General features: G+C 34.1%; 36 protein-coding genes and 2 pseudogenes (1 of these 38 only partly in view). 4 read left to right on the top strand and 34 right to left on the bottom strand.

What is annotated here, in order from left to right:
- From EAH81_RS16370 to EAH81_RS16290, 17 genes and pseudogenes are all read right to left on the bottom strand, one after another.
- A pseudogene (locus tag EAH81_RS16370) lies at positions 1–597 on the bottom strand (hypothetical protein); the annotation flags it as partial.
- A 29-nt stretch (positions 598–626) separates the two neighbouring features.
- Positions 627–1,475, bottom strand: a complete 849-nt coding sequence (traN, locus tag EAH81_RS16365) for a conjugative transposon protein TraN (protein WP_140509038.1) — start codon at positions 1,473–1,475, stop codon at positions 627–629.
- A 3-nt stretch (positions 1,476–1,478) separates the two neighbouring features.
- On the bottom strand, positions 1,479–2,783 hold the full coding sequence (gene traM / locus EAH81_RS16360) for a conjugative transposon protein TraM (protein WP_140509036.1): 1,305 nt from the start codon (positions 2,781–2,783) through the stop codon (positions 1,479–1,481).
- 4 nt (positions 2,784–2,787) lie between these two features.
- Positions 2,788–3,054, bottom strand: a complete 267-nt coding sequence (locus EAH81_RS16355; protein WP_140509033.1) for a hypothetical protein — start codon at positions 3,052–3,054, stop codon at positions 2,788–2,790.
- Between the two features lie 6 nt (positions 3,055–3,060).
- Positions 3,061–3,681: a conjugative transposon protein TraK gene (traK, locus tag EAH81_RS16350; protein ID WP_140509031.1), complete on the bottom strand. Its 621-nt coding sequence runs from the start codon at positions 3,679–3,681 to the stop codon at positions 3,061–3,063.
- Positions 3,682–3,698: 17 nt separating this feature from the next.
- Positions 3,699–4,901, bottom strand: a complete 1,203-nt coding sequence (gene traJ / locus EAH81_RS16345; RefSeq protein ID WP_262711758.1) for a conjugative transposon protein TraJ — start codon at positions 4,899–4,901, stop codon at positions 3,699–3,701.
- 4 nt (positions 4,902–4,905) lie between these two features.
- Entirely contained in the window at positions 4,906–5,541 is a 636-nt protein-coding gene (locus EAH81_RS16340) for a TerB family tellurite resistance protein (protein WP_140509029.1), read from the bottom strand.
- 11 nt (positions 5,542–5,552) lie between these two features.
- Positions 5,553–6,167, bottom strand: coding sequence for a DUF3450 domain-containing protein (locus tag EAH81_RS16335; RefSeq protein ID WP_140509027.1), 615 nt, complete (start codon positions 6,165–6,167; stop codon positions 5,553–5,555).
- Positions 6,168–6,182: 15 nt separating this feature from the next.
- The gene (locus EAH81_RS16330; protein WP_140509024.1) at positions 6,183–6,866 is read right to left on the bottom strand and encodes a conjugal transfer protein TraI; all 684 of its coding nucleotides are present in this window, start codon (positions 6,864–6,866) and stop codon (positions 6,183–6,185) included.
- Between the two features lie 13 nt (positions 6,867–6,879).
- Positions 6,880–8,563: pseudogene (locus EAH81_RS16325) on the bottom strand (TraG family conjugative transposon ATPase).
- A gap of 33 nt (positions 8,564–8,596) precedes the next feature.
- Positions 8,597–8,911: a DUF4133 domain-containing protein gene (locus tag EAH81_RS16320; RefSeq protein WP_140509022.1), complete on the bottom strand. Its 315-nt coding sequence runs from the start codon at positions 8,909–8,911 to the stop codon at positions 8,597–8,599.
- Positions 8,912–8,923: 12 nt separating this feature from the next.
- On the bottom strand, positions 8,924–9,214 hold the full coding sequence (locus EAH81_RS16315; RefSeq protein ID WP_241676577.1) for a DUF4134 domain-containing protein: 291 nt from the start codon (positions 9,212–9,214) through the stop codon (positions 8,924–8,926).
- A 174-nt stretch (positions 9,215–9,388) separates the two neighbouring features.
- Positions 9,389–9,859: a hypothetical protein gene (locus EAH81_RS16310; RefSeq protein WP_140509020.1), complete on the bottom strand. Its 471-nt coding sequence runs from the start codon at positions 9,857–9,859 to the stop codon at positions 9,389–9,391.
- Positions 9,860–10,084: 225 nt separating this feature from the next.
- Positions 10,085–10,282: a YqaE/Pmp3 family membrane protein gene (locus EAH81_RS28135; protein WP_140509017.1), complete on the bottom strand. Its 198-nt coding sequence runs from the start codon at positions 10,280–10,282 to the stop codon at positions 10,085–10,087.
- Between the two features lie 94 nt (positions 10,283–10,376).
- Positions 10,377–11,579, bottom strand: a complete 1,203-nt coding sequence (locus EAH81_RS16300; protein ID WP_140509014.1) for a hypothetical protein — start codon at positions 11,577–11,579, stop codon at positions 10,377–10,379.
- Positions 11,580–11,617: 38 nt separating this feature from the next.
- Positions 11,618–12,505 (bottom strand): helix-turn-helix domain-containing protein, encoded by an 888-nt coding sequence (locus EAH81_RS16295; RefSeq protein WP_140509012.1) that lies wholly within the window; start codon positions 12,503–12,505, stop codon positions 11,618–11,620.
- A gap of 307 nt (positions 12,506–12,812) precedes the next feature.
- Positions 12,813–13,508 (bottom strand): hypothetical protein, encoded by a 696-nt coding sequence (locus tag EAH81_RS16290; protein ID WP_140509010.1) that lies wholly within the window; start codon positions 13,506–13,508, stop codon positions 12,813–12,815.
- Positions 13,509–13,853: 345 nt separating this feature from the next.
- Between EAH81_RS16290 and EAH81_RS16285 the strand changes: the two genes are divergently transcribed.
- Complete coding sequence (locus EAH81_RS16285; protein WP_140509008.1) at positions 13,854–15,533, top strand: AraC family transcriptional regulator; 1,680 nt, start codon at positions 13,854–13,856, stop codon at positions 15,531–15,533.
- A 141-nt stretch (positions 15,534–15,674) separates the two neighbouring features.
- Here EAH81_RS16285 and EAH81_RS16280 read toward each other — a convergent pair whose 3' ends face one another.
- The 6 genes from EAH81_RS16280 to EAH81_RS16255 form a co-directional block, all read right to left on the bottom strand.
- Positions 15,675–16,703 carry a site-specific integrase gene (locus EAH81_RS16280; RefSeq protein WP_140509005.1) on the bottom strand — a complete coding sequence of 343 codons (1,029 nt, stop codon included), beginning with the start codon at positions 16,701–16,703 and terminating at the stop codon, positions 15,675–15,677.
- Positions 16,684–17,703 (bottom strand): tyrosine-type recombinase/integrase, encoded by a 1,020-nt coding sequence (locus EAH81_RS16275; RefSeq protein ID WP_140509003.1) that lies wholly within the window; start codon positions 17,701–17,703, stop codon positions 16,684–16,686. Before EAH81_RS16275 ends, EAH81_RS16280 begins: the two co-directional genes overlap by 20 nt.
- The gene (locus tag EAH81_RS16270) at positions 17,696–18,763 is read right to left on the bottom strand and encodes a site-specific integrase (protein ID WP_140509000.1); all 1,068 of its coding nucleotides are present in this window, start codon (positions 18,761–18,763) and stop codon (positions 17,696–17,698) included. The genes EAH81_RS16275 and EAH81_RS16270 overlap by 8 nt, the downstream gene beginning before the upstream one ends.
- A 132-nt stretch (positions 18,764–18,895) precedes the next feature.
- Positions 18,896–19,072, bottom strand: a complete 177-nt coding sequence (locus tag EAH81_RS16265) for a histone H1 (protein ID WP_140508998.1) — start codon at positions 19,070–19,072, stop codon at positions 18,896–18,898.
- 322 nt (positions 19,073–19,394) lie between these two features.
- Positions 19,395–19,847 (bottom strand): hypothetical protein, encoded by a 453-nt coding sequence (locus EAH81_RS16260; RefSeq protein ID WP_140508996.1) that lies wholly within the window; start codon positions 19,845–19,847, stop codon positions 19,395–19,397.
- Between the two features lie 394 nt (positions 19,848–20,241).
- Positions 20,242–20,781 (bottom strand): YcxB family protein, encoded by a 540-nt coding sequence (locus EAH81_RS16255; protein WP_140508994.1) that lies wholly within the window; start codon positions 20,779–20,781, stop codon positions 20,242–20,244.
- 545 nt (positions 20,782–21,326) lie between these two features.
- On the opposite strand from EAH81_RS16255, the gene EAH81_RS16250 reads away from it, so the two are divergent.
- The gene (locus tag EAH81_RS16250; RefSeq protein ID WP_140508992.1) at positions 21,327–22,418 is read left to right on the top strand and encodes a sensor histidine kinase; all 1,092 of its coding nucleotides are present in this window, start codon (positions 21,327–21,329) and stop codon (positions 22,416–22,418) included.
- Between the two features lie 5 nt (positions 22,419–22,423).
- Positions 22,424–23,749, top strand: a complete 1,326-nt coding sequence (locus EAH81_RS16245) for a sigma-54-dependent transcriptional regulator (protein WP_140508990.1) — start codon at positions 22,424–22,426, stop codon at positions 23,747–23,749.
- Positions 23,750–23,912: 163 nt separating this feature from the next.
- Here the strand turns inward: EAH81_RS16245 and EAH81_RS16240 are convergent, their stop codons facing one another.
- The 11 genes from EAH81_RS16240 to EAH81_RS16190 all read right to left on the bottom strand — a co-directional run bounded on the left by EAH81_RS16240 (position 23,913) and on the right by EAH81_RS16190 (position 42,315).
- Positions 23,913–24,659: a rhamnogalacturonan acetylesterase gene (locus EAH81_RS16240; RefSeq protein WP_140508988.1), complete on the bottom strand. Its 747-nt coding sequence runs from the start codon at positions 24,657–24,659 to the stop codon at positions 23,913–23,915.
- Positions 24,660–25,011: 352 nt separating this feature from the next.
- Positions 25,012–26,361, bottom strand: a complete 1,350-nt coding sequence (locus EAH81_RS16235; protein WP_140508986.1) for a glycoside hydrolase family 28 protein — start codon at positions 26,359–26,361, stop codon at positions 25,012–25,014.
- Between the two features lie 130 nt (positions 26,362–26,491).
- Positions 26,492–28,501, bottom strand: a complete 2,010-nt coding sequence (pelA, locus tag EAH81_RS16230; RefSeq protein ID WP_140508984.1) for a pectate lyase — start codon at positions 28,499–28,501, stop codon at positions 26,492–26,494.
- 59 nt (positions 28,502–28,560) lie between these two features.
- On the bottom strand, positions 28,561–30,162 hold the full coding sequence (locus EAH81_RS16225) for a glycoside hydrolase 43 family protein (RefSeq protein WP_140508982.1): 1,602 nt from the start codon (positions 30,160–30,162) through the stop codon (positions 28,561–28,563).
- Between the two features lie 321 nt (positions 30,163–30,483).
- A complete protein-coding gene (locus EAH81_RS16220) occupies positions 30,484–31,704 on the bottom strand; it encodes a glycoside hydrolase family 105 protein (RefSeq protein WP_140508978.1) in 1,221 nt (406 codons plus the stop codon).
- A gap of 219 nt (positions 31,705–31,923) precedes the next feature.
- Entirely contained in the window at positions 31,924–33,147 is a 1,224-nt protein-coding gene (locus EAH81_RS16215; protein ID WP_241676576.1) for a glycoside hydrolase family 105 protein, read from the bottom strand.
- Between the two features lie 572 nt (positions 33,148–33,719).
- On the bottom strand, positions 33,720–34,688 hold the full coding sequence (locus tag EAH81_RS16210) for a DUF4861 family protein (RefSeq protein ID WP_140508976.1): 969 nt from the start codon (positions 34,686–34,688) through the stop codon (positions 33,720–33,722).
- A 10-nt stretch (positions 34,689–34,698) separates the two neighbouring features.
- Positions 34,699–35,634, bottom strand: a complete 936-nt coding sequence (locus EAH81_RS16205; RefSeq protein WP_140508973.1) for an alpha/beta hydrolase — start codon at positions 35,632–35,634, stop codon at positions 34,699–34,701.
- A gap of 325 nt (positions 35,635–35,959) precedes the next feature.
- The gene (locus EAH81_RS16200; RefSeq protein ID WP_140508971.1) at positions 35,960–37,651 is read right to left on the bottom strand and encodes a RagB/SusD family nutrient uptake outer membrane protein; all 1,692 of its coding nucleotides are present in this window, start codon (positions 37,649–37,651) and stop codon (positions 35,960–35,962) included.
- 10 nt (positions 37,652–37,661) lie between these two features.
- Positions 37,662–40,835, bottom strand: a complete 3,174-nt coding sequence (locus EAH81_RS16195) for a SusC/RagA family TonB-linked outer membrane protein (RefSeq protein WP_140508969.1) — start codon at positions 40,833–40,835, stop codon at positions 37,662–37,664.
- 40 nt (positions 40,836–40,875) lie between these two features.
- Complete coding sequence (locus EAH81_RS16190; RefSeq protein WP_140508966.1) at positions 40,876–42,315, bottom strand: glycoside hydrolase family 28 protein; 1,440 nt, start codon at positions 42,313–42,315, stop codon at positions 40,876–40,878.
- A gap of 286 nt (positions 42,316–42,601) precedes the next feature.
- Between EAH81_RS16190 and EAH81_RS16185 the strand changes: the two genes are divergently transcribed.
- On the top strand, positions 42,602–42,841 hold the 5' portion of the coding sequence (locus EAH81_RS16185) for a LacI family DNA-binding transcriptional regulator (RefSeq protein WP_140508963.1). The gene runs 789 nt beyond the window's last position; only the first 240 of its 1,029 coding nucleotides appear in the window; it begins with the start codon at positions 42,602–42,604; the stop codon falls past the right edge of the window.

The following is a 42,841-nucleotide window of genomic DNA, read 5'->3' as shown; positions in this document are numbered from 1 at the left end:
CTCTACGTACATCTTGCTTTCCACGCCCGCTACAACAAAAGTTACAGACTGCAGGTTTCCTTTTTTTAGCGAGTTTAAAAGATCTTCTTTGTACTTTGGAGTATTAAGTTCTTTAATTGAATGTTTCTCAAGACTTGCTTCCAGATCGTAACCGTAATTTTGGTGGTAGTGATCCAATTTGAAGTTTGAATTGCCGTCGCTTTCTTTGAAATTTAATTTCAGCCACGCGTTATAAACTTCACCTTCCCTTGTTTTCAGGTCTTTATTCACCGAGCGGCCTTCCATTAAATTATAAGCTTCTTTAAGGGTAATATTACTGCTGTTGTTATTAATATAAAAAGTCTGTTCCAGTCCTTGTTTGGAATCTTCTTTTTTAAGGTTTACATGATAGGAATTAAAAAAATACAAATCGCTTTGATCTGATTTTTTAAAATTCAGCACTGCAGTCATGGAATCTGTTCCATAGACACCTTCCTTCATAAGCTTAAATTCTGTTTCTCCTTTAAGCATTTTCTCCTTCAAGTCCTGGTCGAACGTTTCTCCAAAGCCGGTATATTTCAGCTGATCTTTCAAGAATTCTAAATTTTTCTGATTCATGACAATTATTTTTTTTAGTTATTACTCATTTATAAGCTGTTTAGAACATCCAGATTTATTAGATCGTTATTCTTAACATCTATTTCTATATGCCTGCCTCCATTTTTTTCAATAAGCTGTATAGTGAGGTATTTCTTTTCGGGGATCGTAAATTTGGATACGGCATAAACTATATTCACTTCAGATTTGTCCGGAATTAATGAAGAGGCAGAAGTTGTATACAAAGGCATTACTTCTATTTCCTGGGATGCGGTGCGCTTTGATTTCTTGCGGTCCCTTATAAAAAACCTCAGCTGGTCGATCTCATAATTAATTTTTGAATTATTGCCCAGCAAAAGTCTGAAGTACAATATATCCTGATGAATGAATATTCCTGTAACATCCAGTTTCATTTCAAATCTTGAACGTTTTAGTCCTTCTAATTTTTTCTTTTTAGACAAAGCGAGGCTTGCATACTGCTCAATTTTCTTTTGATTATCATTCTCCATTGAAAACAAAATATTCCCACTTACAACAGCTGTATTATCGGCTTTAATATTTAAATCAGGACAGGATTCATCATAGTTCAGAACAAATACATACAGCCTATTGTCAGCTGTCACTACAGTGAGGTTGGTCTGATTGAAATTCTCCTTTGCCGCTTTGACCAGTAAAATATTCTCAACTCCTTTGGCTTTCTGCATTAAAACATCCGGACTTCCCTTGTCGACACTTTTAATAGCATATGGAAAAACGATACTGGTAGTTTTCGAATATCCTATGTGAAGATTTTTAAACTCTTCCTGATTCAAACCTATTTTTTTATTCACAAACTGTGCATAGCCTGATAGCATTGTCAGCAAACAGCATAACATAAAAATCCAATTTCTAATTTTCATCTTTTAATTTTTATAATTGTTCATATTATTTTGCTTCTCATCATACAGCAGTACCTGATAACCGGCTTTAACAACCACTTTAATCAGTTTCACTTTTTTACTCATCAGGGTCTTCGCTGCTTCAATTCCCATCCCGGCCGCCTGCGCTCCCCAAGAATCCGTAACTCCGGTCAGCCCTAATGTCTGAATAGAACGGTCAGCGGAAGCCTTAGCTACATCCCTGTTGATAGCACCTGGAATATAAATCCCGGCAATACCATCCATATCATACACCGTTAATTCCACCGGAAAAATTGAATTTCGAAACTGAATGTTGTTGATTTTAACTTCCAGCCTCTCCCCTTTCAAAGATGCTATTCCGTATAAAAATGTGTTTTTGGGAATCATAGTGCCTTGCAGAGATATATCACTGCTTAGTCTGAGCTTGACCACAGACCCGTTGACGATGGTCTGAGTTTCATGGATCACTGCCTCTATTGAATTTTGCTCTTTCTCCTCGTGCTCCAGACTCTCATCAGCTGTATAAAAAGAATTACTCTTTAAAGAACTTGAGATAGAATTATCCTTCTGAAGCGATGTTGTATTATCTTCTTCTTTTTTACGGTTAACCGTAAAGATTTTTCCTTTTTCATTATCTGAAGACTGTTTTAGTCTTTCCTGCACACGCGATGGGTGTTGAATATCAAGTATGTTCTCAAGCATTCCTCCAAGCTGTTTGAGTTCCGGGTCAGGTTCCTGTGATTCTCCCATCTTACTCATCATTTGCTCTAAGTTCTTTACCTCATCGGAAACGCCTTTTGATGAGCCGTAGTTTTCAAACTCTCTCATGTCCTGACCATAATTGTCGGTTATTGCAGGCTGGCTGATTGCTTTTTGAAGTGCCTGCAGTTTTTGGTAAACTTTCTGCTCGTTCCTGTTTTGAAATGATGACGAATTAAAACCTGTTTTGCCTTTTTGAAATCGTTGAACTTCAAAATCCGTATCTGAAAACTCTCCTATAGATTCTTGTACTGTTTTTTGATTGGAATAATTAGGATCTTTTTTAATCTGTTCCTGAAGTTTAATAGAATCTACTGCTGCCTGATCATAATAACTCATTTTATCAAGTGCTGAATCTTCTTTAAATTTTGGAAGAGGCAGATTAAAATTAAATCCCTTTTTGACTTCATTTTTACCTCCCATCGCTTCCATTCTACCTCCTCCCAAAGTGTAAAAGAGAATAGTGATGAAAGGAAGTGTTATAAGGGGCATAACCAAAAGCATTTTTCGCTTTTTGGATTCTTTGATTGATATTGTTTTATGTTCCATAATTTTACTTTTTAAAATTGGTAGTTCTAATTTTTGAAATGACAGCTGTCTTTTGAACGGTTGGAAAATCACTTTTTGAAAATGCTGTATAAATGTTATAGATAAAGTAACTTCCTGTTAGAATGGTAAATGAAATCAGAAGGCAGATAAGCTTTCTTCTGGAAAGACCATTTACTAGTACATCCATTTTCTGGGCCCATTTTGTCTGTGCAGAATGATAATACCTGTGATACACAAAAGGAGTTTCCTGTTTTTTGAATAATGATTTCATCAACGTCTATTTTCTATTCTCAACCGTTAGATCTTTGTTTTCGATGGTATTGAAGCGTTCGATTAAAAAGCCGTGGGGATTATTATCGCTCCTTGAAACATTGCGAAGACTTCCCTCTGTTACAAGGTTTCTTTTCAAAATACTGGTTGTTCTTATAATATTCTGTTTTGCAAAACATTTAAACCGGTACGGATATTCACCGGTATCAATCGCGATACTGTCAATCTGAATGGTCTGACTAATATTGCCCGAGATAATTCCGGAGTAAAATCCGTTTTCTTTCAGGTCATCATAAATCCGTTTAGCACTGTCATCAGCCAGATAAAGCGCTTTTGTAACGTTGGTTTTAATAACTTTATCATCAGGATCAAGGGTAAAGAAAAACTTGTGAAATGTCTTTACATGATCTCTTGCTTCCACCGGTACATTATCCTTTCTCTCCGACGCGTAAGCTTCGAGCGCTTTGCCATTTGCCAGTATATAAACCTTATCCTGCATCTGGGTTACCGACTCAAAACTTTTATAAAGTGTATAACAGCATATCATAATACATCCCACAATAACCAGCATCGTAAAGCCTCTGACATATTTAAAAGCGGTATCAATATTTTTCATTTTGGTAAACATGAGCAGATTTTTTTTGATTATTTTGAATTCCCTTTAAGCCTGTCGCTCATATAGTTTCCTTTCTCCTCAAAATAAGGAGCACTTCCTGTCGATGATGACATGCTTTGAGACATCCGCCCTGCTGCATTTCCCATTGAATCCATCACCATACCGGCTCCCATTGATGTTTTGGAAACTACTGAACTGGTTGAATTACTAAAGAGTCCGGTAACTTTCTGACCTAAGGCGCCTCCTCCGGCAGCGTGGACTATATAGTTGGCAACCGATGGAACTGTAAAATATCCTATGATTCCGATAATCATAAAAATCAAGTAAGACATATCGGTCCTGCTGAAAAAGGTGTCTCCTGTTGCCTGCACCTGTGACAGATCCAGTTTTAGCATCAGTTCCTGAATTTTCCCTATAATACTTCCGAAAATATTGGCAACAGGAAGCCACAGGTAAATGTTGATATATCTTGCCAGCCATACCGTTAGCGTATGCTGAAAGCCATCAAAAACTGCGATTCCAAACACAAGAGGTCCCAAAATAGATAACACCACCAATTGGAATGTCCTGAGCGTATCAATGCACAATGCCGCGGCTTCAAATAAAACTCTTAGCACTTCACTCATAAATTCCTTGACAGAGTTTCGAAAATTATAGGAAGCTTTTTCCATTGCAAATTTGACATCGTTGCCGATTCCGGCCAGCATGCTCTCATTGGAAGGATCTTCATCATGGGTATACTTATACCATTTATCCCGATCTCCAGTTCCCGCCTCCCCTACATACATCTTCCACGGATCAGTTTCTTTGATGGCCTTTTCTTTCTCTTTGAGAAGAACTGCAATAGCATTGTTCGATCCTGTAACCATAGCAGCAGTTGCTGTAACTGTGGGTTTCATCACTCCATTAATAAGCGCTAATACCGAAGGGAAAATCATAATACAGAACCCAATTACAAAAGGCCTGAAAAGTGGATAAAAATCAATGGGTTCGGCGTTGGCAATATGCCTCCATACCCTGGAAGCTATATACCAAATTGTCCCGAATCCGGCTATTCCCTGCCCGACTGCTAAAAGATTACTGCACAATGGCATCATCTCGTCATACAACTGGTCCAAAACGGAATGAAGGCTCTGCATATTATCTCCAAGACCTTGTGCATGGATAAAAAAAGGCATTAAAAATGCGACGGTTATGAAAAGAACCGTTTTGCAAGATTTAAAAATGTTCATCGCTTTAGTTTTTTAGTTCCTGAAGTTCTTTGGAAGCATAAACATCCTTCGCTTCTTTAGCTCTTTGCAACGCCAGCAAGTTTGATGACACATTAAAGTTTCTGAGAAACAAAAGCTTATCCTGCATCTGCACGTAAATATCATCAACCGCTTGGAGCCTTTCATCATCCGACATCCTGAGCTTGTCAGCTGTTATAACCATTGTGAGTTCATCGAGATTTCTTAAACTCTGGCTCAGAAGATTTCCATAAACCTTTTCAAAATAGCTGATTTCCTTTTCGCTAAAGTTGCCGCTCTTTACAAACCGATTGAGTCCATTTTTGCTTTCCTTCATCAGCAGCATCTGAAAATTTATGATATCCTCTACCCTTTTGTAATTTTTCACAACAGGGCTCACCTGCATAAGGGCATCCAGAAAAGTTTTATGCAGGCTGAAATTTCCTTCTGAGATATCCTTGACTGTTTTATAGCCGCCGGAAAGAAGTTCATAACCCTTTTTCATATCGCTCAAGATCTTTTTAAACTGGGAGAGTTTTTCAATGTTCAGGATGAGCTGCTGGATCTCTGCTGACTGTGCATTTGCTTTGTTGGAAACAATTGTCATGGAGATTGTCAATATTAAAATCAATATTTTTTTCATCGCTTTTTATTTTATAATCCATAGATAGCTCCTGCATTTCGGACATCTCCTTTTTCACGGTTCTTTGATAAAGACAGAAGTTTCGCTTCATTGCTGAAAGACAAACAGAAATTATAATCCTCCAGCATCATTTTGTGCAGCGCATCAATACGCTCGATCCTTTGGTCGTCTTTAAGTTCCAGTTTGGAATCGGTGGTAATAACCAAAAGCTGGTCAAGGGTATCAATACAGTTCTCAAGCAGTTTTTCAAAAGAACGCTCGATGTAATCCAGTTCATCACCATGAAATAAATCACTTGACTTAAGATCACTGTAAGTTCTTTTACAGATTTTCATAATTTTAAACTGCATCGAGAGAATTTCTGCTGTCTTATAATAGTTCTTAACCTTTGGATTAATCTTCAGTAGAGAAGTAAAATAATCACCATGAAGATTCACTTCTCCCCTCTTTGCATCGCCAATAAAATTCAGTCCTTTTGACACAACTGAATATCCTTTTTTGGCGTAATCAATATAAACCTGAAGAGCAGCGATCTGCAAAAGCAATTCCTTTCTCTGTTTGGCCTGCGCCTGAATTCCCTGATGCATAAACAGCACGATCAAGGATAATGAGATTATTTTTTTCATGATATTTTCATGTAATTACGGAATTCCGTAAAATTGTTTGACCTGATTTACATCTGCCTCTGTTTTGGCTCTCTGAAGACTAAGCATCACATTCTGCTGATTAAAAAGAGTGAGATCATCGTAATTGGCATCTATCTGATCTGCAGCTTCATTAATGATTTCGAGCCTTTTCAGATCGCTCATCTGTGTGCTGAAAGAATCCAGTATTAAAAAGATCTGGTCGATATTCTTCACGCTTTCTTCCAAAATGCCCGAATAAACACGCTCCATATACTGAATCTCGCTGTCTTTAAAATGAGTATCCTGTTTGAATAAATTCCAGGCTCTTTCATATTCTTCTACCAGTCTTGTCTGTTTCTTGGTAATATCTTTTATCCTATGGTAATAGGTTATAATCGATTTCACCTTTGCCAGTTCTTCATAATAGCCCTTATACAACTCTTTCTGCTTTTTAGTCCAATCCGAAATTTCATCCAGCTTTAATTTAGAAAGTACATTCTCTATCTTCTTCTGGGCATTCTGAAGCCAGATCGTTTTGTTCTGAAGTTTCTGAATCCTAAGATCAATTGCTTTTATCACTTTTTTGGTGACCGCTTTTACTATTTCCAGTATTGGCAGTGCAGCTGTCTTTTCAGCTGGTCTAACCGGCGTGCTGATTAGCAATAGACAGATTATGCACGTAATTATTTTTGTTTTCATTTTTCCTTTTCATTTAATTTCCGTTTCTTATATCGCGGGCCATAGCGGCGATTCCTTTTTTGATGTCGCCTCCAAACTTTTGGGCATAGGCATTCATTTTCACTTTCTCGCTTTCCTCGGTTGTATAGGCCAAATATTCCTCAAGTGAAACTTCTGTTCGGTACACTTTTGAAAGCATACTCCCCAGCGAAATAAAGACTTCCTTGTATTTCTTATCAGGATCATTCGCTTTATTAACCGATAGCACCAATGCCTTTTCTTTTTCGGTCAGTCCTAACAGTTCCTGTATCTGATCAAATTTATTCTGGTACTTGCTTTGGTCCAGCAGGATCTTGCAGTCACTGTTATTGATAATGGCCTGTTTGACAACTGGCGAGGAAATAATATCTTCAACCTCCTGAGTAACTACAATAGCCTCCCCAAAAAATTTCCGCACGGTCTTGAACAAATACTTGATGTATTCGGACGTCCCCAAGTCTGATACCGACAGGACTGAGTGAAGACCTGTAACCTGTTTCCATATTCAGGAAACATACTGCCTGCTCGGTGAAAGTGTCAAAAGTATCATTCATTGGAAAATCTGCCGCATTGCCCGGCATCCCTGCCCAGAAAATCTGCGCAGCGCCGACTGTTTCCTGCTTGGCTGCTGCGTCCATCTGTGCCAATGCTGATGATACTTTGTTTTTAATATCCTTCAGTTCTTCCTTTTCTGTACTCCAAGCCAAGACATTAAAATGTGCTTTGACCGGAAGTCTTTGCTGGGATACCGCTTCGTTCAGAAAATCATTCGTTGCATCTCTGGCAATCATATTCTCTCTACTGTATGCCGACAAAGACTGAAGCCTTAATCTTTTGCTTTCCAGTTTTTGAATAGTCTTTTGGGCGTCTTCTATAAACAGATATTGATTATAAATATGATTGCAGGATAAAAGCTGTCCTAGAGTTGATGCAAATCCAACACTGAATTTGGTTTTATCAGTGGAATAGCGGTCAAAATTGATTCTCGAACCACACAAGGCCGGCAGATCAGCCGCGTCCCCAAGTGTGAAAAGCTGGCAGTGTTTATCACCGACCGCTAACCCTTCATCAAATTTGATATCTTTAAACACAAATGAATCTTCGCTCTCGGATAAAAAACAGTACTTTTCTATGAGTCCCAATTTTCTGCTCTCGCTTCGAAGCACATCATTTTTCAATCGGGTAAGTTTGACAAAACCGCTGTCTTCCATAATTCTTTTAAACTGGCCTGTACAGTCAATAAAATCCTGTAACAGCTGTGCTTTCAAAGTTTCCTCCGGTACTATCGAACGCCTAAGTAGATTTGAGAAAAGCGAACTTGAATTCTTTCTTCCCAGCGGTTTCTTTGTCAGCATGATGTAACAGGAATGATCCAAAAACGGTCTTTCATTAAAAAACCGCTCACTGCTCCGGGTTAAAAAACTGCTGTCATCACTCGTAAAATCAGCTTTGTGACTCTTTTCTAAAAACCAGTCCTGCTTGTGAAAAACACAGAATTTTGGAAGCACTTTTATTGCCTTTATCCACGACTGATGAAAAGCTTCATATTCCTGATCAGACAAAGTAAAAATCTCAGGCAGCTCAGCCTTGAAAATAATAGTTATATCGCCCTGCTTTGATAAAATACAGTCATGCTCCACTGCCATAATAGGCAGTAAATCTTCCATCCTCTTTTCCATCTCCCCTTCATTTTCATTATTAACGTTCTATAACTATATCTGTAAAAAAATAGCCCTGCTGTAAACTCTTATACATTTTGGAACCTGCTTTTTGGCCAGCGCCTTCATCATGCCGTATTCTCCGTACTGGTTACTCATTTTGTATATTTTAAAAACAAGAAAAGTACCTGCAGTCCCGATAAAACCAACACACAATAATGAAGGCAGACCAATAATGTACATCACTGCAAAAAGAATCATAAGCGATACAACACCCCCTCCCAAATACCATATGTACTGAGCCTTCAAGCCTTTAAATTCTATACTCTGATTGATTCCTTTGTTGATCTGGTAAACACTGTTACTCATAAGATCTTGTCTTTAAACCCCGAAGAAGGATTTAATTACTGTGGCTACCACAACTAGAAACACACAGCTGCCGAACCAGGCGGCGGCTACTTTACCTGTATCAGGATCTCCCGCATTCCATTTCTGATAAACCTTAACCGCTCCTATAAGACCCAGTATAGCACCAACAGCATACATAAGTTCTGTCCCTGCATCAAAATAACTCCTTACTTTTTGGTTCGCCTCGTTAATTCCGGCTACACCATCCTGCGCATAAATTCTCGTCTCGTATACTAACATCAATGCAAGAATGCAATATGACATTACTTTTTCTTCGTCTAATTCCTTTAATTTCCACCAGCATTTTCTCATCACAAATCATTTTTAAAGTTTATATCAATTTTAAAAAGCAGAGGAATATCGCCGTTGCAACTCTTTTTCCTGTCACATAAAGCCATACCGCACCAGAGAGAACAGGGATTATTCCTCCGCTGAATTTTAGGAAATAGTCTCTTCCCACAGAGTATCCGCCTGGTCAAACGTTAAATAGAACTGCGGGTGTTTTTCGCTTTCAGAGACTATTAGATTGCTTATGTTTTCACGTAAAGAAGAGATCTTCACGTATGGGTATTCTTCCAATACCATTTTAAGGTAATTTTGAAATTGTTCTTTTGATAAGCTCATTTGAGAGCTTTCTTCTACTACCTGTACTATACGGGTGGAGAGTTCCTCAGCATCTTCTAAAGTATCAAACGATTCTGAAAAAGAGGAAGACAAAGACTTTTGGTGTCTTTGGCTTTCAAGTTTGTTAGAAGTTTTTTTAACTAGAGGAAAATTGAGTTTCTTCTCTCCCGAGAAAAGTTTCCGTAAATCTCTACTATAAAATTTCAGTATTAATACCAAATACCAGATCAATAGTAATATACCCACAGCAGTAAGGTAGCTGCCCCATGAAACATTTGTAAACATAGTCATCATCATTTATCATTCAACATTCAGCTCGTCTATGTAAATCATTATCTTAAAATTGGATATGATTTATTCTACAAGTCAAAGGAACGACTAAGATTAAACTACTACAAGTACAACTTTTTCTGTACCCTTTTTGTACCCTTAAAATTTTACAACAAAAAAAGGCTTACAAAACAATCAATTATTGTTTTGTAAGCCTAAAGTTGTAATTTTCTAAATATCTTATTTACTTCTTAAACTTTTTATCAGTTTATTGTTGCGTTTATCTGCACGGGAATTCTGCAATGAGATTACCGCCCAAATTGCTGCGGGAATCCATCCGATTAATGTAATTTGAAGAATCAAGCAAATAATTGCTGTAAAAATCTTTCCTCTTAAAAGAAAAGAAACACACGGGAAAAATATTGCAATTAGTGTCATAATTTATCTTATTTAGTAATATGTCGTGGATAATAAAATTTGTTACTCTAGTCATAGTAGTTTTTTCTTTTATATTACGTACTGATTAAGAATGTCAGTACGATTGAATTTTAGTTATAATTTTCTCAAGTATTTCGATTGCTATCTCCTTATCCCTTTCCTCGGCATTGTATGACTTACTTCTAACTGATTGATAAGAAAGATCTTTTTTAAAAGGTGTAGATAAGTGAGGTACAATTGTTTTAAAAACGTGGCTCATCGATTTGGCTCTTAGAATACGAGATTCATCGCTTGCACGAAGTATAAGAGCAATTTGATCGGAAGATAAAATACATTCGATTTTGCTTTGTGTTAATTCATCTTTCTGCTCTGTCTGCGGTAAAGTATCTGCAGTATTAAGATCTCCAGACAATTCCATCTTTTGCTTCAGGTAATCAATTTCATGTCCGAACCATACACTTAGAGATTCTTTAATATTCTTTTGACTGGGATCGAAACTGAATTTTTCACAGGAATATAATTGATTAAACTCTTTAAATAAATATAACAATTCATTCATATGGTCCTTTAAATTTCGCTGAATCTGTAACCTGGCATTTATTCGGTTACTCAGAGAATGAACATAATCCAAACCGTTAAAATTAGCTTCAATTAGAAGCTCATCAAACGCAGTGAAGAAAATATCACTTTCTTTCGAAAAATCAAATTCTTCAATTTTTCGCAGTAGCTCTTTCTGATAAAGAAGATGTCGATAAGTGGTTTTATAGCCAGTACGGGATTGTAATACTTGATTTAAACAGTTTATAATAACCCGCAGTATATTTTGATCCGTATCAAAAACTATTTTTTTTGACTTTAGTTTTTTGATTTTCAGCTGAAGTTCGTTTCTTGATACCATCGTATAAGTCAAGGGTACGCGATGGTCCAGACTTAAGAAGCTTGAAAATCTGGCTTCAATAAACGAAAGAAGTCCATCTAAGCTTGTGATTACAAGATCGGCAATAACTTCCAGTTCATCATTTTTAAATAAGTGGTTGTTTTTACTCTCAACGATGTTGTCAAGTAGAAAAATAAAACTGGAATGATATTTCCTGACTAAAAGTCTAATTTGCCTTTTCTTGTGCATGGCAAAAACTTCATTTTTAATTTGGATTTGGATTTTTCTGGACTCTTTTGACAGATCCGCACTTATAAGAGCTAAATCTTGCTTCGTTATCGAAGTACTATTTATATTTTCGGGTTTTAAGGTTTGTAGTATTAAATTATCTAACCACTCTAAAGGATATATTTTAATCATCGTACTATTGTTTAAATTGACATTTAATGCAATAAAAACTAGCGTGTTTTAAACTTTTCCATTGCATTCGAACGGTACCGAGATGGGGATATTGAAGTATGCTTTTTAAAGAAAACACTAAAACTGTTTGCTGTTGGAAACTCCAGTTCATATGCGATATCTACAATTGTTAACTGCAGATCCTCAAGTAAGTTTTCAGCTTCGCTTATAATAGTTTCAATTATCAATTTTTTTACGGTTTTACCGGTCACTTGTTTGACAATTTTGTTGAGATGACCTGTTGTCACGTAAAGAGCGCCAGCATAAAACGGCGCATTATGTTGTTTTTTATAGTGAATCGCTAAAATCGTAAGAAATCGAATTATTAGGCTCTCTTTTCTTGTAAAATGTTGTGAAGTATCAGAGGTATACTTTGTGTAGATTAGTCGCAGCTCATACAGAAAAAGATTAAAACTAATCCGCTGTAATTCGGCATCAACACCATTTTGCTTGGCATCTTTATTTACAAAATAAATAAGTTTGTAAATTAAGGAGAGAACTAAAAATTCTTTCTCTTCAAGTGCAATTTTTAATGATGTTTTGCCTATAAAAAAATAAAAAGAATCAACAAGCTTTTTTTGCAGACCATTTTCGGCAGCAAATTCTGAACTGAATGATATTAAATACAATTGCAATTTCCCCTCTACTTCCAGTAATGTGCAAAATGAATCTTTGGGAATAACAAGCAGATCTCTTTCAGACAAATCCTGAATAATTTCTTTAAGCTGAATCCTAAATTTACCGGACTTGATTAGTAGCAGGGAAAAATTGGAAACAAAGAAGGATTCGGCTGGTTCACTCTTGACAACATATTTTTTTATAATATGAATGTCCAAACCTGGAATTGGCAGATCCTTTAATTCTATGTTTATTAAATCTTTAATCATGTTTTTGATATTTCAAAACAGTACTTAGAACTTTACTATTTTATTAGTTAGTTATTACTTTCAAAAGCCCGTTCCATAATAATAAATGCTAAAAAATAGAGATTAGATAGCGACGTAACAAAAAGCAGATAGGCCAAATCTCTCGGATCAGAACTTCTTTTTCCTTCACTAAGCACGTAACCTATTATTTCATCATAGCTGAAAAGATCTATGATGAAATAAAGGCTGACAATGTTCAAAATGATAAGGATCGTATGTAAAAAATTTCGATATTTCATTTTCAAAGCATTAAGGACGATGATACTAATCAATTTTTAGTAATGATATTTAGTAGCGCAATTACAGAAACAATTGAAGCTTCGTTATGATTGAAGACAGATTGCACTTTTTTATGGCCGACCGAGGTTTCCCAGTCCCTGTCTTTACGTTCGGCTTCTGCATATAACGCATAACTTGAAATAGTCGAAACTGTCAGAATCGTTTCTTTTTCATCGCTGGCTAAAGTTGTGTTTTCGATAATTCCTGCGTCAAAAGAAATAATGTAGTCACGAATAGTTTCATATTCCTCATCTTGCTGGGCAATCAAAGTCTCAACAAAAAGAGTAAGTTGTGATTTGCTTGATGTACTTATGGAACAATTTTCGACTATTTCTAAGAGCTTGACAGATGGATTATTCAAAATCTCCAATATTTCCTCTGCTGTATATCCCAAATTTGCATTTTTATGATAATCGTTGTTCTTATAATTCCTTGATAAATAGAATATTTGATTTGTAATTTCTTCTATTGAATTAGGAGCACTATTATTTTTTAAATACAATTGAATTTCATCGTAATATTTCCTGCCTTTAACATCGAAAGGATTAGCAGGATTCAATGGAAATACATAATTCTTGATTTCTTTAGACCCTTTATTATAATTTTTTGATGTTTCTAAATCTGATTCATTTGAGCATGCTAATAATAGACATAATAATACGCTGTATAATATTAAATTTTTCATGACTTGTTTGTTTGAATGTGAATGAGAAATTATTCTCAGTTCATTTCACCCGGATAAGCAGAACTTTTATCTGGTACTTTACCAAGACTTTTTGCTTTTGAATTCAAGGCAAATCTATTGGTGGAAAAATCTCTGTGCAACACATTGCGTATGGATTTATTGAAATTCAACTATGGATTTTCTGAAAATCCACACGCCTTTTTGTAAATTATTCCCTTGTTTTTCAATAGCTTATGTTTCTTTTTTGTTATTTTTATATTAAGCTTTGATTAACAGCTCGATAGGTTTGCAAATTTGGGCAAAAATGGAGCTAAGCGGAATATTTAGTCTCAAACTCCTACTAATATGAATCAAAAAAAAATCTATTTATTACTTTGTGTAATATCACAAATCATCTACGCTCAGAAAAGCAATTTCAAAATTCCCGATTCTTTAAAGAATAAAAACTTCAATTATCTTGATGATAAGATCTACAACTTGAGGGGCGATAGTGCAACCGCATCAGTTTATTTATATACTTATCTACATAAAGCCAAAAAAGAGCAAAATTGGAAAGAGATAATAAACGGCTATCAAAATATTTTACATGAGTCGCCGGAATCTTTAAAGTTAATATATGCCGACAGCATGATTTATGTAGCAAAAAAATCCAAAGTGTACGCACTGGTTGGCTCTTCCTATCTCTCTAAAGGAATTATCTATTATGGAAAAAATCAACTCCAAAATGCTTTGGATAATTATATTATAGCTAACAATTTCATTTCAAGGACCAATGATGAATACTTGATTTACAAAACAAAATATAACATAGCGATAATTAAAACTTATTTGGGATACTATGATGAAGCAATATCTTTGCTTTTAGAATGTGTAGGTTATTTTAAAGATAAAAATCCACGGCCTTACCTAAATTCTCTCCATTCACTTGGACTGTGCTATAACAGAATTGGAAATTATGGGCTATGTTCACAGACCAACACATTGGGGTTTTCAGAAAGCATTAGAGTAGACAACAATGAAATGAATCCATATTTCACACATTCTGAAGGAGTTAATCAATACTTTAAAAACAATTACAGAACTGCAATAACAAATCTTAATCTAGCTTTACCGATTATCATAAAAAATAAGGATTTGGCCAGTGAGTCAATAGCTTATTTTTATATAGGAAAAAGTTTTTGGCATCTTAAAAAATATGATCTTGCCCTACCCTTTTTTCAAAAAGTCGATCATATATTTAAAGATAAAGGTTATATCAATCCGGATTTACGGGAAGTATACGAGTTGTTAATAAAATATTATAAAACCAAAGATAACCTAGAAGGCCAGTTATACTGTATAGATCAATTACTAAAAGCGGATAACTACCTTAATGAGAGTTATAAATATCTTGTTAGTAAAATCCACAAAGAGTACAACACAAAGGAATTACTATTTGAAAAAGAAAAAATCCATGCCAAATTCTTAAAAGAAAAACAACATGTATACTTCTTTATAGGTCTTGTCATAATACTTTTTATAATCTCATTTTTTTTAACCTACAGGCATCTTAAAACTAGACGTCTTTATAAACAAAAGTTTGATGAATTGATACTTAGAATAAATTCTGACAATAAGTCTAAACCTAAGATAAAATCTGAAAAGAATCAAATATTAGATATAAATCCCGAGACAGCAGCTAACATATTAAAGCAATTGAAAAAGTTCGAGCACGATCAAAAATTTCTGGAAAAGGATTTGACATTGTCAAAGCTGGCTGTGAGATTTAAATCCAATCCTAAATATTTATCAATCATTATAGCCCATTACAGAGATAAATCTTTTTCCAAATATATTAATGACTTAAAAATTGATTACTTAGTCAATCTTTTAAAAACAGAAAAAAGATTCAGGGGTTATTCAAATTCAGCTTTGGCAGAAGAAGCGGGCTTTACGAGTACTCAGAGATTTGCACATGCTTTTTTATCAAAAACAGAAATTTCGGCCACATACTTTATTGAGCAAATCAAAAAAGAAAAAATATAAATATTTGTACAACTTAATTTTTACGTCTGACGTAAATATTGAAAATCAGAAGAAGTAAATTATCACAAGCTGTTTTTTAGAATCTTTGATAATCAATTAATTACAGAGATACTCTAAAAAACAGCTTTTCATAATAATATACTAAGCTAGTCCCTTTAAGAACGATTTCAGTTCTTTGTCATCATTCCAGGAAGCTTCTTTTATATCCACATTAAAAAAGTTTTCCGAAGCTTTTTCTAAAGCCTCCCTTTTAAATCTTGAATCTGCCTTTGCATATATTTCCGTCGTTTGGATGGAAACATGTCCCAATAAATCACGGATATAGACTAAGTTCACACCCGCTTGAAGTAGATGCATGGCTCTTGAGTGTCGAAGACAGTGTGGACTAATTTTCTCATGTATCAGTTCTGGTTCTGTTGTACGCGCCATCACTACATAGGTTCTTAGTATATATGTGATACCCGATCCTGTGAGTTTATGCCCACTACTGTTGAAGAACAAGGGATGTTCTTTCTTTGAAGGAATAAGCAAGTGGTTTTCTTCAATGTAAGTTCTGAGAATTTCAACCATCTGATCTCTTAGTGGTACAATTCGAGATTTGTTCCCTTTACCATGTAACCGGACTATTGCCGGTTTTTCAAGTCTAATGCTGGCAGGTGTAAGATCAATTAGTTCCTGAACCCTAGCTCCTGTTTCGTAAAGTAACGTAAGGATTGTTAGATTGCGACGTCCATGTCTATTCTTTAGTGAAACCTGATCCAAGATGCATCTGATTTCCTCAACGGTTAAATAATTCACTGAAGGTTTCTTTTTCTTTTTTATCCTGATGGAGCGCATTGATTGCCAGGTTGCCAATCTTGTCGGGTCTTTTCTTTCCAAGAATTGACAAAACGAACGTATTGCGGCATAGCGTTGATTTCGTGTGGCAATACTATTGTTCCTTTTTTCTTCCAGCCAATTCAAAAAGGCTAATATAATGTCACGATCAAAATCCTTCATCATAAGCTTATTGACTGATATTCCTTGCACATTGTCCATATAATCGATCAAATGGACAAAAGTATCTCTATAGGAGCGAACAGTATGTTTGCTTACATTTATTTCTGCTCCCAGATATTCAATGAAAAATGCCTCCAAATATTCAGCAAAATCAGTTATCCTCTTTTTCATAGTTCTTTTGAAGTTTTAAGTTAAGGTCTGCGAAAATTTGATCCGTAGTGTGCATATCCAGTTTAAGGACTTCGGGATACATTTCCTGAGTCAGTCTAACATAGGATTCTGTACCGATAACACTCTTGTGTCCCAAAAAAACTGAAAGTAAAGGCAGGGAGCAATATAAATCCTTTCCTGCACCAGTTAACTTAACAAGCGAATGTACCGCTGTTGTATGCCGGATCGAATGCAGTGAAGGGTTATTAGTTCCAAAACTGCCATAGATTTCACATTTTTCAAGAATGCTGACAAAATATTTATATACAGGAATATGGCTGCAAGACTTTCCTAAGGTTGAAACAAACAGATAAGAATCAGGATGATCAATGTCACATATAGGAAGCTTATCCCTATATTTAATATATTGTTTTAGAACTTTTTCCAGAGACTCATTAATTGGTGCAATTCTGCACCTGTTGTTCTTGGTATCATTAATTACAAGAACGTTCCGTTTAAAATCAATATCCTTATTCATTATAGTAAGGGCTTCACCTATTCTTATTCCAGTACTGTACAACGTTCTGATTAATGCAGGTATGACAAATAGCATACTCTTTGGGCAACGGGTTTTTGTTACCATATTATCACACGCATCGAAAATATTGTGTATTTGACTGTGAGTAAACACTGTAGTGATTGTACTTTCAAAAGATCTTCTGGGGTGAAGAGGAACATAACATTCGTGACCAAGACTACCCATATACCGACAGAAGTTCGATATGATACAGAACCTCGCATAAAGGGTTGTCTTTTTATCATTTATACGTGTATCTGCCCATCTCTTTATATCTTCAGAATTAATTAGAAGATCATTTTTTGCAGTTTTCGACAAAAATCTATCAAAATCCAATAAGAAACTTCTGTATCTTTCTATTTTTAAATCTTGGAGTTCTTTCTCCTTGATATAACTCCTAATATAAGGAGCAAAGATGCTGCTAAATTTATCTGAACTATTCATAAAATCCTCCTTCTTTTTGAGTATAAAATTTTTCCTGAACCAAGGGAACCTCAAGTGAACAAGCCAATAATCCTTTAACGTCTATCCCCAGATAGAACATGGTTGATTCACTACTACTATGTCCGAGAGAATCTGATATTACTGCAAGTGGCGTACCTTGTTCCAATAACTGAGAGGCTAAACTATGCCGTAAACTATGCGATCCGTGATGCCTGCTGTTTGTTTCCACTTTGGACTTACTTATTATTTCATTGATTATGGCAAATATATTGGCAGCCGATACTGGGCCGAAAGGAGCAATGCCACTGAGAAAAATAGTTTTGATTTGTGATTTTGGACGGCCATAACATATGTAATCAATAATCGCCTCGCCAACCACGGGAAGTAATGGCAACTCAATATCTTGCCCTGTTTTGTACTGTTCAAAACGAATGGTGTTGCGATTCCAATCTAAATTGCCAAATTGTAAGGAACAGATATCACTTGCCCGTAATCCTAGACGCGAAGCAAGAAGGAATATTGCATAATTTCTTTTGCCAATGGTCTTTGATCTATTGATAGCATTATCCATTTGACGAATTTCTTCCAAACTATATACTGAAGGGAGTTTTTCTATTGATGATTTCCGTTTTATTTGATTAAGTGGAATGCGCAGATCTATATCTGTTAGTTTTCTTTCATACAGATAATTAAGAAAATGCCGCAAAGAAACACACACATAAAGTTTAGAGTTTTTTAGGGACGAAGTAAATTCTTTAATCGCGATACCATTCAAATTATGCAGATCGATCTGATCGTGGTACATTCTAACAGCAAAATAGCTTAAATTCCGGCTGTGTTTGAAGAAGGTTTTATCTGCAATACGTTCCTTTTCCTTAAATACTTTTAAGAATGAAAGGATTTGTTCTCCTAAATAAAGGTCTTTTGAGTGTATAACCATGAAGCTTTTAAGCAAGGTAAAACGCCTTTTATGCGCCATGGTAACTTCTCTGTTGTAACTAGTCTCATTTAAAGACTGCAAGCATGATTGGATCAGCTCATCGATTGGTTTTGAATTCATATCTAATTGATTTAGTGGCTACAACATTGTAACCACTAATCAATATATGAAGATTATCAAAACAAGATTATCAACAGTTATCCTGTATAGTCAGGATGTTTTGAAATAAAATGTTTATCTACTTGTGATAATTTATTTCTTCTGATTTTCGATAGAAACTTTTCTAAACTCTTTTAAAAGTTTTTCAATTTCCAAAGTTGATTTACGTGCTCTTGCTCCAGCAGCTTTAACACCTTTCTCAGTTAAAGATTCAGCTTCTGCTTTGAATGTGTCGATTTCGGCGTTGATTTTTACTAATAGATCTTTCATGCTTATACTTATTAAATTAAGTGGCAAAAATAAAATTTTCAGCGATAGATTCAGCAAATTTGATGTTAAATTTATCACTGTTTTCGCTACTTAAGCAAAGATTCATCACAATTTGTATTTTAAAAAACATAACACTTTATTAATCATATACTTACTAAACAAATATCTTTTTACAGCACAGTCCTTAAAATAATACAAACTGACTCACAAGAGACCAAAATGACATTTTTAAACAAAAAAAGTGCAGGATATAGAACAACATATATCCTGCACAAACAGTTTCTATTCTATTAAGAATAGAAAATATAAAAAAACACACAAACTACATTAAGAAATACAATGCCCTGTCAAAATTGTTAAATTTTGATTTTATAGAATTTAAATTTTGAGAAATTACTTTTGGCGTACCTGGCATCGAGAAATCCTTTTTTTCTTTAAAATACAATTTTAAATCCTGTATGATTTCTGCCTTGTTTTTAGAACCATCTAAAAGAATTAAATTTTTAAGTTCTTCTAAAAAAGCTAGGCTGCTATATAATTGTTTATCGAATAGGCAAACTAATACGTTTGTACCTTTTTTATCCAATTTTAAAAAATCAAGAAATTCTGACTTGTTATATACTACATAAATACAACGATCAAATTCTACAGTTTCATTTTCATTGATAGCTTCAAATGAGTTTTCATAAAATTCAAATTCGTCTTTGAATTTTCTTTTAAACATTTTTAAAAATGTTCCCTGATTATCTCGTACCAAAACTTTTTCCTTCTTCATCTTTTATTCTTTTAAAAATATTTTAATAATAAAACTGTGCAAATTTAAGCCGATCATCAAAATACTATAGGGTCTAATAAGACATAAAACAATTAGAATAAGACATTTTTCTTTTAATTTTTAGTTTTAATTTGCATTAGAACGTTATAAGTCAATGTCATTAAATTAAGGAAATATCTATCCCGTCCCGACGTTTCGGGATCGGGACTTTGCCGAATAATCTCGAGCAAAGGCGCAAAATCGCAAAGAAAATGTATGTAAACTTGGCGGATTTGCGCCTTTTCGCGATTTTTTTTAGTCTTAATTGTCTAAAGAAAAGCTTAATTTAATGGCATTGGGTTAATAAGTAGGTCACTAAGTTTTTCAACCTACAGCTTGAATTAATTAAGTTCTATCAGACTTTTGTCACGGGCGTTACATTTTTTTCGACAAAAGTGATTAGCTCATTCATATTTCTATCATTGCATTTATTAGAAATTGAGATTATATATCCGTTTCTATCTTTTACATACAAAAAGAAAAAATCCTTTGTCAAAATTGCCTTTTCAATCTTACTCCATTTGTGAGCAACTTCTCCCAGCGGAGAATGAACATATATAGAGGAGTCAGTAAAATTGAATTTATATTTATTAACGAACCTATCAAATTTTAATAGCTTTTTGGTCAACTGGAAAATGATTTTACATATTGTATTTACTATCGAATATTGAAATAGGAAGAAAACCAAAACCAGTAATACATTTTTTATTGCCCATTTAATAAACTCATTATCATCAGTTAAGCTGAAAGAATCAAAAAACATCATAAAAAGCAGCATCATAAAAGATAGGATCGCAATTCTTTCTTTATAGAAGTTCTTAAAATACATTTTATTTAATTTTCGTATTTCAGAAAGATTCAATTCAAATATCAATGATAGATTAGAAGTATTCATATTATATTTAAGTTTAGGTATTATTTGTTTTTGGTATCAATTCAGGATTGTAAGGATTTTTAAACCGATTCAATTCGAAACTATAAGACAAAATTACCTTAAAGACAATTTTTCAATTAGCTATTCAGGATATTAAAATACCAGAATAAGACTTTTTTTAAGCTGAAACATCAAACCACAAACAGTTAAAAAAAATGCTTTTCCACTCCTTTTTTTCTAAGTAAGAAACACTGTAAAAAACAAGATTTTATTCAGGTAAAAAAACAATCCTAAATAGACATTTCTACGTCTTTTTTGAAAAAAAAATAAAACTTGGGCTTTAAAACGAAAATTTATTTTATCTATAAAAATAAACTTTTGTCTACATAAAAAACAATTAAAAACACACCTTCATAAGTTAAAAAAGTATCACTTTAAGACTTAAAAACATAGTCTATTTAGTTTGTTTTCAAATAGTTAAATAAACATAAACAAAAATAATGTTACTTAGAATATTTAATTACATTTGATTACAATTTAAAAAGATTACAAATAATTTCCTACAAATGAATATTACCACAACAGAAGAAAAACTCAAAGAAAGGGTTAAGGAATTGGCATGTCTTTATGAAATTTCAAAGACTCTATCAAGATCAAATCACATCGAAAAAACGATACTTAAAAAACTTATTTTATCTACAAAAAAAGCATGGAGATTTAACAAAGATGCTATTGCAGAAATAGCTATTGAAAATCACTATTTATCAACTTCAAAAATTACTTTAGACACGGTTTATCAAATGAGTGTCATAAAGATTGGGAAGCGTACTGCCGGATTTATCAAGGTCCATTATCTAAAAAGTAAACATACACAAAACGATTTTCTTAGGGATGAACAACAACTTTTGAACGCTATTGCCATAGAGATTGCCAATTATATTGAAAGATCACAAAACTTAGCAAAAGAACTACAGCTTAAAAGGAGTGCCGAAAGGATGGACAGATTGTCTATACTTGGAGAAATGACTGCGGGTATCGCTCACGACCTAAATACTCCGCTAGGGAATATATTGGGATTTGCAGAACTAATAAAGAGCAACAATACTAATCCCGAAATTGACTCTGATATTTCTATTGTAATAAACTCAGTAATTTATTCTCGTGAAATTGTAAAAAAACTAATGTTTTTTTCTTGTGAAGTTCCGCAAAAATTAGAAACTGTTGAAATCAAACCTATTGTCACTTTTGTTTTATCATTTCTAAAACAAAATTTTCAAAAAAAAGAGATAAAAAGCGAATTGATTTTTACAAACCAAAATCTCATCGCAAAAATTGACGCTGTGCAAATTACTCAAATCTTGTTTAATCTGTTGATAAATGCAATATATGCCTCTCCTGATAAAAGCACTATTCGAACGATTGTTGAAAATGATTCAAAAAATATAATTATAAAAATTGAAGATCAGGGTTCCGGAATACCAGATGATTATAAAGAAAAAATTTTCGAACCTTTTTTTTCTACAAAACCATTAACAGACGGTTCCGGGCTTGGTCTTAGTGTAGTACGAGGAATAATCAGAAGTCACAACGGAAAGATAATAGTAAAGGACAATCGTCCCAATGGAACAATTTTTAAAATTAAGTTACCTATAAATTAATAAAAATGAATTCAAAAAGAGAGAACATTCTTATTGTAGATGATAATTATGATATGCTGGACCTAATTCAACGTCACTTAAAATCATTTAACTACCGCAGCTATAAAGCGTCTTCTGTAAGCGAAGCAATAGACGTACTAAAATATACAGCTATAGATTTATTAATCACTGATCTTAATATGCCTGAAGTAAACGGGGTAGAATTATTAAAGTATACTGATGAACATTTTCCGTCTATACCCAAATTGGTCGTTAGCGGATTACCTTCTTTTGACAATGCCATTACGGCCTTAAAATCAGGAGCTTTAGATTATTTAATAAAACCATTTACCAGCGAAGAACTTTATAAAGCAATAAAATATTCCTTTACTAAATCAGATCTTAATTTAAAAAACAGTACAAAAGCTTCTCCGGAAGTAGAAAACAACTTTTCCGGTATTGTTGGACTTTCAAATCATTATCAAAATTTAGTTGAAACCATAAAACGGGTCACCAATAATAAAGTAAATGTTTTAATAGAAGGTGAAAGCGGAACTGGTAAAGAACTTATTGCCAAAGCAATACATTTTAATGGTCCGCTTAAAAATATGCCTTTTATATCTGTGAATTGCGGAGGTTTCCCGGAAAGCTTAGTCGAATCAGAGCTTTTTGGATATACTAAAGGTGCATTTACAGGAGCATCCGAATCTAAAATTGGATTGTTTCAGGCTGCTTCCGGAGGTACTTTATTTCTTGATGAAATTGGCAATGCTTCGATGGCAGTACAAACAAGGCTATTACGGGTGTTACAGGAAAAAGAGATTACACGAGTGGGCGCAACAAATCCTGAGAAGGTAAATGCAAGAATAATTACTGCGACCAATAACGATTTGTATCAAATGGTTTTGAATGGTACTTTTAGAGAAGATTTATATTATAGAATTAATGTTGTTAATATAAAAACTACTCCCTTAAGAGAAAAAAAAGACGATATTCCGCTACTCGTAAGCAGTTTTATAAAAAAATATGCCACGGAATATAACAAACCTGATGTTGCAATTAATCCTAAGGTTATCGAAATATTATTACGTTACTCCTGGCCTGGGAATGTCCGGGAACTCGAAAACATAATTCAACGTATGATTGTGATGAGTGATGACAATATTGATATTCAAAGTATACCGGACCATTTAAAATATCATATTCACCAAAAAAGCGAAATTTTTAAATCTTTGAAAGAGTATGAGAAAGAGCAAATTACAAAAGTATTAACAGCAGTTGGAAATAATAAATCAAAAGCTGCAAAAATCCTGCAGATAGACCGTAAAACATTAAATCAAAAAATAATTTAATAATACCTTAATTAATACTCGAGTGATACAAAATTGCTCTTTCAAAAAAAGAGAACTTGGTTCTCTTTTTTTGAAAATTATTAAATGCTTAGTAATTTATATCTGTAGAATTATAATTGCTACAATCTTATTCTGGAATCCTTAATCTATAAATCTTCGCATTCTACTTTTTAATTGCCTTTTTAAGTTTTTCCAGAGAGGTGTCTTCTAATAATTTTATTTGATCAATTACAATTTGGGCGATTTTAGTTGCGCCTAACAGAGATAAATGAGTATCGTCTGTTTTATCATTATCATAATAAGGATTTTCGCCTGCTTTAAAATGCAAATGCAATTGTTTCGATTTTTCGGGTCCATTAGACTGCTCTAAGAGTTCTGTGTAATATTCCAGATCTATAAATGGCACTTTATATTCCTGAGCAACTAAACGGGTTTCAAGAGGATAATCCCCATGTGTGGGTATCAATGTGCCTTTTTCATTAAAATTACGTCTGGCTATAGGCGTTAATAATATTGGTATTGCGCCTTTAGCTCTGGTATCTTTTACAAACCGAATCAAATTGTAACGATATGTTGTATGTGGATTTGTAAAACGCGTCGAATCTTCTGCTTTTTCGTCATTGTGTCCAAATTCAATAAAAACATAATCTCCTTTTTTCAGTTTTTTATAAATTGAATCCCAGCGTTTTTCATTAATAAAACTTTTTGTGCTTCGCCCATTTACAGCCTTATTCTCGACAATGATATTTTCTTTAAAAAAAGGCTGAAGTACCTGTGCCCAACCATGCTCAGGATTGCGTTCCGAATCTTTTTTGTTTGCCATTGTTGAGTCGCCAATAGTATATATTGTTGTTTTTTGAGCAAAACAAGCGGTCGAAATAAGACAGATTATTAATAAATGTATTTTCATTTTTTTTTCTAGATTTTTTATATTTTAATGACAAGATTGTGGTTAATGGCACACGAATTTTACAGATTTAAACAGATTTTTTCTGTTTGTTTTTTAGTTTCTTGTATTAGTTTCATTGTGTGATCCCTCGTTTTTCGGCATGACAAGATTACGTTTACTTTGCGAAGGACGGATTAATCCCGAAGCTTCGGGACATCCCTACAATATATTTTGTTCCTTCAGAACTCTTTCAAGATTGGTTACTTTACGCTAAAACTTGGAATTTGAAACAAAAAAACTTTACCCCTCTGCACCTTTGCTCCTTTGCTCCTTTGTAACTTTGCTGCTTTGAACCTCTGCACCTCAAAAAAACTCATTTAGCCGCTGTAGGTACTGTTGCTTTTTCTCCAATAAAAACATCTGTCATTAAAACATTCTCTGCATTTTCATTTGATATTGCATTTTTCGCCCACTTAATTTCGATCTTGTTTAAAGTAATATTGCGAATTTTCTTGTCTTGAAAACCCTGAATTACAATTCCGGATTCTGTTGCTTTATTGCATATTATATTCGAAAAATTTATATTTGATATTTCCGACTGAAAACCATGTCCTTCGCCATGGTAATTTGCTGTGATATACAAACAATCTTCTACCTCATCGAATTGAATATTTCGAACAAAAACGTTTTTAATAAAACCTCCTCGGTCTGCATTGGTTTTTAGGTAGATTCCTCTTTTTAAGTAGCCAGCTGTTTTACAATTTTCTACATAAACATTTTGAACTCCGGCAGACATTTCACTTCCAATAACAACACCATGAAGTCCTTTGAAATTGCAATTTCTGATCACAATATTTTCACTTGGTGTAGCCGAATTTGCTCTTCCTTCATGATCTCTTCCTGCTTTAATGGCAACATTATCATCGCCATTATCAAAAGTGACATTTTCAATTAAAACATCTTTTGCATATTCAGGATCAATTCCGTCGTTATTATAATTTAGTGATTTGTAGCTAATGCCACGAACAGTAACGCTTTGTGATTTCAGTAAATGCAAACACCAGAAAGGCGAATTCTCTATTCGGATATTTTCGACCAGAATGTTTTTGCAGTTAAAAAACTGAATCATTTGCGGACGCAAAAAGAAACCTTCTCCAAACTTTCTGTCTTTTATTGGAACTGAATTATGGTTCATTTCCCGACTCAGATTTTTTCCGTTTCCTTCTTTCGCTTTAAAACTTTTCCAGATCTTACCTCCTTCTCCGTCGATTGTTCCTTCGCCAGTTATCGCAATATTTGAGCATTCGTATGCATAGATTAGCGGACTGTAATTATAAAGCATTGTTCCTTCCCAACTAGTTAAAACCATTGGTAAATAATCTTCGGGTTTGTCGCTAAACTTAATTTTGGCTTCTTTTTCCAGTTTAAGATTTACATTACTCACAAAATGAATTGGTCCGTTGATTTTATAAATTCCTTTTGGGACAATAATCGTTCCGCCATTGTTCTTTTTACACAATGCCATTGCTTTGTCAAAAGCTCGTTTATTGTTGAATATAGAATCTCCTTTTGCTCCTATTTTCAACACATTAATTTGATATGAAGGAATTACAGGAAGCTGAATTCTATTGACAATAGAATCTACTTTTGCTGTCGGAAATTCGTTATTCTGATCAAAAGAAGTCAATGAGATAAGAAGAAAAATTAAATATTTTAGATTCATAATTGTAGCTGTTTTTTTTGCTCGCAGATTAGGCAGATTAAGCAGATTTTCACCACCTAACTTATTGTTTTAAATAATTAAAAAAATCAGCGTTCATCTGTTTAATCCGTACAATCCGTGGGCTATTTTTTTACTTCGAGTACCAATTTTCAACCGAATCTTTCAGAATGTTTTCGATTGTATAATTTGCAATTTCTTTCTTTTTAAGCTGATGTGACCATGAAACTCTTTTTGTGGGCTGAAATCCTTCTCCTTTGCAATTGTATTCGGCGTAAAAAGCACTCTTCTCCGCTTCTGGCTTCGACCAATTTTCCCAGCCTTCCGGTCTGATATGTTTTCCCATATCACAATTTATATAAACCGTTTTTGCATAAATACGCCAGGGACGTCCTAAATAAACTGCCGTTGCTGCAGCATCTGATGTAAGTTTACAATCTTTAAAAACAAATCCAAAGACAGAATCCTGAGGAGTTGAAGCCGCTGTGATATAAGAGTTTTTTAGACTTTTAATTTCGCAATTTTCAAATAAAGCGGTTGCACTTCCAAAAATAAAATCGGTTGTACCTTCAATATAACAATCTTTAAAATATTGTTTGGCGTTTTTTCCAGACAGATACAAAGTATCCTGATTTCCCAGAATATTACAGTTTGAAATTTTGGCACGATTTGCAACTAACGATAATGCGATTGCCTGCCCGTTATCGCCTGACGCATTTTTAATAGTTAAATTTGAAGCCAAAAAATCATCACCTTCTACCAAAATAGTGTACGTGAAAAAAGTGCTGTTTCGTCCCGTATTTATTTTTGCAAAATTGTCATCAAAACTAATAATGGTATTTTCTTTACTTTCTCCAATCAAAGCGATGTGCGTGTTCCATTCCGGAATTCGAATTTTTTCGTTGTAGATTCCATTTTTTATAAAAACCGTAACTTTTTCATATGGAAATGAAGGACAAGTATTTATAGCGTCCTGAATCTTTGTAAAATCTCCCGAACCGTCTAAAGCAACGGTTATCGAATTATCTTTTTTTTTATCTGATGTTTCTGTTCCCGAAACTTTTACGCCATTTTTAATCGCCCATGAAGCATATTTTTTAAGTACTTCTTTTGGAGCATCAGTATACCAACTATAACCGTTTCTACGCTCTGAACCAATCTCTTCCAATGACTTTTTTCTAATTCCGTCACGATCACAAAAGAAAGGTTCGTTAGTTTCAAGATCCATAAATCTTGCCCAAATTGGTGCAGCATTTTGAGTAACAATCATTTTTTTATCTATGATTTTTCCAGCGTCGTTCAAAACACGTTTTTCTTCGAGATTCGTAATTTTTGTTTTTTCAAACCAAGCCTGAGCACTTTTGACAGCCGTAATAATTTCCGCCGATGGCTTTTCGACCGACATTAAAAGCAATACAATCTTTGCAGATTCATAACCACTTAACGATGCCAGTTCAAAAGCTCTCGCATTTGCCGGAGCCAGACTAACTTCATCATGCTGTGCGCACCAAGCTGTTAAAACTCCATTTTGTTTGTATTGTGTTTTTAAGATGCAATCAATTCCTTTATCGAAAGATTTCTTTGCTTTTTCGACAATTTCTTTGGGAGGTTTTATACTGAAAAAACCTGTTTCTTCACCTACTTTCTTCATGATGTTCATGATATTAACCATCGAATCGTCATTGTAAGTAATATGCGTATAATAGCCTTTTTTTAAGGGATAAAACTGTGGCCATCCGCCATTATTATATTGTGCTTCAAGTAAATAATTCAATCCTTTTAAAAAAGATTCTTTATATCTCTCGTCTTTAACCTGCGCATACATTTTAGACATAAAAAGCATTTCCTGACACGTTGCTCCATTATCTGTTGTAATCTCGTGCAAATCACTTTTTAATACAGTCAATTTTTGCTTTTCTGTTTCGCTAAGCGGATTTTGCATTTGGATATTTTTTGGCCATCCGCCAATATTTCGTTGGTAAAGCAAAACATTCTCGGCAATATTTTTGGCTTCCGCCGAAGCAAACCAATCCGCATCATTTTTCCGAATAATATCAGGCCAATTTTTGAACGTATTCTGAGCATTTGTCCCAAAACTTGCAATAAACAGAATAAATACTATCGTTTTTTTTAATTGAATCATTTTCTATTAATTTTTATTTGCCCCTTTTGACTGAATGTAAAAAGTCATCTATATTACTACTAATTCTTATTTACTCTAAACCAATCAACTGCAACATTTCCAGAATCATTTGTTATTTTTTCGCTCAAGGCAAAAAGTCCTAATTTTGCGCCAATCCATTTTCCTTCTTTAGCCACAAAAACAGATCCAATTGATTTATACTCTTTATCGTCTAAACTGTAAAAGAAATTACAAACGCCTCCCTTTTTAATTTTTACTCTCAGGTAAATTGTATTGTTAGAAATCAGAATCGGTTTACTTTCATTTTCTGAAATTGTTTTATCAAAAGTTCCGGTTTTCTGGCTTAAATACAATTTTCCGTTATCATTTTTAAAGCACAAATAACTATAATCCAGTCCCATTATCACAAGTCCTGTAGATTCTCCGTTTAATCTGCTATTAAAAGTTAATTTGGCTGTAGCCGAAAATTCTTCAGCAGGAAATTTTTGTAATAATGAGTTTGGAGCGTCAAATATTTTCTGATTGTTTTTGATCGTTGGTAAACAAAATAAATTCAAATATCCCAAACTCGTCGGAAATCCCCAATTGATTTGAGAATTTGCCTGCCATTGCCATTGCAAACCTAATTTAGGTTCGTTAAATTCACCTGATGTTGCAGGAACTTCTATTGAATATTCCTTACCTACATTTGGTTTTTTAAATGTAGAAACAGGTTCTCCAATTCCGTTTCCATCCAAATCCTGTCCTATAATTGGCCAATCTTTTTCCCATTTCATAGGTTCGAGATGCAAAATTCTGCCATAAGCGCCTTTATCCTGAAAATGTATAAACCAATTTTCGCCCGTTTGTGTTTGTACCCAAGCACCTTGATGCGGACCGTTTACAGCTGTTTTTCCTTGTTCGAGAACTTTCTTCTTTTCATAAGGACCAAAGACATTTTTTGATCTCAAAACCGTCTGCCAACCCGTTGCAACTCCACCAGCAGGAGCAAAAATATAGTAGTAATTGTTTCTTTTATAAAATTTTGGACCTTCGATTGTACCTTCGCTTTCGTGTCCGTCAATCACCATTACTTCGTCATTATTAATGACAGTTCCATCGGCATTCATGCTGCAAACCACCAATAAACTTTTTATTTGCGCCCGACTTCCTGCAAAGGCATGAACCACATAATTTTTCCCGCCATCATCCCATAACGGACTAGGATCTATCAATCCAATTCCTGCTTTTACCAAAAGCGGTTCCGACCAAGGGCCTTCGGCTTTTTGGGCTTTTATCATGTAAATTCCAAAATCAGGATCGGGGTAATAAATATAAAATTCATTGTTATGAAAAGTAATACTTGGTGCCCAAACGCCATTTCCGTGCTGTACTTTATTATAGGTTTCAAATGGCGGCTGTTTCGATAGTGCATATCCAATAATTTTCCAGTTTACCAGATCTTTAGAATGCAAAACAGGCAATCCCGGAATACAATTAAAAGATGATGCCGTCATATAAAAATCATCTCCAACACGCACAACATCAGGATCCGAATAATCAGCGTGAATTATAGGATTTGTATAAGTTCCGTCTCCATTATCGGGCACCCAAACCTGAGCAAAATTCTTTTGCATCACGAATACCGACCATAAAAGGAAAAGGACTTTTGTGTTTTTCATTATTGTTTTTATATGTATAATGTTTTTTGGAGCTATTTCCCGCTATTCGTTTCAATCTTTTTCTGGCTAAAAAAGCCAGAAAAAGGATTTCCTCCCGAAGCTTCGGGACTATCGGGGCTATGGCACTCATTTTCATGAGAATCTTTTCGCTTATCTTGTCATTTCGCCCCAAGGGAGAAATCACACTCGTAGCTCGACACAGATTGGCGATTTTGATTGTGTCCCGAAGCTTCGGGATAGTGTGATTTACTTCGTCTGTTCGCTGTCGCTCGAGTTTCCTCCGTCGAAATGACAAACTGTATCGCTATTCTTTTATTATAATTATCGACCCAATTCTAAAGCCGCCAAAATAAAAGGTCCGGTTGCTTTAGGATCATTGTCTTTTTTTCGTTCCTTAACGTAATATTCATACGAACCATCGCGATATGGTTTACCGCCCAAACCAGCTACTGCACAAGCTTGCGTTAATGTAATTCCTCCATCGGCATCGACTTTTATCAATTGTTTTGTTAAACCATCAAAAGCTTTATTAGCTAACTTTTTATATTTTGCAGGCAAATATCCTTTGTTTGCTCCTTTTGCAAAAGCATACGCAAACATCGATGATCCTGATGCTTCAAGGTAATTTCCTTCTTTGTTTCCTTTGTCTGTTACCTGATACCACAAACCTGATTTATCCTGATATTTGGCTAAAGCTGCCGAAACACTATTCAAATATCCTACTAATTCTTTTTGTTTTGGATGGTCTTTTGGGAAATAATCCAACACATCTACAAGTGCCATTGCATACCATCCCAAAGCTCTTGACCAGAAATTTGGCGAAGTTCCGGTTTCTTTATTTGCCCACGCCATTTGTTTGCTTTCGTCCCAAGCGTGATATAATAATCCTGTTTTAGGATCTGTGGCGTGTTTTTGAATCAGTTCAAATTGTTTTGCTACATCATCCAATTGTTTACCATTTTCAAAAGCAGTAGTGTATTCTGCATAAAATGGTTCGCCCATATACAAACCATCTAGCCACATTTGGTTTGGATAGATTTTCTTGTGCCAGAATCCGCCGCTTTCCGTTCTTGGCTGTTCCGTCAATTGTTTGCGAAGCAATTGTAATGCTTTTAGGTATTTTTCTTCTTTTGTAGTTTCATAAATCTTAAAAAGTAAACGGCCCGAAACCACCATGTCAATATTATAATTATCAAGATCATACGTTTTAATATTTCCGTCATTCTCAACAAAAGAATCTACATATCCTTTTATATAAACAGGATATCTTGGGTCAGGATTTTTTTTATACAATTCTTCGATGGAATGCAAAACCAAGCCATGAACATAATCCCATTTTGGTGTCTTGGCATCGTCGATCATATAGGCTTCAGGATGACGTTTCATTATTGTTAAAGCCATTTTATCAGACCATTTCATATCTTTAGAAATAACAATATCAGTACTTTTCGGTTCCTGCGAAGTCACTATACAACTCGTAAAAACCATTGCGCAGATCAATAAAACGGATGCTAAATAACCTTGTTTTTTATTATTTTTCATTTTTACTCTAATTATATTTTATTTCTATTTTTCATTTATCGTGATTATTCTAACACATAGAAACATAGTTTTTCTCCTAAAAAAGGCGTTTCACTTATTTTAATGCACATAGTTTGCTATGTGTGAGAAACGTGTTTCTTTTTGTTTTCTTTTTTACACTTAAAATCTATGTTTCTATGTGTTTAAGTAAACTTTTAATGAGTTATACTTAATGATTTTCTACTTTTCTAATTCAAGCGCACTCAACAAAAATGCCGCTAAAGCAGGCGAACCGTTATCTTTCGTTTTTCCGCTAATATAATATTCATTTGTACCATCTCTAAAAGGTTTTCCTCCCAGACCAACACTCGGCGATACATTTAGAATATTTATTTCTCCCGCTTCTCCAACTTTTACAAATTCTTTTATAAAAGCATCAAAAGATTTCTGTGCGGTTTTTTTATAATTTGACGTTAAATATCCTTTATCACTGCCTTTTGCCAAAGCATAAATGATCATGGCTGAAGCCGAAGGTTCTAAATAATTTCCTTTTAACTCCGGTTTATCGGCAACCTGATACCATAATCCCGAAGAACTTTTATATTGAATTACACTTTTTGATATCTGATTCAGATAACCTATTAACGTTTTATAATTTGGATGTGATTTTGGATAATAATCCAGCGTTTCAACAAGTGCCATCATGTACCAGCCAATTCCTCGTCCCCAGATTGTTGGCGATGTTCCCGTTTCCGGATTTGCCCACGCAATTTGTTTGCTTTCATCCCAACATTGATAAACTAAACCCGTTTTTTTATCTGTCAGATGATTCTGAACCAATTCGAATTGTTTTGCAATATCATCCAAACTTTTTCCATTTTCATACGTAACAGTATATTGTGTATAAAAAGGTTCCGCCATATACAAACCGTCAATCCACATTTGATTTGGATATATTTCTTTGTGCCAAAATCCTCCGCTTGCCGTTCTGGGTTGATTTTCGAGTTGTTTTCTTAATTGTACAAGTACTTTCTGATAGCGATTGTCTTTTGATATATCATATAAATTAAAAAGAATTTTACCCGGATTTACATAATCAATATTGTATTCTTTCTCCTCATATTTCTTAATATTTCCAGAACTGTCGATCATTTCATCGGCATATTCTTTTATATAATTCAGGTATTTTGAATCGTTTGTTTTCTGGTATAATTTTTCAAAAGAAAACAATAAAAACCCCATTTTATAATCCCATTTTGGTTTTTCATTTCCGTCGATCTGCCAGGCTTTTGGATAATTGTTTAAAATTGTAAGTGCTGTTTTTTCAGACCATTTTGAATTATTCGAAATGATATTATTCTGGGCTATTGCTGAACTACAAAAAAGCAGTAAAACGATTACTGGTTTAATATAAATTGTCTTTATGAAAACGCTTTTGAACATTAATTCTATTTTTTTTTCCAAAGATTAATTGATTTTAAAAGATTAATCTGCAGCATTTTACTTTGTGTTGTTTTTTCTCGCAGATTTGGCAGATTAAGCAGATTTTTATTTTTAATCGTCGTGTTTTTATTTCACGCAGATTTTAAAAAGATTTAAGCAGATTCGCGCAGATAATTATTCGTAATTTATTTTTTTAATTAAATCTGCTCAATCTGCCAAATCTGCGAGAAAAAAATCCTTTTAATCCTTTATCCCGATAGCTATCGGGAGTGACTATTTTTATTTCACGCAGATTTTAAAAAGATTTAAGCAGATGCGCGCAGATATTTATCCGTAATTTATTATCAAATTAGATCTGCCAAAATCTGCAGAATCTGCGTGAAACAAAATCCTTTTAATCCTTTATCCCGATAGCTATCGGGAGTGACTATTTTTATTTAACGCCGATTTTAAAAAGATTTAAGCAGATTAGCGCAGATAATTATTCACAATCTATTTTTCAGAGTAAATCTGCTTAAATCTGCAAAATCTGTGTGAAAAAAAATCCTTTTAATCCTTTATCCCGATAGCTATCGGGAGTGGCAAAACAAAAATTACATTTTACCTTTCTTATTCAGCACTTCTAATTTTTCATCCAAATACTTTACGAATTCCTCTTTTGATTTAATTCCGTTTTGTTCTTGTTCCCACGCTCCTAAAAAGTAAAATGAATGTGCTTTAGTTGTTGGTTTAAAAACTATCAGGTAATCTAAATCAGCATCTGCAACATTTTCAACTTCATTCGTTGCGTAAAATATTGCCATTCCTAATTTATCCGGAACTAAAGACTGTTGACCGTAAGTTGCCAGATAAGCCCATTTTTTATTCTTGCTTTCTTTTTTAAGCAATTCAGCATTCTTTTGTTTTACGATTCCTGTACAAATTCCTTTAATTTCTTTCGAAGCCTGAATTTTATGTTCTGTATAAAGCTGGTCCGGTTTAATGGTTAATTCTGTAGTGAAATCAATCTTATCAGAAGCTGTTTTCCATCCGTAATAACGAACTTTTACTTTCGATTCATTTGCATTATTTTCGACATTTGCCAAAGTTGAATCTACTTCGTGGAAATGCAATTTTTCATTGTTTAAAAAACGATCAATTGACCCAATTCCGATTCCTTTTCCGGCTTTCAGAATATCTGCTCCCCAATCGCTCATTTCGTGATACGAATCAAAATTATCTTGCCCAACTTGCGGTAAAACTATTGCTGATGTCTTTTTTCCGAAAATATCAATCGCATTTCTCCAGTCTAAATACAAACGATATCCAATTCTGTTGTTTTCCCAACCCGGACCTTCATAACGAATATCAAAGGAATGATCTGTATGTTCCGGAGCTAATTTTAATTTATCAACGTTTTTAAAAACAGTTCCTCCAATGTACTTTCGTGCTTCCCATTTTCCATCTGTTTTTACGGATAATTCGGCGTAGGTTTTAGCCGTTTTAATGTCGTATTTATTTTGTGCTTTACAAGCTGAAAGTCCAAAAACTAATACCGTTGATAAGGTTATTAATGTTTTCATTTTATAAAATTTATTTAAATATTTTGTTTAAAAATTGTGTTGTATACTTTATCATTTCATCAAACCAAGGTTGAAAAAACCAAAAGGAATGCGGTGAATTTTCAATTGTTTTTACTTCGTTATAAATTCCATTCTCATTTAAAATGGTAATCATATCATCTCTTCCGGCGTGAAACCGATCAAAACTACTGTTTATAAATAATATGGGCGGCGTATTTTTATTGGTATGACTTAAAGCCGAAGCATTTTTCCAGTTCTCCGGATTTTCTTCATAAGTACCTTTTAACCAAAATGACGCCATTTCTCCTTCTTTTGATTCCGGATGTTTAAAAGCTAAAATTCCATCTACATCGATAATTGCATTTACTTTTGACGAAGATTTACTTTTATTCAGACCATCTTCAAAAGCTAAATCTCCATTTGTTGTACCAATCAAAGCTGCCATTTGACCTCCCGAAGAGCATCCTAAAATCGCAATTTTGTTTGGATCTACATGAAACTTTTTAGCATTATCTTTGATAAATTTAATTGCATTTTTAATATCATAAATCCCTTCCGGATATTTTGCTTCAAGCGATAACCTGTATTCAATTGCAAAACAGGAATATCCTTTTGCTGCAATTTCTTGTGCCATAACCTGCATCTGACTTTTATTTCCTGATCTCCAACCACCGCCATGAATCATGATTACGGCTGGATTTAGTTTTTCTTTTTTATAAAAATAGGCGTCTAAATGTAATTCTCTATTTTGCTTTTGATTATAAACAAGATCATAAATTTTAGCAACATTTTTATTCTTTTTTGATTCAGCAATTTTAATGAACGGATATTGCTTAATCAATTTATTGTAAGTACTCTTTATGGTATAAGAAGTATCGACCACAAAATTGCTTTGTGCAGAAATTGTTGTTGCGTACAATATCAAAAACAGTACTATTTTATTCATTCTCAAAAACTTCAATTCTTAGTTAATAAAGGAGTTTGATATGCGATCAAACTCCTTTTTAACTACTTCAAAAAAATACTAATCTTAACTCTTTAATGCAATTATTTTCAAAACACAGATTTCTTTTGCCACAGATTACTCAGATTCCAATGATTTTTTTCGCCACAAATTTCACAAATTCACACAAATCATTGTGGTTAATTCTTTGCAATTCGTAGTAATCTGTGGCATTCTTTTTTTTTCGCCACGAATTCACGAACTATAGCAAATTAATTCGTGTAAATTCGTGAAATTCGTGGCAAACTTAATCTGTGGCATTTATTTATTAATACGCAGGATTCTGTGGATAATTTTTACTTCTGTTTAAATCTAATGCTGATTGTGGGATTGGTCTTAAAACTTTAAGATTACCAGCTTTTCCTGCAAAAGCATTTGTTGTTGTAACTTTAGGATTGTATAAAACGGTTCTTTCTACCAATGTTCCCGTGCGTTTTAAGTCGAACCAACGGTGGTATTCACCTAATAATTCTCTTCCTCTTTCGTCTAATATTGTATTGATATCAATTGATGTTAGTACCGGAATTGTTCCTGCTACTCCGCCTCCTGCTCTTCTTCTTACTTCGTTCAAACGTGCCAATGCTGTTCCGGATTGACCTGCTTTAAAATAAGCTTCGGCAGCAGTTAGATACGTTTCTCCAAGTCTAGATATGATGAAATCGCGTGTACTGCTTCTGTTTGTAGCCGGTGTAATTGGTGTTGTATTATAATTTGCACTTGTTGCACCGCTATAAGGCGCTTTTGGATCATCAAATTTACGAACCGGAATCAGGTTGTAATCTCCTCCTGAAGCTGCAGATGAAGAATAAGTTCCCCAATTGTGGTATCTGAATTTTGCAGGATTTACCATTCTTGAAGTATTGTCTAATATCCACGCACCTCTGTCGGCTGTTGTAAACCATTTTGGTTCGTAGAAATCTGTAATTTTCAAAGCAGCTTTATCGGCCACATCATAATAATCGTAATATCTGCTATAGATTTCGTTCATAAAAGTTCCTTCCCAACGTTTATCTCCTTTTTCATATAATGATAATGCATATACAGTAGGACAAAGTGTGTAACTTCTGTTAGGATAAGGATTTCCTGCCGCTGCAGCTCCTAAATACGAACTGAACCAATAGTTTTGTGAACTTCCCAATGCTGTTGTTCCTGTTGCATTTGAAGCTGCCGAAAATTGAACTGAAAAGATAGTTTCAGCATTCATTTCGTTTCCTGGTTTTACCACATTATCAAAAGAAACCGCTAATGCTTGTCCGCCAATTACCTGATCTGCCAAAGATGCAGCTGTTGTAAAATCTGCCGGAGTTCCAAAAGTTTCATAACCTCTTGTTAAATAAACTTTTGCCAATAAATCCTGAACGGCTCTTTTATTAACTCTTCCATTATATGCGGCTGTACTTACTGCCGGAAGTGCTTCATTTAAATCTTTAAAAATTTGCGTGTACACTTCTTCAGCAGTATTTCTGTCAAAAGCGGTTACTGCTGTATTGATATTTTCTAACACAATTGGAACTCCTCCATAAGTCTGAACTAACAGAAAATAAGCATTTGCTCTTAAAAATTTAAGTTCTCCAATTCTGTTATCCAACGTGCTTGATTTCTCGGTAAGAGTCGAATAATACAATCCTTTATTGGCTTGCTGAATGGCAATATAACAAGTTCTATACAATTGATCTACTCCTGCCGATGACGATGATAAGGTCAAATATTTTGCAAGACCTTCCGGTTCCTGATTTCTTCCTTCAGAATACATATCTGTTCCTGCTTCAAACAACCACGGATCTCCTCCATAAATATCCTTTAGAGTTGCATAATTTGTATTTATTAAGGATTCAAAACCTGCAGCAGTCAAAAAGTATTGCTCTGCTGAACCGTAGGAACGATTGTCTTCCTCAATAAAATCGGAGCAAGAGTTAAGTGTCGTTCCAAGTATTAGTATAGCTACTATTAATTTTTTCATTTTTTCTAATTTAAAATTTTAAACTTAATCCCATTTGAACTGTCATTGTCGACACACGATTCACTGCTAAAGCCGCAGTTGCCCATTCCGGATCGTAACCTTCATAAGGTGTAATTACAAACGGATTCAACACATTCACATAAAAACGCATGCTTTTAAGTTTTAATTTATTTACCAGATCATTATCCAAACTATATCCTAATGCTATGTTTTGAACTTTGACAAATGAGGCATTTTTGTAAAAAGCAACGTTATTAGTATCATAATAAACTCCTGCTCCACGCGGTAACGGATTTGTGTTTGAATATTGTGGCGCAATACCAGCTCCATTTGCAGGAATATACCAATCGTCTAAATCTAATTTTTGACGGCCTCTGTCTGTAACATCGGCAAAATTATCGTGGAAACCACTAAATACGGTCATTCCCTGATTGGTGATCAATGACATAGACAAATCAAATTGTTTTACTTTTAATGTCGTAGAAAAACTTCCTGACCATTTAGGATCGTAATTTCCTAAAATAGCTCTGTCATTATTAGCATCAATTTTACCATCATTATTCAAATCTTTTACTCTTGCTTCTCCGGGTTTCTGACCGTAAGAAAGCGCTTTTGCAGCTTCGCTTTCCTGCCATACGCCATCAAAAACATAGTTGTAATAAGAATGTATATTTTCGCCAATAAATAAATTGTTACCAACATCATCTACTTTATCCTGTCCATAAATAGACTCTAATTTGTTTACGTTTTTAGTAAAAGTAAAACTAGTTTCCCAAGACACATTTTTAGTCTGAATATTTTTTGTTACCAAAGCAACCTCAATACCTTTATTGCTGATAGAACCCACATTTGAAGTGATAGTAGGAACTCCAATTTCTAATGGTAATGCTTGTTGAAACAATAAATCTTTTGATAAACGATCGTAAACATCTACACTTCCTGAGATTCTGTTTTTAGCAAATCCAAAATCCAAACCTAAATTCACCTCTCTGGTTTTTTCCCACGTAAGATCTGTATTTCCTAAACTTGAAGAAGTATAACCGTTTGCCGGAGTACCGTTAAAGTCATAATAAGTTGGTACTTTTAAAACACTTAAACTTGAATATGGCGCAACATTATCGTTTCCGGTATAACCAATACTTCCTCTTAATTTTAAATTAGAAATAAAAGATGAATTCTTCAAAAATGATTCCTGATTGATATTCCAACCTACTGCTACAGAAGGGAACGCTGTCCATTTATTGCTATCGGCTAAAACAGATGAACCGTCATAACGTACTGATGCAGTTAATAAATAACGTCCTTTGTACGTATAGTTTAAACGTGCTGCATAAGATTCTAATGTATTTTTAGAATATGGAATAAACACTCCTGACGGAATTATTGCAATAGAACCAGAAGGCGTTAAATTGTAAGTTGGCTGCGCTCCAGAACCCAAATTGTAAAATCCTGTTTCGAAAGGATTTTCTCTGGAAGATTGGAAATATGTTTCTGTTGTATTAGAATAAAAACTCTGAAGTAATAAAACGTTGAAAACGTGATTTTCTTTTAAGGTATAGTTGATATTGAACTGATTATCCCAAGTATAATTAAAGTTTTGAACATTACTTACATCCCCAGACGGTAAACTCTTGTTTTTAAGTCCAAAATCTGTCTGAGCACCAAGTGATCTGCCTTCTCTTGCATTCATTGAACCTGCTGAAAAAGTCGTTTTGAAAGACAACCAATTTGTAAATTTATATTCTCCGAATAAATTACCAATTGTTGTAAATCTTTTTATTTCATCTGCAGAATTTGCAATTTCCAAAAGCGGGTTATAAGAACCTGTTTTATTGATTGCAAGACTTCCGTTTGGATATTTTAATGTTCCGGGCTGTTGTGCATAAGTCCCCACAATTTCTTTACCATCGGCATCAATTGCCCAAGGCGATGTAAAAGGATTTTGTCTAAAAGCTTCCTGCATTGCAGTTGCGCTTCCTAATTGTTCATCGGTTTTAGAAATAGTAAGGTTTACTCCAAACGAAATTTTATCGTTTACCTTATGATTCAAACCTGCTTTAAAATTGTATTTATCGATACCCTCGTTGTCAATTACTCCGGTTTCTTTTTGTACACCAAGACCTATGTTATAAGACAAACCATTATCGGCACGACCGGTAATATTCAGATAATTATTTTGAGTCATTCCGCCTTTTAGAACTGCGTCCTGCCAATTATAACTTTGGTTATCAGCAACTCTTTGAAACAAAACCGGATTCGTTCCTGCCTGTCCTACCGCTGTATTCAATTCTGTTGGACTGATATCATTATAAGTTGGATTTGTAGCCGAAATTGTAGTTGCCAAAAATGCTGACTGATGATAATACCACCATTTTTCAGGGCTCATTAATTTAGGTAATCTCACTGCTTGCTTGTTTCCGTAAGAGCTATCATAAGAAACTGTTACTCCGGCTTTGGCATTTGTACCGCTTTTGGTTGTAACAATGATAACCCCGCTTCCTCCTCTTGAACCGTAAATTGCTGCTGATGACGCATCTTTCAACACATCCATTCTTGCAATATCCTGCGGATTCAAAAAGTCTATATTATCTGTTGGAACACCATCGACAACAAAAAGTGGTTTAGAACCATCTTTATTAATCGAATTTGCCCCTCTAATAATAACGTTGAAACCATCACCAATTCTTCCTGAATTTGACGTTACCTGAACCCCGGCAATTCCACCCTGAATTGCTTCCATTGGGTTGGTAACATTTCTTTCGGTTATTTTTGCAGCTGATAAGGTGTTTACGGCTCCAGTTAAATCTGTCTTTTTTACAGATCCGTAACCTACAACCACAACTTCATTAAGCGAATTGGATTGTTCCGAAAGACTTACGTTTACTCTGGATTTTCCGGCAACACTAACTTCCTGAGTCTGAAAACCCAAATAGCTTACGATCAAAACCGCTTTATTACTTGCAACATTTATTTTAAAACTTCCCTCAAAATCTGTAGAAGTTCCGTTTTTAGTCCCTTTTTCCTGGATATTCACACCCGGAAGTGATAATCCTGCAGCATCAGTAATCTTTCCTTCTACCACTGTCGACTGAGCGCTCACGGTATTACTCAAAAGGAAATTGAGGAAAAATAGAAATACAAGATTGTATTTTATTTTTTTCTTTGATAATTGTTTAATGTTCATAGTTAGGTTTAATGGTTTGGTTAATTGATAGTTTTCTTTTTTAATTTTTAATCGATTCTACTTTCTTTCCATTGATATATGTGCTTATAAAATTTATGTTTTTTACGTTTTTCAGCGAATAAACAGAATCTGTTTTTTCGATTACAACATCTTTAAACGTGATATTTTCTATAGGAGATGCTGCGTAACCATCGGCGAGAATACCGTACTTTCCGCCATTTTTTACTTTAATATTTTCAAGGCTGATATTTTTGATTGCGGGTATAAAATTTCCGGATTGACTGCCATATACATCATAAAACATTGTCACTCTCAAAACACATTCTTTAACGGTTCCAACTTCAATATTTCGAACATAAATATCCTCTGTGGTTCCACCTCGTTTAGAGTTTGTTTTAATTCTGATGGCTCTTTCCAGATTTGGACTGTCCATGACACAATTTTCAACAAAAACATGGTTTACTCCGGCAGATATTTCGCTTCCCATAACTACGCCACCGTGACCGTCTATCATTTTACAATTCTGAACAATGATATTTTTACTCGGAATCCCAACTCGTCTTCCGTCTGCATCTCTGCCTGATTTTATGGCAATACAATCGTCTCCGGTATTAAAAGTGCAGTTTCTAATGATTACGTTTTGAGAATATTCAGGATCACAACCATCATTATTAGGTCCGTGACTGTTGACCGTAACTCCGTCTACAATTACATTATTAGATTTTATAGGATGTAAAATCCAAAACGGAGCATTGATTACCGTAATATCTTTTACTAAAACTGTATTACATTCAAAAAACTCAATAAAATTGGGACGCAAATAATGTCCTTCTCCAAAGATTCTTTCTTCAACAGGAATTCCTTTTTCGGCCATTTCAATTAAAGCAATACGATTAAGCGGATCATTTTGAGAAGGAATCCCTTTTTCCCAACCATAATATTTACTTCCTGCCCAAATCCACCAATTCGTATTATTAGCTTGTCCGTTTAAAGTTCCTTTTCCGGTTATGGCAACATTTGTTTTATTTTTTGCATAAATAAGAGGCGAATGATTCATTAATTCTGTTCCTTCAAATGAAGTATGTACTAAAGGATATTCTTTTGAATCGATACTAAAGAGAATCTCCGCTTGATCATCCAGATGTAAATTGACGTTACTTTCTAAATGTATTGGTCCTGTCAGGTATTTTCCATTTGGCACAAGCACTTTTCCTCCTCCGTTTTCAGCGCAAGTTTTAATTGCTTTTTCAAAAGCTGCTGTATTTGACGTTTTCCCATCTGCAAAAGCACCAAAATCCATAACATTATAAGTCTTGTCTAAAAAGTGCGTTTGTGGAATGCTTTTTACAATTAAATCCATCTTTTTCCACGGATCAGCTTCTGAAATAGTAGAAACTTGTTTTCCACAAGATAAAAATGACATTGCAAGCAGACTACAAATAACAATTGATTTTGACGCTATAGACTTATTTATAATCATTTGCAGCTAGTTTTTTGGTTTTTCAACATAAAATCAACTTTTATGTAATCGATTACACGAAAGTAGAAAATTTTTTTAATACAGCAAATTTATTTCGAAAATATTTATATATTTAATTTTTATTAGGAACTATATTTACATTTAATGTAAAAATGCTCTTAATAATTTACCATAATAGAATAGAAAACGTTTTAGTTATTCTATAATAGTAATCGATAACATTTTATATTTTGATAATAAAAAAAAATGTACTTTTGTCTAACAATTAATTTGAAACACTTTTTGAATGAGCGAAAAAATAACCATTTATGATATTGCCGAGAAATTAAATATCACTGCTGCAACTGTTTCAAGAGCCTTAAATAACAATCCGAAGATAAAAGAGAGTACACGTGAGCTGGTTCTTAAAACCGCTGCATCGATGAACTATAAGCAAAATAAACTTGCCTTAGCCTTAAAAAGCGGTCGTAGTAATAATATAGGTGTAATTGTTCCTCGTATTGACAGTAACTTTTTTGCGTCTGTC

The sequence above is a fragment of the Flavobacterium pectinovorum genome (genome assembly GCF_006438875.1).
Classification (GTDB): domain Bacteria; phylum Bacteroidota; class Bacteroidia; order Flavobacteriales; family Flavobacteriaceae; genus Flavobacterium; species Flavobacterium pectinovorum_A.
The sequence above is the reverse complement of the archived record's forward strand: the minus strand, read 5'-3'. Positions and strand labels throughout refer to the sequence as shown.

What these genes read in the sequence shown, in the direction of transcription:
- pelA (WP_140508984.1), bottom strand. Translation starts at nt 28,501, where the DNA reads ATGATTCAATTAAAAAAAACGATAGTATTTATTCTGTTTATTGCAAGT.
- traM (WP_140509036.1), bottom strand. Translation starts at nt 2,783, where the DNA reads ATGGAACATAAAACAATATCAATCAAAGAATCCAAAAAGCGAAAAATG.
- EAH81_RS16200 (WP_140508971.1), bottom strand. Translation starts at nt 37,651, where the DNA reads ATGAAAAAATTAATAGTAGCTATACTAATACTTGGAACGACACTTAAC.
- EAH81_RS16250 (WP_140508992.1), top strand. Translation starts at nt 21,327, where the DNA reads ATGAATATTACCACAACAGAAGAAAAACTCAAAGAAAGGGTTAAGGAA.
- EAH81_RS16195 (WP_140508969.1), bottom strand. Translation starts at nt 40,835, where the DNA reads ATGAACATTAAACAATTATCAAAGAAAAAAATAAAATACAATCTTGTA.
- EAH81_RS16260 (WP_140508996.1), bottom strand. Translation starts at nt 19,847, where the DNA reads ATGAAGAAGGAAAAAGTTTTGGTACGAGATAATCAGGGAACATTTTTA.
- EAH81_RS16295 (WP_140509012.1), bottom strand. Translation starts at nt 12,505, where the DNA reads ATGATTAAAGATTTAATAAACATAGAATTAAAGGATCTGCCAATTCCA.
- EAH81_RS16310 (WP_140509020.1), bottom strand. Translation starts at nt 9,859, where the DNA reads ATGTTTACAAATGTTTCATGGGGCAGCTACCTTACTGCTGTGGGTATA.
- EAH81_RS16330 (WP_140509024.1), bottom strand. Translation starts at nt 6,866, where the DNA reads ATGAAAACAAAAATAATTACGTGCATAATCTGTCTATTGCTAATCAGC.
- EAH81_RS16225 (WP_140508982.1), bottom strand. Translation starts at nt 30,162, where the DNA reads ATGAAAAACACAAAAGTCCTTTTCCTTTTATGGTCGGTATTCGTGATG.
- EAH81_RS16270 (WP_140509000.1), bottom strand. Translation starts at nt 18,763, where the DNA reads ATGAATTCAAAACCAATCGATGAGCTGATCCAATCATGCTTGCAGTCT.
- EAH81_RS16340 (WP_140509029.1), bottom strand. Translation starts at nt 5,541, where the DNA reads ATGAAAAAAATATTGATTTTAATATTGACAATCTCCATGACAATTGTT.
- EAH81_RS16335 (WP_140509027.1), bottom strand. Translation starts at nt 6,167, where the DNA reads ATGAAAAAAATAATCTCATTATCCTTGATCGTGCTGTTTATGCATCAG.
- EAH81_RS16240 (WP_140508988.1), bottom strand. Translation starts at nt 24,659, where the DNA reads ATGAAAATACATTTATTAATAATCTGTCTTATTTCGACCGCTTGTTTT.
- EAH81_RS16280 (WP_140509005.1), bottom strand. Translation starts at nt 16,703, where the DNA reads ATGAAAAAGAGGATAACTGATTTTGCTGAATATTTGGAGGCATTTTTC.
- EAH81_RS16275 (WP_140509003.1), bottom strand. Translation starts at nt 17,703, where the DNA reads ATGAATAGTTCAGATAAATTTAGCAGCATCTTTGCTCCTTATATTAGG.
- EAH81_RS16245 (WP_140508990.1), top strand. Translation starts at nt 22,424, where the DNA reads ATGAATTCAAAAAGAGAGAACATTCTTATTGTAGATGATAATTATGAT.
- EAH81_RS16190 (WP_140508966.1), bottom strand. Translation starts at nt 42,315, where the DNA reads ATGATTATAAATAAGTCTATAGCGTCAAAATCAATTGTTATTTGTAGT.
- EAH81_RS16210 (WP_140508976.1), bottom strand. Translation starts at nt 34,688, where the DNA reads ATGAAAACATTAATAACCTTATCAACGGTATTAGTTTTTGGACTTTCA.
- EAH81_RS28135 (WP_140509017.1), bottom strand. Translation starts at nt 10,282, where the DNA reads ATGACACTAATTGCAATATTTTTCCCGTGTGTTTCTTTTCTTTTAAGA.
- traN (WP_140509038.1), bottom strand. Translation starts at nt 1,475, where the DNA reads ATGAAAATTAGAAATTGGATTTTTATGTTATGCTGTTTGCTGACAATG.
- EAH81_RS16235 (WP_140508986.1), bottom strand. Translation starts at nt 26,361, where the DNA reads ATGAATCTAAAATATTTAATTTTTCTTCTTATCTCATTGACTTCTTTT.
- EAH81_RS16255 (WP_140508994.1), bottom strand. Translation starts at nt 20,781, where the DNA reads ATGAATACTTCTAATCTATCATTGATATTTGAATTGAATCTTTCTGAA.
- EAH81_RS16290 (WP_140509010.1), bottom strand. Translation starts at nt 13,508, where the DNA reads ATGAAAAATTTAATATTATACAGCGTATTATTATGTCTATTATTAGCA.
- EAH81_RS16220 (WP_140508978.1), bottom strand. Translation starts at nt 31,704, where the DNA reads ATGAAAAATAATAAAAAACAAGGTTATTTAGCATCCGTTTTATTGATC.
- traK (WP_140509031.1), bottom strand. Translation starts at nt 3,681, where the DNA reads ATGTTTACCAAAATGAAAAATATTGATACCGCTTTTAAATATGTCAGA.
- EAH81_RS16355 (WP_140509033.1), bottom strand. Translation starts at nt 3,054, where the DNA reads ATGAAATCATTATTCAAAAAACAGGAAACTCCTTTTGTGTATCACAGG.
- EAH81_RS16205 (WP_140508973.1), bottom strand. Translation starts at nt 35,634, where the DNA reads ATGAATAAAATAGTACTGTTTTTGATATTGTACGCAACAACAATTTCT.
- EAH81_RS16285 (WP_140509008.1), top strand. Translation starts at nt 13,854, where the DNA reads ATGAATCAAAAAAAAATCTATTTATTACTTTGTGTAATATCACAAATC.
- EAH81_RS16265 (WP_140508998.1), bottom strand. Translation starts at nt 19,072, where the DNA reads ATGAAAGATCTATTAGTAAAAATCAACGCCGAAATCGACACATTCAAA.
- EAH81_RS16320 (WP_140509022.1), bottom strand. Translation starts at nt 8,911, where the DNA reads ATGAGTAACAGTGTTTACCAGATCAACAAAGGAATCAATCAGAGTATA.
- EAH81_RS16315 (WP_241676577.1), bottom strand. Translation starts at nt 9,214, where the DNA reads ATGTCATATTGCATTCTTGCATTGATGTTAGTATACGAGACGAGAATT.
- EAH81_RS16300 (WP_140509014.1), bottom strand. Translation starts at nt 11,579, where the DNA reads ATGATTAAAATATATCCTTTAGAGTGGTTAGATAATTTAATACTACAA.
- traJ (WP_262711758.1), bottom strand. Translation starts at nt 4,901, where the DNA reads ATGAACATTTTTAAATCTTGCAAAACGGTTCTTTTCATAACCGTCGCA.